General features: G+C 47.0%; 46 protein-coding genes, 1 tRNA gene and 3 pseudogenes (2 of these 50 running past the window's edge). 30 read left to right on the forward strand and 20 right to left on the reverse strand.

Translation table 11 applies throughout. The features are described 5' to 3' along the window. Together TY03_RS02230 and TY03_RS02235 are read left to right on the forward strand one after the other, a co-directional pair. Positions 1-39, forward strand: the final stretch of a protein-coding gene (locus TY03_RS02230; RefSeq protein ID WP_042366949.1) for a glycoside hydrolase family 3 N-terminal domain-containing protein. Its footprint begins 2,310 nt before the window's first position; the window shows 39 of its 2,349 coding nt (coding positions 2,311-2,349); its start codon lies beyond the left edge, outside the window; it ends in the stop codon at positions 37-39. Positions 40-137: 98 nt separating this feature from the next. Beyond that, positions 138-1,391: pseudogene (locus TY03_RS02235) on the forward strand (glucoamylase family protein); the annotation flags it as partial. Between the two features lie 52 nt (positions 1,392-1,443). Here the strand turns inward: TY03_RS02235 and TY03_RS02240 are convergent. The 6 genes from TY03_RS02240 to prfB all read right to left on the reverse strand — a co-directional run bounded on the left by TY03_RS02240 (position 1,444) and on the right by prfB (position 8,875). Further along, the gene (locus TY03_RS02240) at positions 1,444-3,966 is read right to left on the reverse strand and encodes an outer membrane beta-barrel family protein (RefSeq protein WP_042366953.1); all 2,523 of its coding nucleotides are present in this window, start codon (positions 3,964-3,966) and stop codon (positions 1,444-1,446) included. Positions 3,967-4,110: 144 nt separating this feature from the next. After that, the gene (locus tag TY03_RS02245) at positions 4,111-5,409 is read right to left on the reverse strand and encodes an MgtC/SapB family protein (protein WP_042366955.1); all 1,299 of its coding nucleotides are present in this window, start codon (positions 5,407-5,409) and stop codon (positions 4,111-4,113) included. A gap of 47 nt (positions 5,410-5,456) precedes the next feature. Further along, the gene (locus tag TY03_RS02250) at positions 5,457-5,924 is read right to left on the reverse strand and encodes a CYTH domain-containing protein (RefSeq protein WP_042366956.1); all 468 of its coding nucleotides are present in this window, start codon (positions 5,922-5,924) and stop codon (positions 5,457-5,459) included. Between the two features lie 4 nt (positions 5,925-5,928). Beyond that, on the reverse strand, positions 5,929-7,242 hold the full coding sequence (locus TY03_RS02255) for an OprO/OprP family phosphate-selective porin (protein WP_042366958.1): 1,314 nt from the start codon (positions 7,240-7,242) through the stop codon (positions 5,929-5,931). Between the two features lie 57 nt (positions 7,243-7,299). Then, a complete protein-coding gene (locus TY03_RS22995; protein WP_042366960.1) occupies positions 7,300-7,434 on the reverse strand; it encodes a hypothetical protein in 135 nt (44 codons plus the stop codon). Between the two features lie 321 nt (positions 7,435-7,755). Next, a protein-coding gene (gene prfB / locus TY03_RS02265) for a peptide chain release factor 2 (protein WP_148335553.1) occupies positions 7,756-8,875 on the reverse strand; the annotation gives its coding sequence in 2 pieces (ribosomal slippage) (positions 7,756-8,811 and positions 8,813-8,875; 1,119 coding nt in all). A gap of 83 nt (positions 8,876-8,958) precedes the next feature. Between prfB and TY03_RS02270 the strand changes: the two genes are divergently transcribed. Beyond that, positions 8,959-11,880 (forward strand): M16 family metallopeptidase, encoded by a 2,922-nt coding sequence (locus tag TY03_RS02270; RefSeq protein ID WP_042366965.1) that lies wholly within the window; start codon positions 8,959-8,961, stop codon positions 11,878-11,880. Between the two features lie 78 nt (positions 11,881-11,958). Here TY03_RS02270 and TY03_RS02275 read toward each other — a convergent pair whose 3' ends face one another. Further along, positions 11,959-13,764 carry an AMP-dependent synthetase/ligase gene (locus tag TY03_RS02275; protein ID WP_042367292.1) on the reverse strand — a complete coding sequence of 602 codons (1,806 nt, stop codon included), beginning with the start codon at positions 13,762-13,764 and terminating at the stop codon, positions 11,959-11,961. A gap of 191 nt (positions 13,765-13,955) precedes the next feature. Between TY03_RS02275 and TY03_RS02280 the strand changes: the two genes are divergently transcribed. Beyond that, positions 13,956-15,017, forward strand: coding sequence for a M20 family metallo-hydrolase (locus tag TY03_RS02280; protein ID WP_042366967.1), 1,062 nt, complete (start codon positions 13,956-13,958; stop codon positions 15,015-15,017). 192 nt (positions 15,018-15,209) lie between these two features. On the opposite strand, the pseudogene TY03_RS23145 reads toward TY03_RS02280, so the two are convergent. The 5 genes and pseudogenes from TY03_RS23145 to dut all read right to left on the reverse strand — a co-directional run. Continuing rightward, positions 15,210-15,677 (reverse strand): annotated as a pseudogene (locus TY03_RS23145) (murein hydrolase activator EnvC family protein); the annotation flags it as partial. Between the two features lie 81 nt (positions 15,678-15,758). Continuing rightward, positions 15,759-16,562, reverse strand: a pseudogene (locus tag TY03_RS23150) (murein hydrolase activator EnvC family protein); the annotation flags it as partial. Then, on the reverse strand, positions 16,559-17,128 hold the full coding sequence (locus TY03_RS02290; RefSeq protein ID WP_148335554.1) for a DUF4292 domain-containing protein: 570 nt from the start codon (positions 17,126-17,128) through the stop codon (positions 16,559-16,561). The pseudogene TY03_RS23150 and the gene TY03_RS02290, both read right to left, overlap by 4 nt. Next, positions 17,125-18,876, reverse strand: a complete 1,752-nt coding sequence (locus tag TY03_RS02295) for a tetratricopeptide repeat protein (protein ID WP_042366970.1) — start codon at positions 18,874-18,876, stop codon at positions 17,125-17,127. The genes TY03_RS02290 and TY03_RS02295 overlap by 4 nt, the downstream gene beginning before the upstream one ends. Positions 18,877-18,898: 22 nt before the next feature. Continuing rightward, on the reverse strand, positions 18,899-19,333 hold the full coding sequence (dut, locus tag TY03_RS02300; protein WP_042366971.1) for a dUTP diphosphatase: 435 nt from the start codon (positions 19,331-19,333) through the stop codon (positions 18,899-18,901). A 120-nt stretch (positions 19,334-19,453) separates the two neighbouring features. Here dut and TY03_RS02305 point away from each other — a divergent pair, with 120 nt between their 5' ends. After that, a complete protein-coding gene (locus tag TY03_RS02305) occupies positions 19,454-20,782 on the forward strand; it encodes a deoxyguanosinetriphosphate triphosphohydrolase (RefSeq protein WP_042367297.1) in 1,329 nt (442 codons plus the stop codon). Here TY03_RS02305 and TY03_RS02310 read toward each other — a convergent pair. Both TY03_RS02310 and TY03_RS02315 read right to left on the reverse strand, forming a co-directional pair. Beyond that, the gene (locus tag TY03_RS02310; RefSeq protein WP_042366972.1) at positions 20,754-21,767 is read right to left on the reverse strand and encodes a GNAT family N-acetyltransferase; all 1,014 of its coding nucleotides are present in this window, start codon (positions 21,765-21,767) and stop codon (positions 20,754-20,756) included. The two genes, TY03_RS02305 and TY03_RS02310, sit on opposite strands and share 29 nt — an antisense overlap. Positions 21,768-21,793: 26 nt before the next feature. Then, on the reverse strand, positions 21,794-22,612 hold the full coding sequence (locus TY03_RS02315) for a 1-acyl-sn-glycerol-3-phosphate acyltransferase (protein ID WP_042366973.1): 819 nt from the start codon (positions 22,610-22,612) through the stop codon (positions 21,794-21,796). Between the two features lie 253 nt (positions 22,613-22,865). Here TY03_RS02315 and TY03_RS02320 point away from each other — a divergent pair, with 253 nt between their 5' ends. Next, positions 22,866-23,372, forward strand: a complete 507-nt coding sequence (locus tag TY03_RS02320; protein WP_042366974.1) for an RNA polymerase sigma factor — start codon at positions 22,866-22,868, stop codon at positions 23,370-23,372. Positions 23,373-23,457: 85 nt separating this feature from the next. Here the strand turns inward: TY03_RS02320 and TY03_RS02325 are convergent, their stop codons facing one another. Then, positions 23,458-26,547: a glycoside hydrolase family 2 TIM barrel-domain containing protein gene (locus tag TY03_RS02325; RefSeq protein WP_042366975.1), complete on the reverse strand. Its 3,090-nt coding sequence runs from the start codon at positions 26,545-26,547 to the stop codon at positions 23,458-23,460. Between the two features lie 185 nt (positions 26,548-26,732). Here TY03_RS02325 and TY03_RS02330 point away from each other — a divergent pair, with 185 nt between their 5' ends. After that, a complete protein-coding gene (locus TY03_RS02330) occupies positions 26,733-27,242 on the forward strand; it encodes a flavin reductase family protein (RefSeq protein ID WP_042366976.1) in 510 nt (169 codons plus the stop codon). Between the two features lie 74 nt (positions 27,243-27,316). Here the strand turns inward: TY03_RS02330 and TY03_RS21375 are convergent, their stop codons facing one another. After that, on the reverse strand, positions 27,317-28,141 hold the full coding sequence (locus TY03_RS21375; RefSeq protein ID WP_081713026.1) for a DUF3828 domain-containing protein: 825 nt from the start codon (positions 28,139-28,141) through the stop codon (positions 27,317-27,319). Positions 28,142-28,462: 321 nt separating this feature from the next. Between TY03_RS21375 and TY03_RS02340 the strand changes: the two genes are divergently transcribed. The 15 genes from TY03_RS02340 to TY03_RS02410 all read left to right on the forward strand — a co-directional run bounded on the left by TY03_RS02340 (position 28,463) and on the right by TY03_RS02410 (position 45,279). Next, positions 28,463-28,897 (forward strand): HU family DNA-binding protein, encoded by a 435-nt coding sequence (locus TY03_RS02340; RefSeq protein WP_042366977.1) that lies wholly within the window; start codon positions 28,463-28,465, stop codon positions 28,895-28,897. Between the two features lie 150 nt (positions 28,898-29,047). Next, the gene (gene rsmH, locus TY03_RS02345; RefSeq protein ID WP_042366978.1) at positions 29,048-29,974 is read left to right on the forward strand and encodes a 16S rRNA (cytosine(1402)-N(4))-methyltransferase RsmH; all 927 of its coding nucleotides are present in this window, start codon (positions 29,048-29,050) and stop codon (positions 29,972-29,974) included. A gap of 22 nt (positions 29,975-29,996) precedes the next feature. Continuing rightward, complete coding sequence (locus TY03_RS02350; protein WP_042366979.1) at positions 29,997-30,371, forward strand: FtsL-like putative cell division protein; 375 nt, start codon at positions 29,997-29,999, stop codon at positions 30,369-30,371. Further along, a complete protein-coding gene (locus TY03_RS02355) occupies positions 30,371-32,497 on the forward strand; it encodes a penicillin-binding protein (protein ID WP_148335555.1) in 2,127 nt (708 codons plus the stop codon). Before TY03_RS02350 ends, TY03_RS02355 begins: the two co-directional genes overlap by 1 nt. A 26-nt stretch (positions 32,498-32,523) precedes the next feature. Next, the gene (locus TY03_RS02360) at positions 32,524-33,975 is read left to right on the forward strand and encodes a UDP-N-acetylmuramoyl-L-alanyl-D-glutamate--2,6-diaminopimelate ligase (RefSeq protein ID WP_042366980.1); all 1,452 of its coding nucleotides are present in this window, start codon (positions 32,524-32,526) and stop codon (positions 33,973-33,975) included. A gap of 15 nt (positions 33,976-33,990) precedes the next feature. Beyond that, positions 33,991-35,259: a phospho-N-acetylmuramoyl-pentapeptide-transferase gene (gene mraY, locus TY03_RS02365; protein WP_042366982.1), complete on the forward strand. Its 1,269-nt coding sequence runs from the start codon at positions 33,991-33,993 to the stop codon at positions 35,257-35,259. A gap of 2 nt (positions 35,260-35,261) precedes the next feature. After that, positions 35,262-36,596, forward strand: coding sequence for a UDP-N-acetylmuramoyl-L-alanine--D-glutamate ligase (murD, locus tag TY03_RS02370; RefSeq protein WP_042366984.1), 1,335 nt, complete (start codon positions 35,262-35,264; stop codon positions 36,594-36,596). Between the two features lie 172 nt (positions 36,597-36,768). Then, positions 36,769-38,079: an FtsW/RodA/SpoVE family cell cycle protein gene (locus tag TY03_RS02375; RefSeq protein ID WP_042367304.1), complete on the forward strand. Its 1,311-nt coding sequence runs from the start codon at positions 36,769-36,771 to the stop codon at positions 38,077-38,079. A 29-nt stretch (positions 38,080-38,108) separates the two neighbouring features. Then, the gene (gene murG / locus TY03_RS02380; RefSeq protein ID WP_042366986.1) at positions 38,109-39,227 is read left to right on the forward strand and encodes an undecaprenyldiphospho-muramoylpentapeptide beta-N-acetylglucosaminyltransferase; all 1,119 of its coding nucleotides are present in this window, start codon (positions 38,109-38,111) and stop codon (positions 39,225-39,227) included. Continuing rightward, complete coding sequence (gene murC / locus TY03_RS02385) at positions 39,224-40,600, forward strand: UDP-N-acetylmuramate--L-alanine ligase (protein WP_042366988.1); 1,377 nt, start codon at positions 39,224-39,226, stop codon at positions 40,598-40,600. Before murG ends, murC begins: the two co-directional genes overlap by 4 nt. 6 nt (positions 40,601-40,606) lie before the next feature. After that, positions 40,607-41,347, forward strand: coding sequence for a cell division protein FtsQ/DivIB (locus tag TY03_RS02390; RefSeq protein ID WP_042366990.1), 741 nt, complete (start codon positions 40,607-40,609; stop codon positions 41,345-41,347). Between the two features lie 73 nt (positions 41,348-41,420). After that, the gene (ftsA, locus tag TY03_RS02395) at positions 41,421-42,857 is read left to right on the forward strand and encodes a cell division protein FtsA (RefSeq protein WP_042366992.1); all 1,437 of its coding nucleotides are present in this window, start codon (positions 41,421-41,423) and stop codon (positions 42,855-42,857) included. 33 nt (positions 42,858-42,890) lie between these two features. After that, positions 42,891-44,201 carry a cell division protein FtsZ gene (gene ftsZ / locus TY03_RS02400; protein WP_042366994.1) on the forward strand — a complete coding sequence of 437 codons (1,311 nt, stop codon included), beginning with the start codon at positions 42,891-42,893 and terminating at the stop codon, positions 44,199-44,201. A 29-nt stretch (positions 44,202-44,230) separates the two neighbouring features. Further along, positions 44,231-44,680: a GatB/YqeY domain-containing protein gene (locus TY03_RS02405; RefSeq protein ID WP_042366996.1), complete on the forward strand. Its 450-nt coding sequence runs from the start codon at positions 44,231-44,233 to the stop codon at positions 44,678-44,680. A gap of 170 nt (positions 44,681-44,850) precedes the next feature. Then, a complete protein-coding gene (locus tag TY03_RS02410) occupies positions 44,851-45,279 on the forward strand; it encodes a DUF4488 domain-containing protein (protein WP_052332365.1) in 429 nt (142 codons plus the stop codon). A gap of 52 nt (positions 45,280-45,331) precedes the next feature. Here the strand turns inward: TY03_RS02410 and recO are convergent, their stop codons facing one another. Next, positions 45,332-46,060, reverse strand: a complete 729-nt coding sequence (recO, locus tag TY03_RS02415; RefSeq protein ID WP_042366998.1) for a DNA repair protein RecO — start codon at positions 46,058-46,060, stop codon at positions 45,332-45,334. Positions 46,061-46,344: 284 nt separating this feature from the next. On the opposite strand from recO, the gene TY03_RS02420 reads away from it, so the two are divergent. The 5 genes from TY03_RS02420 (at position 46,345) to TY03_RS02440 (ending at position 52,404) form a co-directional block, all read left to right on the forward strand. Beyond that, positions 46,345-46,416 (forward strand) — tRNA-Glu (locus tag TY03_RS02420). Positions 46,417-46,457: 41 nt separating this feature from the next. Continuing rightward, a complete protein-coding gene (rpsT, locus tag TY03_RS02425; protein ID WP_042367309.1) occupies positions 46,458-46,712 on the forward strand; it encodes a 30S ribosomal protein S20 in 255 nt (84 codons plus the stop codon). A gap of 179 nt (positions 46,713-46,891) precedes the next feature. Continuing rightward, on the forward strand, positions 46,892-48,853 hold the full coding sequence (gene gyrB / locus TY03_RS02430) for a DNA topoisomerase (ATP-hydrolyzing) subunit B (protein WP_042367000.1): 1,962 nt from the start codon (positions 46,892-46,894) through the stop codon (positions 48,851-48,853). Between the two features lie 133 nt (positions 48,854-48,986). Then, complete coding sequence (locus tag TY03_RS02435) at positions 48,987-49,889, forward strand: alkaline phosphatase family protein (RefSeq protein ID WP_042367002.1); 903 nt, start codon at positions 48,987-48,989, stop codon at positions 49,887-49,889. A gap of 25 nt (positions 49,890-49,914) precedes the next feature. Then, positions 49,915-52,404 (forward strand): outer membrane protein assembly factor BamB family protein, encoded by a 2,490-nt coding sequence (locus tag TY03_RS02440; protein WP_042367004.1) that lies wholly within the window; start codon positions 49,915-49,917, stop codon positions 52,402-52,404. A gap of 135 nt (positions 52,405-52,539) precedes the next feature. Here the strand turns inward: TY03_RS02440 and TY03_RS02445 are convergent, their stop codons facing one another. Together TY03_RS02445 and gpmI are read right to left on the reverse strand one after the other, a co-directional pair. Further along, positions 52,540-53,121 carry a DUF3109 family protein gene (locus tag TY03_RS02445; RefSeq protein ID WP_042367006.1) on the reverse strand — a complete coding sequence of 194 codons (582 nt, stop codon included), beginning with the start codon at positions 53,119-53,121 and terminating at the stop codon, positions 52,540-52,542. Continuing rightward, positions 53,105-54,631 carry a 2,3-bisphosphoglycerate-independent phosphoglycerate mutase gene (gene gpmI, locus TY03_RS02450; RefSeq protein ID WP_042367008.1) on the reverse strand — a complete coding sequence of 509 codons (1,527 nt, stop codon included), beginning with the start codon at positions 54,629-54,631 and terminating at the stop codon, positions 53,105-53,107. The genes TY03_RS02445 and gpmI overlap by 17 nt, the downstream gene beginning before the upstream one ends. 446 nt (positions 54,632-55,077) lie before the next feature. Between gpmI and TY03_RS02455 the strand changes: the two genes are divergently transcribed. Beyond that, positions 55,078-56,004 carry a magnesium transporter CorA family protein gene (locus TY03_RS02455; protein ID WP_042367010.1) on the forward strand — a complete coding sequence of 309 codons (927 nt, stop codon included), beginning with the start codon at positions 55,078-55,080 and terminating at the stop codon, positions 56,002-56,004. 53 nt (positions 56,005-56,057) lie between these two features. Here TY03_RS02455 and TY03_RS22285 read toward each other — a convergent pair whose 3' ends face one another. Beyond that, positions 56,058-56,198 carry a hypothetical protein gene (locus TY03_RS22285; RefSeq protein ID WP_154663589.1) on the reverse strand — a complete coding sequence of 47 codons (141 nt, stop codon included), beginning with the start codon at positions 56,196-56,198 and terminating at the stop codon, positions 56,058-56,060. Between the two features lie 257 nt (positions 56,199-56,455). Between TY03_RS22285 and rimP the strand changes: the two genes are divergently transcribed. Together rimP and nusA are read left to right on the forward strand one after the other, a co-directional pair. After that, the gene (gene rimP / locus TY03_RS02460) at positions 56,456-56,923 is read left to right on the forward strand and encodes a ribosome assembly cofactor RimP (protein WP_042367012.1); all 468 of its coding nucleotides are present in this window, start codon (positions 56,456-56,458) and stop codon (positions 56,921-56,923) included. 1 nt (position 56,924) lies between these two features. Beyond that, positions 56,925-57,671: the 5' portion of a transcription termination factor NusA gene (gene nusA / locus TY03_RS02465; RefSeq protein ID WP_042367015.1), read on the forward strand. Its footprint extends 516 nt past the window's final position; the window shows 747 of its 1,263 coding nt (coding positions 1-747); its start codon is at positions 56,925-56,927; its stop codon lies off the right edge, out of view.

Genomic DNA, 57,671 nt, shown 5'->3' on the forward strand with positions numbered 1-57,671 from the left:
AGCCGGGATGTAATGACAACTAAATTCTCCTTGCAATGAAAAGGTTGAGAGTAATAGGACTGTATACCCTCTGTGCTTGCTTAATGGCAGGAACAGAATCGTGTACGAACCACAAGAAAGCGGTTACAGCCACTCCGGCTGCCGATACGCTGACCGATAGCGAATTGTTAGATTCGGTAGAACGGCGCACCTTCCTTTATTTCTGGGAGGCTGCCGAGGCCACGAGCGGCATGGCTCGCGAACGTTATCACATGGATCATAACTACCCGGCAGGTGGCCCCGAGATAGTAACTTCGGGAGGTAGTGGATTCGGTATCATGGCACTCATTGCCGGTATCGACCGAGGATACGTTACTCCTCAGGAGGGTCGCGAACGCATGGAACGTATCGTATCGTTTCTCGAACGTGCCGACCGTTTCAAAGGAGCGTACCCACATTGGTGGAATGGCGAAACGGGACGCGTACAACCTTTCGGACAAAAGGACAACGGGGGAGATCTTGTTGAAACAGCCTTCTTAATGCAGGGATTATTGACCGCCCACCAATACTACGTAAACGGCGACCGTCCGGAACAAGCCTTAGCCAAGCGCATCGACGCCCTTTGGCGGGATGTTGACTGGAACTGGTATCGCCGTGGCGAACAAAACGTGCTCTATTGGCATTGGAGCCCTACTTACGGATGGGATATGGACTTTCCGGTACACGGGTACAACGAATGTATGATTATGTATATTCTAGCTGCCTCATCGCCTACCCATGGCGTTCCGGCAGCCGTATATCACGAAGGATGGGCACAGAACGGAGCCATCGTCTCTCCACATAAGGTAGAGGGTATTGAACTCCACCTACGCTATCAAGGTACCGAAGCCGGACCGCTGTTTTGGGCACAATACTCCTTCCTCGGACTCGATCCGGTGGGGTTGGGTGATGAATACTGCCCGAGCTACTTTAACGAAATGCGGAACTTAACACTGGTCAACCGGGCTTACTGTATCCGCAACCCCAAACATTACAAAGGATTCGGACCCGACCTCTGGGGACTTACCGCCAGCTATTCGGTCAACGGATATGCTGCCCATAGCCCCAATGAGCGCGATGATCTGGGGGTCATTGCCCCCACGGCTGCACTATCTTCCATCGTCTACACCCCTGAGTACTCCTTGCAGGTAATGCGCCACCTTTATAAGATGGGCGATAAGGTCATGGGGCCATATGGATTCTACGACGCTTTCAGCGAAACCGACAATTGGTACCCGAAACGATACCTCGCCATTGACCAAGGTCCGATAGCTGTCATGATCGAGAATTATCGAACAGGCCTATTATGGAAGCTCTTCATGAGCCATCCGGATGTAAAAAACGGACTAAAGAAATTGGGAATGAAAGAATAAGAAAAAGGCTCTTGCTCCTCTTTAGATTGAGCAAGAGCCTTTGCTTTATGGACTAGTTTGTCGATCCCCCACCATCGCCACCTCCACCTTTCACATCATCGTTGTTGATGCTACGAGAGGCTTTTTTGACACTGGCTTTTAGTTCACCGATACGATAGCTGACGCTCACACCGAACCGACGACGCGAATATTTGGAGTCCGAGGTGTTTTTGAAACCAACTCCTTCGGTCGTATAGCTACTCTTTTGGTATTTCTGGAAGAAGTTGCCGGCAAAGGCACTCAACGTTAATCGCTTCTCTTTCAAGAACGATTTATTAACACTTAAGCTATAATCATAGAAGCTGCTTCCTCTGCCTTGCAACGTGGTATAGGGTGTTTGCCCCATGAGATTCAAACTCACACGAATGTCGAGCGGCAGGGTTTGCTGTACACCTCCGTAAGCAAAGAAGTTCCATCCGCGGTTCTCCAGATTTTGCGCCGGGCTCTTCAGGTGATCATAATCGGCATTCATATTCATGTATATACGAGTTTTGGGCGATGCATTCCAGTTTACATACGCACTCAGGCCGGCAGAGCTACTCTTACCGATGTTTTGATAGGTAGAGTACAGTACCTCTTTACCCGTAGGGTTCTTCAAGCCTTCAATCTCTTTATCATTTACCAATGTTGTTACATTCTCAATACCATTGTTATTGAACGAATAGCGCAGCGAGAGATTCAAGTTGAACTTTTGCGTAAAGTTACTGTAGCTAATGTTGAATGCATGGCTTTTTTCACTCTCCAGATTCGGATTTCCTTGGCGGATATAGCTAGGATTAGTGTCGTCAAGATACGGATTCAGGTACCAGATACTCGGGCGCCATATACGCATATCATATCCGGCGCGGATGTTTGACATCTCCGTCAGCTTAAAGCCAAAACTGGCCGAAGGTACTACATCATTAAAGTTCGAATCAAAATTACGATCAGGCGTATCGGCATATTTCACGTCCTGCATGGTTCGTTCATAACGCACTCCGGCCTTACCCGAAAACTTCTTCACTTTGATACCATATCCCAGATACGCTGCCATAATATCGTTCAGGTGCTTGTAATGACTACTGCGATACGCGTCGTATTCTCCCTCTTCATTGTATCGGTTATTGTCGCTGGTATTGTTACGAATGATGTATTTCAAACCTGTCTCCAACGTATGTATTTTAGCAATAGGGGTTGTATAGTCGGCCTGAAAGGTATGTTCGGAGCTGTTCTGTTTGCCATTGGAGCTTTGGTTTAGCAAAACGGCATCCAGATAGTCCGACCACTCGGGTGTGAACTTAATATCGTTGTACCAGAATTTAGAGTCGGAAGTGCTGGGACGCGTATTTATCTTATAAGAAAGCGTAAACATACGTTCTTTGTTCTTGCGCGATGTACGTTGATAATCGAGATTTCCACGAATAGAATACCACGACCCACTGCTGTTTCCATTGGTACGGTACGAATAGAGCGGATCGGAAAGTGCCGCAGCCCCTATATTACGCATCTGCGTAAAACCCTCATTGGTTCCGTCATTGTTGCCACCATACATACCAAAACCGAGGCTGATCAATCGCAACGTATCAATCTCGTAGCTTCCTTCCAGGTTTCCACTCTGAAAGCCATAATCGCTTTTATAGGAACTTTCGCTTACAATCTCAGTCTTTGCAGCCGTATTCTCTTGCGTACCATTCGAATAAGAGCGCGGCGAAGAGTTGAGATTAAAGCTATACCGACCGGATAAGGTTAGTTTTCCTTTTTTTATAGTCGCATACGCACTGGCTCCGCCACCGGTATTGCTGGCATTGCCCGAGAAAGTGGCGGTATACCCTTCAAATCCACTACCAATTGTGACGATATTCAGAATACCTCCGATGCCTTCAGCATCGTATTTAGCTCCGGGATTGGTTATTACTTCAATGTGCTTGATCGTATTGGCCGGCATACTTTTGAGTACATCCACCGGATTGTTGCTCATCATATTATCGGGCTTTCCATTCACATGTATCTTAAAACTACTGCTGCCGTTGACCTTAATATTATCTTCGCCATCTACCGTTACAAGAGGTACTTTACGAAGCATCTCGAGTACTGTGTTGCTTTTCGAATCGGGGTCATCCTGTACATTATATTCTATCTTATCAATATCAGCCTTTACCAATGGTTTTTGGGCAATTACTTCAACACCTTTCAGCTCGTTGGTTGCTTCGGCTGTGTAGAGTGTCCCCAGATCGACTGTTTTTTCTTCGGGCTTCAATGTGAAATCCTTTACCACGGTTATTTTACCTATCGACGAGATGGTAAGTGTATAAAGGCCGGGAAGTGCGCTCATTTTCTCCTGAAACCGACCTTTCATATCAGTGACGGCCATCTTTAGTGCTTTGGCAGGTGCCTCCTTTTTTACGATACGAATAGTTGCATAGGGCTCGCCTTCTTGCGTCAACGAATCCAACAACACCCCTTTAATCGAATACGAAGAGGAGACCGCTTGCTGCGCATAGCCGACCGTAGTAAGGAAAGACAATAGTAAAAATAACAATAGTAGTTTGTTCTTCATGGTAACATTGATTTGAGTTCATAACTAATAAGACGCAAAGTTATCCTATTTATCACAGGAATGCGACAAAAATAGGTGATTTAGCGACACCTACGAAATATTCGGAGTTAAGAATACTAAACAAATGATGTAAAACAAATCGATTTAGTCAATAAAATAGAAAACAGCTAATAGAATGATATTCACCACGATCACACAACTAAAGCCACCGAGTATCCAAGGGCGGAGTGCACTACGCCTACCCGAGAAAAAAAGTGCATAACACATATTGACCATAATATTGCTTACAATGGCCTGCATGGTACATGCGGTAATAACAAATCCGCTTACATGTGCTGTGTCTTGTAGAAGATTAAGAATAAAAGGAGTGATATCGCTGAAGCCGGAGATGAACGACAAGAGATTTAAACCGCCTGTACCGGCATACAACAATGTATAATGCGTAAGGATAGTAAATACGACAAATAGTCCGGCAAAAATTAACGCTACTTTAAACTCCAACGGGTTATCGCTCGAGTCCTCTTCGACCACCGGATCGGAAGATACTTTACGCTTTTGCCGGGTATGAATAAACCAGGCGGTAGCCGCACTGATAAGAGCCATAATAAGTAAATAGGGGTATATGTCTGCAAATATCTCCCGGCTGAAAATAAAAATCAGAATCATAAAGCGAAGGAACATAATGCTCACAGCAAGCAACATCGCAGCTACATACTCGGTAGCCTCCTGAGGCTGTGCATTTTTGCTTTTGCGCGCCAGTACTGAGATGGTAGCCGTGCTGCTATACAATCCACCTATAATACCGGATATAAGTACTCCCGATTCATGAAACACATACCGTTTCAGCAGATAAGACAGGTAGGAAATACCCGAAACGATAACCGTTGCCAACCAAATGGTATAGGGCGTCAGGTTAATATCGGGAATGAGATTGTGATTGGGCAGCATGGGCAGGATGATACCACTGATGGCAAGAAACTTGGCGAGTGTAATCATCTCGTCATTCTGCATTCGCTGAGCTATTTCAGTGAAGGTATGTTTCAACTCGGTAAGCAGCAACACGGTAACGATAACCATGACATAGAACCAAGAGGGTTGTGTTGCCACAATCGGAGCAATACAATAGGTAATGAGTGCAATGATAATCGTTGTAACGCCAAAGACATGAAACTGCGATTGCTTGACATAATAGTTCAAGCCCAACAGCACTCCCAGAATAGCACCGCCACCCATAAAGAGACGCAACTGTTCGGGATCGAGAATATAAAGCAGATAACCTAAGATTCCGATAAAAGTGAAAGTACGGTCGGTACCGAAAAGCGTCGCTTCACCTTCACGCTTCAAACTGATCTTTCGCTGAGAGAGGCCGATAAGAAGAGAAAATAACGTAACCAACAGAAAAGTAACCAGTTCGCTAGGCAGGTATTCATAAAGCTGTTCCATATAGTGTCCTTTTAGTAGAAGAACAAATATAAAGATTATTTGTTAAATCACCAGCTTATAAATGGTTTTTTCATTAATTGCGAATTATAGTAGCGTGCATCGCCGGTCACCTCCTCGCCTATAAAATCGGGTTTTACAAACGGTTCACCTTCGTGGGCAAGTTCCACCTCGGCCATTACCAGTCCGGCATTGTCGCCATAGAACTCGTCTACCTCAAATACATGCGCTCCGCTACGTACCAGATAACGCGTTTTGTCGATCACGCCGGGTTCGCAAAGCCTCATCAGCTCCTCGGCCTCGATCAACGGGAGCTCTCGCTCCCATTCATATCGGCTGGTACCGGCAGCATTGGAGATTCCTTTGATTGTAAGGTAGCCTTTATCGTCGCGAATGCGCACCCGCACCGTTCGCTCACGAACGCTACTGATATAGCCTTGCTTGATTCGGCTGTGCGCATAGGCCTGCGACTTAAACTCTTTGGTTACGAGAAACTTTCGTTCAATCTCCTGTGCCATATACTTAGAAATTCAATTGAATACGAAGGCCTAAAATACCATAATCGTTCCCACCTTCGCCAGCTACATCTTCGGGTTTGTAAGCGATCTGCCCGTTTTCCATCACACCAACTGCTGCCGCTCCGTACGCATTGGCATATTTATCGTGAGCAACATACGAGTAGTTGAGCTGCAGTTTCAGGTTGCGGTTTACATAATAGGTAGCACCTACTGTCCATCCGTCGGAAGTTCCACCTTTGATGAGATTTCCATTCAGATCGAGCCGATCGAAGCGTGCAGCCAGTTCCACATCGCCCCAACTACGCCCGAAAGAAGGCTCGGTAAAGGCTCCGCGCGAAGTACTGTACTTCTGTTGCCCACCAAATAAAAGATAAGATGCCTGTACGTAGAAGCCGTTGAACCGTTCGGTGCCCAAACCTTCCATGCGGCTGGTGTTGTTCAGAATATATTCACCCTGCATACGAAAGGCTTTGTAGAAGGCACCCAACTCAGCACCCACCAACCAGTCGTGGCTGACCGAAGCAATAGGACCTGTATCTAAGAACTTAATTTTATTGATACGCGACAACGAATTGGAGCTATAACGCACCGTATTGGGCATCTTTGTGCCTACACTGGTTTTGGGAGTGCGATAAGAGGCGGCCAGCCCCAGGTGAAGTCCTTTTTCTTTATTGGCCGACATTGGCATCCATACCCCGCGGGCGGTATATGAAATACCTTCGTCTATCCCATCCTTATTATTGCTTTCGGAATAGTCTTTCTCTTTGCTTCCGTTAATGGCTCTGAAGTGCACGCCCGCTGCTCCCAAAAACTGCTTGTACTGCCACGCAGCTTGTACACCCATGTGAAACTCTGGATTAAAGGCCGAGCTTACATTGGCTTTTTCCATAAACATGAGATCGCCCGACGAGGTCATGGCATCCATACCGAAGCTCTCTTTGAAGTTTCCGGCACGAAAATAGATTCCGTTATTGAGGTTATAGCGAATGAAGCAGTCCTTGAGCGAAAAGCCTCCGTCGGTAAAGTCCATCTCTATTTTACCGGACAGTTGTTTACCAAACGACACATCGGTATGCAAGCGCACCCGACGAAAGCCTACCCCATCGCCTATGGGCTGATAATCTTCGCCGAAGAATAATGCACCATCGGCTTGTATCCGACCTCCAAAGGTAATTTTAAACTTATTGTCATCTGAACTAAAGGTGAGTGATTCTTTTTTCACCTCGGGTAAGGAAGATTGTGGTTCATCGGCATAGCCCATCGCCGGGCAAGCCAGTAAACACCCCAATACAGTAAGCGTAACCAAGCGTTCTCTCATTCGTTTATTTAATAAAACAATTAAAAGGGAGTGAGGTTTAAGCACTCCCTATTTTCTTTAGCCTAAAAAAGAAAAACCAACCAGCATCACTAATGCCAGTACAATGAGCGATATAAAAACAATCTTCATGACTCTGTTAGCTTGCTCCTCTTCTTTTTTACTGTGCTTTGCTTTTTTCTTACTCTTACTCATACCATATATAGCTTTAAGTTCAACGCTAACAAAGTAAGACTAAAAAATTAAACCTGCCAAAAATAATGAGAATAAAATGAAGGACAAAGCCCGTAATAAGTAAAAGTGGTGAGAATATGCTTATTTATAGCGTGATGTTACATTTGTATTATATTTAGGAGCCGAAACACCGGGATGTGATGGTCGGAACCTTTGCCCCGGATGGTCGGAAGCTTTGGGGCAAAGGGTCGGAGCCTTTAGGGTGGAATCCCTGCCCTTTGAAAAGAAGAATGGCTGCACAACCATCCTTTCGGAACAATTACTGTGCAGCCATATCTGTATTTATCTTACTTCTTCGTTCGAGAACTCCATCAAGTATGCTTTGATGAAACCGTCTATTTTACCGTCCATCACGCCATTGACATCGGCTGTTTGGAAGCCGGTGCGATGGTCTTTCACCCGGCGGTCATCGAAAACGTAGCTACGGATCTGCGATCCCCACTCGATTTTCTTTTTGCCGGCTTCGACCTTGGCTTGTTCGGCCAATCGGTGCTGTAACTCTTTATCGTAAAGCAGTGAACGAAGCATGCGCAAGGCATTCTCTTTGTTCTTGGGCTGATCGCGCGTTTCGGTATTCTCAATCAATATTTCCTCTTCCTCGCCGGTATACGGATCTTTGTATTGATAGCGCAAACGAACACCCGACTCTACCTTGTTTACATTCTGTCCACCTGCACCACCCGAACGGAAGGTATCCCAAGAGATGGCAGCCGGCAGAATTTCTACCTCGATGGTATCGTCGACGAGCGGGGTAACAAATACCGAAGCAAAGGAGGTCATACGTTTTCCCTGCGCATTGTAGGGAGAAACACGCACCAACCGATGCACACCGTTCTCGCCCTTGAGGTATCCGTAAGAGTAGTCGCCTTCAATCTGTATCGTACAGGTTTTGATGCCCGCCTCATCGCCATCCTGATAGTTAGAGATGGTCGCTTTGTAGCCATTGGTTTCGGCATAACGTAAATACATACGCATCAGCATCGATGCCCAATCCTGACTCTCGGTACCACCTGCACCCGAATTGATCTTGAGTACACAACTCATCTGGTCGGCCTCTTCGCGAAGCATATTCTGCAACTCCAGGTTCTCGATGGCTGACAGTGTCTTGGCATAATCGGCATCGATCTCGGCTTCGGTTACCAGCTCTTCTTTATAGAAATCGAAAGCAAGCTCAAGTTCATCGCTCATGGTCTTGACTTCGTTGTAGCCGTCGATCCATTTCTGAAGACCTTTGACCAATTTCATTTGAGCTTCGGCTCGTTTCTGGTCATCCCAGAATCCGGGAGCCTGCGTTCTTAGTTGTTCTTCTTCGACTTGAATTTTCTTTCCGTCGACGTCAAAGGTACCTCCTCAGCGCATCGGTGCGCTCTTTCACGTCTTTAAGTTGCTCAATAGTAATCATATAATCTTTTTTTTATTGTGAATTAGAGTGCAAAGATAAACAAAAATCTGCTACCTTTGCTTCCATAACCAAATTGTTCGCTTATGAAAAAACAACTTCGCCTTTCCTATCTGTTGCTATTCTTTCTGATAGCCACAGCAGTGAGTAGTGCCAGTGCCAAGGAGTACCGCTACGAAACCGTTCCCAATGACCCTCTCAAAGCTCGTATCTACACGCTCGACAATGGGCTCAAAGTGTACATGACCGTCAACAAGGAAACACCCCGTATTCAGACATATATCGCCGTAAAGGTAGGGGGAAAGAACGACCCAGCCGAAACAACCGGACTGGCACATTACTTTGAGCACCTCATGTTTAAAGGAAGCGAGAAGTTCGGCACCCAGAACTATGCTGCCGAGAAACTGCTGCTCGACCAAATCGAACAAAAGTTCGAAACATACCGCAAAACAACCGACGAGGCTGCCCGCAAAGCCATCTACCACCAGATAGACAGCCTTTCGTACGAAGCATCGAAGCTCGCCATCCCCAACGAGTATGACAAGCTGATGGCTGCCATCGGCGCCAACGGTACCAATGCCTACACCTCCTTCGACCAGACGGTTTATGTGGAGGATATCCCTTCGAATCAAATTGATAACTGGGCGAAGATACAGGCCGACCGATTTGAGAACAACGTAATCCGTGGCTTCCACACCGAACTGGAAACGGTGTACGAAGAGAAAAACATGTCGCTGACCAGAGACTCGCGCAAGGTGTACGAGACAGTGCTGTCGGCACTCTTCCCACACCACCCGTATGGTACACAAACCGTATTGGGAACACAGGAGCATCTGAAAAACCCATCGATTACAAACATCAAGAACTACCATCAAACGTGGTACGTACCCAACAATATGGCAATCTGTCTTTCGGGCGATTTCGACCCCGACCAGATGATTGCTACCATCGACAAGTACTTCGGAGCAATGAAGCCCAACCCCAATCTGCCCAAGCTCCCTGTGAGCAAAGAGAGCGAAATAACCGCACCGGTGGTTCGCGAAGTGGTAGGTCCCGAGGCCGAGAGTCTCTCGCTCACCTGGAGATTTCCGGAGGCAGCAAGCAAAGACTACGAAACCTTGCAGGTAGTATCGCAAATTCTGTACAACGGCAAGGCGGGGCTTATCGACCTGGATCTGAATCAGCAACAGAAGGTGCTGCAAGCCTACGCATACCCCAGTGGCATGAGCGATTATAGCTTCCTGCTGATGCAAGCCCGCCCCAAGCAAGGGCAAACACTCGACGAGGTCAAAACTCTTCTGCTCGACGAAGTAAAGAAACTGCGCGCAGGCGATTTTGATGAAAAGATGCTACAAGCCAACATCAACAACTTCAAACTCTACCAGCTTCAGCAGCTCGAAAGTAACAGCGGACGTGCCGATTGGTTTGTAAGCTCTTACATCAACGGTACCGATTGGGCCAACGAGGTAACAGGCATCGACCGCATGAGCAAGCTGACGAAAAGCGACATCGTAGCCTTCGCCAATAAATACCTGAAAGACGACAACTATGCCGTTGTGTACAAACGACAGGGAAAAGATCCGAACGAAAAGAAGATGGATAAGCCTCAGATAACGCCCATCGTGATGAACCGCGACGCGACCAGCCCCTTCCTCAAAGAGGTGCAAAGCAGCACCGTGCCGCCCATCGAACCGCAGTTTCTGGACTTCGAGCGCGACCTGAGCCAGCTCAAAACACAATCGGGTATTCCTGTATTGTACAAACAGAACACGAACAACGACCTCTTTCAGCTGATGTACGTGTTTGATATGGGCAACAACACCGACAAGCTACTGGGCACAGCCTTCGGCTACCTCGAATATTTGGGCACGTCCGACATGACTCCCGAGCAGGTTAAAAGCGAGTTCTATCGCCTGGCCTGTACGTTCCGCGTGGTTCCCGATGCCGAACGTACCTATGTTGTACTATCGGGCTTGAACGAAAACATGCCGGAGGCAATGAAGCTCTTCGAAAAGCTGATGGCGGATGCACAGGTAAACCCGAAAGCCTATACCGACATGGCAGCCAATATACTGAAAGGACGCAAAGATGCCAAGCTGAACCAACAGCAGAACTTCGGCCGCCTGACAAACTATGCGCTATACGGTGCGAAATCGCCTTCGACCAATCTGGTAACCGAAGCGGAGCTGAACAGCCTCGACCCGCAACAGCTGATCGATCGCATTCACGCGCAAAACGGCTACAAGCACCGCATCCTTTATTACGGACCAAGCAGCGAGAAAGCGTTGGTCGCTACCATCAACCAGTTGCACCGCACGCCCAAAACGTTGAAAGAGATACCCGCAGGTACCAACTTCCCTTACCTGAAAACGCCTACCACAAAGGTGCTGATAGCTCCCTACGAGGCCAAACAGATCTATATGTCGCAAGTATCGAACAGAGACGACCGGTTTGACGCCAACATAGAACCGATGCGACAGATGTACAACGAATACTTCGGTGGTTCGATGAACTCGATCGTGTTTCAGGAGATGCGCGAAAGCAGGGGCTTGGCCTATTCGGCTTGGGCTTCTTTGCAAGGACCGCGCAAGTTGAAATACCCCTACGTAGTGCGCACCATGATCGCTACACAGAACGACAAGATGCTCGATGCCATAACGGTATTCAATGATATCATCAACAACATGCCCGAATCGGAAGTAGCCTTCAAGCTCGCCAAAGAGGGACTTATCACCCGCCTACGCACCGACCGCATTACGAAATCGGATATCATCTGGGCATACATCAATGCGCAAGATCTCGGGCAGAATGTAGACAGCCGCATCAAACTGTACAAAGATGCACAGAGCATGACGCTCAACGACGTGATTGCCTTCCAGAAGAAGTGGGTGAAAGATCGTACCTATACCTATTGCATCTTAGGCGATAAGAAAGAGTTGGATATGGAGAAACTCAAAGCAGTAGGCCCCATTGAAGAGTTGACGCAAGAAGAGATATTCGGTTACTAACCGAATGGACTGTATATAAAGAAAGCTGCACCGATTCTTGTCGGTGCAGCTTTCTTTATATATAGGTATGCGAAGGTGTTACTCTTCGTACATCTTATCAATTTGTGCTTTGTAGTTTTGTGCCACTACCGCGCGACGGATCTTCAAGGTATTCGTCAACTCCTCCTTCTCCATGCTGAACGGTTCGGGCAGCAACGTGAAGCGTTTAATCTGCTCGTAGTTAGCAAACTGTTGTTGCAGCGTATCGATACGGGCACGGAAAAGAGCAATCACCTTGGGGTGGCGCAACAACTCTTCCATATCTTTGTATTCAATCCCTTTCTCCTGTGCATACTCCTTGACGAAACCGTAAACGGGAACAATCAGTGCCGAAACGAACTTACGCTGATCGGCAATAATCGCAATCTGGTCGATGTAGCGATCGACCACCAACTTAGTTTCAAGAGCTTGCGGAGCGATGTACTTTCCGTTAGAGGTTTTGAAGAGGTCTTTGATACGCTCGGTCAGATACAACTGTCCGTTCATAAAATACCCGGCATCGCCCGTGTGGAACCATCCGTCGGCATCGATAGCCGCCGCCGTAGCTTCGGCCTTTTTATAGTAACCCTTGGTGATGGTTTTTCCGCGAAGCAGAATCTCATTCTCGTCGCCAATCTTCACCTCTATATCGGGCATCACCTGTCCTACAGAACCGATGTCGTATCCCGTCTTCGAGGTACATGATACGGTAGCGGTCGATTCGGTCAACCCATAGCCCGTAAGCATATCAATGCCCACCGAGTGTACAAATTCGCAGATTTGATCGGGCACAGCAGCACCTGCCGTGGGGAAGAAGTTACCATTCTCTATACCGATGGTCTTCTTCAGCAACGTATAGATGGTTTTATCGTAAAACTTATACTTCAACTGATTCATCAACGGAGGCGTTTTGCCTTGACGCAGGTAGTCGATGTTGTGTATCTTACCCACCTTGATGGCATCGAGCATCAACGCTTTCTTGACTCCGGTGGTCGAGGCGATCTTCTCCTGTACGCCGGCATACACCTTCTCCCAGAAACGGGGCACGCTGCACATGAGCGTGGGGCGAATCTCTTTGATCGTCATCTGAATATCGGCGGGACGAAGGTTGATGCAGCTCTGCACCCCTTTGTGCACGCAGTAATAAGCCCATGTTTTCTCGAACACGTGCGTCAGCGGCAGGAAGTTCATCGAAACATCCTGATCGGTCATATCCGTCAGACGAATGTCGTGAATGCGGAATGCCTCCATATAGCAAGAGTGATGCAACATCACTCCCTTGGGCTCGCCGGTAGTGCCCGAGGTGTAGAGAATATTGGCCAGATCGTCTTCAGTGGCAGCCTGCGAGCGAGCCTCGACTACGTCGTTGTGCGACAAGTCCGCCCCCATTGCCAAAAGTTCATCGAAGTAGATCGACGATGTATCGCGTGGGTCTTTCACCACGGAGCGATCAAAAATAATCAGTTGTTTCAACGATTCGCAGAAGCCAAATACGCTGAAAGCAGCATCGTACTGAAACTGCTCGCCTACAAAAAGGAAGCGGATTTGTGCATCGTTAATGATATAGCGTGCCTGTGCCGAAGAGCTGGTAGCGTAGAGCGGAACGGTTACTGCGCGGTTGGCAAACCCTGCCAGGTCTACAAAAAGACATTCGGGCTTGTTTTGCGAGAACGTTCCCATGTTCTCCTGTTCCTGCACCCCCAGTGCCACCAAGGCATTGGCTGCCTGGCGAACGGTTTGCGAGAACTGATTCCAAGTGATCGGAATCCATTGTGAAGTCTGATAATCACGGTATTTCAGTGCTATCTTATTGCCATACTTTTCGGCCTGACGATGTACCAGGACAGATAAATGATGATAAGTCATATCTTTCATTGTTAGTTATTCTTCGACAAAGGTATCGTTTAATTTGGAATTATCGAGCCTGTTTTATGAATTATTTTATCATACACAGTCAAGCATTTAGCTATGTACACGTTAGCATTTAGTTGCCGAACGAACTGAAAGAATCAACTATTATTTGTATCTTTGCATACATTCAAAGCAACCACAGAGATATGATAAACGAAATACACTCATCCGAAGCAGTCGGCCTACTAAAGTCGCTCATCAGCATCCCCTCGCTCAGCCGCGAAGAGGGACAGGCGGCCGACTATCTACAACAGTATATCGAGGCCGAAGGTATGCAAACGGGGCGCAAAGGCAACAATGTATGGTGTCTGAGCCCGATGTTCGACCTCAAGAAACCAACCATCCTGCTCAACTCGCACATCGACACGGTGAAGCCCGTTAATGGTTGGAGAAAGGATCCATTCACTCCCCGCGAAGAGAACGGAAAGCTCTATGGCCTCGGCAGCAACGACGCTGGAGCCAGTCTGGTAACACTCCTACAGGTGTTCCTGCAACTATGCAGAACGGAGCAGGAATACAATCTCATTTACCTCGCTTCGTGCGAAGAAGAGGTATCGGGCAAGGATGGAATCGAGAGCGTACTGCCCGGACTGCCCCCCATAGCCTTTGCCATAGTGGGCGAACCCACGGAGATGCAACCCGCCATTGCCGAAAAAGGACTGATGGTACTCGACGTAACAGCCACCGGACGCGCCGGACATGCCGCCCGCGAAGAGGGCGACAATGCCATCTACAAGGTGCTCAACGACATGGCTTGGTTCCGCGATTACCGCTTCCCGAACGTATCGCCGCTACTGGGGCCGGTCAAGATGAGTGTAACGATGGTTAATGCAGGCACGCAGCACAATGTAGTGCCCGACCGATGCACCTTCGTGGTCGATATCCGCAGCAACGAATTGTACAGTAACGAGGAGATATTTGCCGAGGTGCAGAAAAACCTGACCTGCAAGGCCGAAGCCCGTTCGTTCCGACTCAATTCGTCGAGAGTCGACGAGAAGCATCCGTTTGTGCTACGCGCCATTGCTGCCGGACGGGTACCGTACGGCTCCCCCACCCTGTCGGATCAGGCATTGATGCCTTTCCCATCGGTCAAGATGGGACCCGGACGCTCCTCGCGCTCGCATACGGCCGATGAGTACATCATGATCAGAGAGATCGAAGAGGCCTTGCAACTCTACCTAAAACTGCTCGACGGACTGAGGTTATAATCCGCCGCCGGCAACGGGAAAGAACCAATAAGGGGAGAAAGCGTAGGCTTTCTCCCCTTATTGGTTTCCATCGCGCATGAGAACGACAGCAACAGTGCAACATAGGTGCAGTAATAGTGCACCGCAAGTGCAGCAATAATGCAACGTGGTTGCAGTAGCAATGCAAGGCGAGTGCAGTAACCGTTACTCCCCCTATCGGTTCAGCCACGGTTCGGGATTCAGCTTCTCTTTCTCGCGTCGCAACTGGAAGTGGAGCACGGTGCGCCCATTATCGCTTCCATCGGAGAATATCTGCCCGATGGTTTGCTTGGTACTCACCGTATCGCCCGACTTGACGGAGGCGGAAGAGAGGTTGCAATAGACCGAAATGTAGTTTCCATGACGAATCAGGATGTTGAACAAGCCATTGAGCTGGAACACCGCTGCCACCTTGCCATCGAATATGGCGCGCGCCTGCGCACCGGGCTTGCCTTGAATGTCGATTCCTTTGTTGTCGAGCTTCACGTTGCGAAGCCCTTCGACAGCATATTCGCCGTAGTGACTGGTGATGATGTAAGCCCCCGAGATAGGTACCGGGAGACGCCCCCGGTTGTTGACAAAGTTGCCGGACAGCTCACGGTCGGCCTTGCTCATGGAGTACGATTCGAGCGGTTCGGCCTTGCGGCGTGAAGTCGAAGCGGCATCCGATGCATCGTCACTGCCACGCTTACCGCTCTCCTTGGACTGCGAACGAGTACCTCCTTCGGCCTTTTTACGGGCTTCGGCTTCGCGACGGGCAGCCTGACGAGCCTCCTCTTCGGCACGCTTGCGGGCACGCTCTATCTCCTCGGCTATCAGCTTATCGATCCGGGCATTGAGTTGATTGGCTTCGCGGCGTTTTTTGCTGATCTCCTGTTGCAGCCCTTTCTGCATTTTTTGCAGGTTGGCCACCATGGTGCGCTTACTCTTCTCCTGAAGCTCCAGCTTAACCTTTTCGTTTTCGCGCTCTTTGAGCAACGACACCTTGGCGGCTTTTACTTGTTGAAGTTCTTTCTTTTTGAGGGTAACCTGTTCCTGCTTTTTCAAGATCTCTTCGCCTTGAATACGCTGATAGGTGGCATACTCGCGCACGTAGCGCAACCGACGATAGGTTTGGCTGAGGCTTTTGGCGGAGAAGATAAACATGAGTTTCTCTTCGATGGATTTATTCTTGTAGAGGTACTGCACGGACGACTCGTATTTCTTCTTCTTGTCGCGCAGGTCGCGTCGCAGCTTGCCGAGCTGGCGTTCGAGGTTGTTCAGTTCGCGGTCTATCGATTCCACATCGTTGTTCATGGTCGCAATGTAGCGTTTACGCTCCTCGATTTGCCCGGTGAGGGCTGCCAGACTGTTGAGTTGACTACCCACATCTTTCTTTGTGTTTTTCAACAACGACTCCGTCTCGGCTATCTGCTGTTGCAGCGAGCCGCGTTTGCTTTCAAGCTCTTTAATCAGTTTGTTCGATTGAGCCAAAAGCGGAACGGTGAGACAGAGAGCGGAGACGATCCACACTAACAGGCGTTTCATAATTCGGATAACATTTTTAATAATACGGGCAAGGGCACTTGGGTATACTTATCGGAAACTTCACTGCCGTTGAGCACAAAAGGCTCGGTCGAGAAGTCGTACAGCTTGACCCGTGTATTTTCCAACAGCGGAATACCCAACTCCTTACCGCTCATATCGGCCCGTCCATTGGGCAGTGAGGCGGCAAACAATAGTTTCTCCAAGGCGGCATAGTTGGCATCGCGCGGCAAAATCTCTTCCAACTCTCTGCGCGAAGCCCGTACATAGCGTTTGTTCATGCGGTCGATCAGCAAAACATCATCGGGCGTGATCTCTATGCGGGCTATTTCGCTACGGATAATCGGCATGAGAACGGATATCTGCACACGCTCTCCCTCCTTGAGTTTCATCGTTCCTCCCGCTGTCATGCTTCCGCCGCCACCGGGTATGGTTACTTGTAGTTTGGACGAAAGATAGCGTGTCTCTTTGAGTGAGGGCTTTGTGAGTGCGGTGCGAGAGCTTTTACAAGCGGCAAGCAGCAACACAAGCAGGCATACGCAACCTATGGTTCGGATTAGTTTCTTCATTCGGCAATGTATTTTTTCTTCTCTATCTTCTGTTTGAGTGTTTTCGATTCGCTTCCCATCTCCAATGCCTGCTTCCAATACTTCAAGGCTCCCTCCACATCACCCGTTTTAAAGTAGATGTCGCCACAGTGCTCCAGTACAACGCTTCCTTGGGGTTCGTCGCTCTTTATGGCGTTGTCGATGTAGATACGCGCTTCGGCATAATTGCCTTTCTCGAAGAGAATCCACGCGTAGGTATCGAGATAGGTGGCATTCTTAGGTTCGGCTTTGACCGTTTTGTAACTCATCTCCTCGGCTTTATCGAGGTCGCGACGGGCTACCGAGAGGTAATAAGCATAGTTGTTGAGCGCACCGATGTTGGCGGGATTGTAAACCAGTGCCGAGTCGTAAGCAGCATAGGCTTCGAGCATCTTCTCTTTCTTATAGTACACATCGGCTATAAGAGTGTAAAAGTCGGACACAAGTTCTTTGTTGTTTGCGGGTGTTACTGTATCAAGTGCTTTGAGCGACACATGGAGCACATCGTCCCAGCGTTCGGCCTGATTATAGGCAATGGCAAGGTAGAAGTAAAACTCAATTGCATCCGGGGTAGCCTCGATACCGGGTTCGCAGAGCCGGATTACTTCTTTATAATCCTCCTTGCGAACGGCAGCTCCAAGGAGCGTCATGCGGGCGGCACGGTTCGTCGGGTCGATCTGCAACACCTGTTCGAGTATCTTCAAAGAAGGTGCGACCATGTTTTTGGCTTGCAGGTATTGAGCGTACAGCATACGAATCTGGTCGTCTTCCAAGTCTTCCTGCAAGATGCGGTCGAAGAGTGAAATGACCCGGGTGCTGTCGCGATTCTCTTGTTCGTCTTGTACGATGAACTGGCGCATCACATTGAGCTTCGTTTCCGAAGGCACTTTCTTATTCAACAGGAGCGTATCTATTTGCTTCTCGTAGAGTTCCTTTTGCCCCGTTTGCTCGTAATAAGCCGCCAGGGAGAAGAGTGCGAGAGGATTGTCGGGTTCGACAGCCAGCACCTTCTGATAAATATCGTAAGCCTCCTTCTCCTTTTTGTTCTGCATATAGACATCGCCCAAGACGACTTGGTAGCGCATATCCATCGGATACTCTTGCACCAGGCTCTCTATTTCGCGAAAAGCCATCTTCTCATCTTTCATTTGCAGATAGATGCGGAACTTCTCCATCGAGAGTTGTTCGCTCTTACCCAACCGATCTTCGAGGCGATCGAGTGTAGCGATTACTTTCTGATAATTCTCAGTCTGGTTGTACAGGTCGATGAGGTTGAACAGCGGATCTTGCTTACCCGGAAAGCGCACCACCATCTCTTCGAGCAGTTTGATCGCTTTGTCCTGCTGGTTCTGCTGCTGATACAAGCTAGACAATGCCTGACTGTACCAGAAGTTATCGGGAGCATTGGCTACCGCCTGTTCGAGGGTAGCCTGTCCCTGCGGTACCATTTTGAGGTACATGTAGAATTGTGAAATCTCGTACAGTGCCGATGCTGCCTGCGGATTGATGGTTAAGCAGTGCTCGAGCAGGCCGAAGGCACCATCATAGTCCTTTTTAGCCTTCAGCCGAGTAGCTTCTAAGAAAAAGTAATCGTACTTCCGTTGCTGCTCCAGCGAAAGGATTTGCTCCTGCACCCGATCGACCGTAGCCGTCTTCTTCAGCTTGCCCGAAGAACCACATGCGGTAAGCAGGACTGTCAACAATAAGAGAAATGATATGTTAGCCTTCATTCTTGATTCGTTTATCTTTGTTTTAACTCTTTCCGGTATGCCCGAAGCCACCCTCGCCGCGCTCTGTTTCGTCGAGCACGTGCACCTCCTGCCATTGAGCCTGCTCGTAGCGGGCAATGACCATTTGAGCAATGCGCTCGCCATCTTCAATAACAAAAGCTTCGGTAGAAAGATTCACCAAAATGATACAGATTTCTCCCCGGTAGTCGGCATCGATGGTGCCGGGAGAGTTTAAAACCGTGATTCCTTTCTTGATGGCCAGTCCGCTACGAGGACGTATCTGCGCCTCGAACCCTTGCGGAAGGGCTATATAGAGTCCTGTGGGGATCAAACAGCGTTGCATCGGAGCAAGCGTAACGGGTTCGGACAGGTTGGCACGAATATCCATCCCAGCCGATAGTTCGGTCGCATAAGCCGGCAGCGAATGCTTTGATTTATTAATAACTTGAACGTTCATCTTCAATCTGTTTACTATTTAATGGGCGAAAATACGGAATTTGAGTCAATTTTTGATACTTTTGCAGTTAAATTACTTGAAACCTCAAGCAATCCTCTAACTTGTAATTTGTATTTAAACATGATGAATTGGAAAACCTTACTATCAGCCAAGCGCTTCGGGATGGAAGAGTTTCACGAAGAGCGACAGGAAAACCGCTCAGAGTTTCAGCGCGATTATGACCGACTGATCTTTTCGGCTCCTTTCAGGCGGTTGCAAAACAAAACACAAGTGTTTCCGCTGCCCGGGAGTATCTTCGTACACAACAGACTCACGCACAGCCTCGAAGTATCCTGCGTGGGACGCTCGCTGGGCAACGATGTAGCCAAAGCTCTCCTGGAAAAGCAACCCGATTTGCAGGACTCTTTCTTGTCCGAGATAGGCTCTATCGTTTCGGCTGCCTGTTTGGCGCACGATTTGGGCAATCCTCCTTTCGGACATTCGGGCGAGAAAGCGATCGCCACCTTCTTCTCCGAAGGCAAAGGACTGCCGCTCAAAGACAAGCTAACTCCGATGGAATGGGCAGATTTGACACACTTCGAAGGAAATGCCAATGCCTTTCGGTTGCTGACACACCAGTTCGAAGGTCGACGTACCGGTGGCTTTGCCATGACCTACTCTACGTTGGCATCTATCGTAAAATATCCCTTTTCATCGAGTTTGGCAGGCAAAAAGCCTAAGTTTGGCTTTTTCGTAAGCGAAGAAGATTCGTTTCGCCGCATCGCTACCGAGTTGGGGCTTATCCGGCTCAACGAGCAACCGATGAAGTATGCCAGGCATCCGTTGGTCTATCTGGTCGAAGCAGCCGACGACATCTGCTATCAGATGATGGACATTGAAGATGCGCATAAGCTGAAGATACTGACCAACGAAGAGACAAAAAAACTGCTGCTCGCCTATTTCAGTGAGGAGAGGCAAGCGCATATGCAGCGAACCTTTGCCATCGTAAGCGATACGAACGAGCAGATTGCCTACCTGCGCTCTTGTGTCATCGGACTGCTGATCAAAGAGTGTACCCGGGTGTTCGTTGAACACGAAGCCGAAATACTGGCAGGAACCTTTGAACAGCCACTGATCAAGCAGATTGCCGAACGTCCTGCCCGGGCTTACCGGGAGTGTGCCGAAGTATCGCTAGCCAAAATCTACCGTTCCAAAGATGTGCTGGATATAGAGTTGGCCGGTTTTCGTGTAATCAGCACCTTGCTCGAACTGATGATCGATGCGGTAACCTCTCCCGAGAAAGCGTATTCGCAATTACTTATCAATCGGGTATCGGGTCAGTACAATATAAAATCGCCCGAACTCTCGGTGAGAATTCAGGCGGTTCTTGATTATATTTCGGGAATGACCGATATTTTTGCTTTAGACCTTTACCGCAAAATCAACGGCAACAGTCTTCCTGCTGTGTAACCACTTTCGGAGTAAATACCTTATTTGCTCCGGAGGTTACCTGACAATCTTCCGGATCGTTCTTTACAAACGATTCGATATGGCGCATGCGCTTATCTTCGAGAATCTCATCGACGGCAATTAAGATACCTGTCTCTTCCACATCGCCAAAGCCATAGTTAATAGCCGTTCCGAACATACGCATTGTGGGGCTCAGGCTCATGTATGCATTGACCAACGGCGGAATATTATATCCCAACCGACGTACTTCACTGTTGAGTATTTTATAATCCTCCTTGAAAGTATCTTTGCAAAACAACTCGGCCAATTCTTTCTCATCAGTTTCCATCTCCAACGGTCGCAATGGAGTAATCAACGAGTCTTTATCCGCAAAATGCTTCTTCAGGAAATAAAGAATCATATCGCGTCCTTGTCGGTGATAACTGGGGTACATCGTTACTTTTCCGAAAAAGTACTTTACATTAGGCATAACGACTGTCAAGGCTCCCAATCCATCCCAGAGATTATCCAAGGCAAACAGCCCTTTGCTTCCGGCACGTGTCGATTGGTACTCGAGCGTCACAAACGAACGTCCCAGTTCAATGGTCATAGGCAGAAACTCCTTCACGAACTTCTCAGAGAAGTTAAACATATGCGAGGTTGCCAGTACGGGAGCACCGTGTTCATCTAGATGCACATCGGTGCCGAGTATATAACGATATCCTCCGAGAATCTCTTCGGCCTCGGGGTTCCATACAATTAGTTGTTTGTAGGGGTTCTCCATCGTGTCGTACTCATCGATATCGACAGACAGCCCAGAACCTCCTCCGGCAGCACGAAAAGCGATTTCGCGTAAACGTCCAATCTCCTGCATAATATGAGGAGAGTCTTGATAAGTAATAATGTAAATCTGATTATTACTTCTGTTGGTCATACGCAATCTTTTCTCCTCTGTCAGCTCTGCTTTGATCAACTCTTTGCTTACCGGTTTAATAATCTCTTCCATATATCTCGTTAGTAGTTATCTTTCTTTTATAGTTTATATACGATCTCTTTTACATATTCGGCCCACTGAGCCGGAGTTCTCGACTTATCAAATGTTTGCCATGGGATTGGCTTTCCGAATGTTATAGTAAATGTCTTATGTCGGTTCTTGAACATCTCATCGGCTAGATAGAGCATAGCAATATTAAACTTAATGCCCAGTGCTTTGCATACATTTGCCAGGTTGTAAAAGAAGTCAGAGTTTCGCCCGTTAAAAAAGACCGGCACCACATCGCGCTTGGTCTGTACACTTTTTACTATAAACGTTTTTCTCCACTCCAAATCACGAATTACCCCATTCTGCCTGCGAGAACAGATCCCTGCGGGAAACATTATTAGTTGATTATCCGAATTAAATCCCGCCTCAACCATCTTTGGAAAATCCTTTGCCTGCTTTCCTGTTTTATTAATAGGAATGCAAAGAGGTGCCAAGCCGCGAAGGTTCATCAACAGGTCATTGACCAGATACTTCACCTTGCCACCATAATAGCGCCCAAGTACATATCCTAAAGCGACACCGTCTTGTCCACCAAGCGGATGGTTCGACACAAAGGTATACAACCCGTCTTTAGGTAGATTCTCGAGTCCTTTTACCTCTATCTTAGCATCAAGAAAGTCGAGCGAGGCTTGTAGAAAGTCTACCCCCAGCTTATCTTTCGATTCACGCAAGAACACATTAATCTCCTCCTGATGAACAATCCTCTTTAAATAGGAAACAAGAAACCGGGGAATATACTTATGATACTTCGGAGCTTTCGTTCGAAGTATATCATCTATATCTATTAAAAACAAAGAGTCGTCAATCATCCTAATTTAGCTAAAATGGTGCCACAAAATTAATTGTTCTTTTTTATTAATCGCAATAATTCGAAAGAAAATGCAGTATTTAAGTTTTCGCCATTCGGAAATAACACCCAAAAACTATCATTGATAGCCTAAAAACTAACAAATAACAGTTTTCGGGCTAAAGAAAAATGAATCCACCCCCATTTTGTTCACGCCGATGTGCTATAATTGCAATACGAAAACGAAATAGTCATAAATTTAAAATTGCAACGTTATGAAAAGTTTAAGCTTCAGAAAAGATTTAATTGGAGTACAGGATGAATTACTTCGCTTTGCATATAAACTTACCACAGACCGTGAAGAGGCTAACGATTTGTTGCAGGAGACCTCATTAAAAGCATTAGACAATGAGGAGAAATACATACCCGATACTAATTTTAAGGGATGGATGTATACGATCATGCGTAATATCTTTATTAATAACTACCGCAAAGTAGTTCGCGATCAAACTTTTGTAGATCAGACTGATAATTTATACCACTTGAATCTGCCGCAAGAATCCGGTTCGGACAATACGGAAAGCAGTTATGACCTCAAAGAGATGCACCGTATCGTGAATGCTTTACCTAAAGAATATAAAGTACCGTTCTCCATGCATGTTTCAGGTTTCAAATACCGCGAGATAGCCGATAGGCTAAACTTACCTCTTGGTACTGTAAAAAGCCGCATCTTCTTTACTCGCCAAAAGCTACAGGAAGAACTAAAAGATTTCAGACAATAAGAGAAATAGTAAACCAAAAAGAGCGGGTAGAAGTTCCTTTCTACCCGCTCTTTTTGGTTTATAATACATTGCTTTATCGCACGGCTTATCTTATAGGCTGCATGATAAAACTAAATTCATAGTCCTGATAGGGTAAGCGGTATTCATTGAGTGGAAGTGCTCCCCAACTATTCACACACCCCAATCCCATTTGAGCCTTGTCGATGCACAGGTTAACCCAGTCGACCGGTTTTACTTCCGAAGAGTGACGCTGATCTTTCTCCAAACCATCATCGAGCGAATCGATTGTGTAGTTCAGTGCCGAAGCCGAGAAGGGAGCATCGGCCACAAACTTCAAGCCCCAACCCGATACATTGGTTTGTTCCCACCAGCGAATATCGCTCTTGGTACCTGTTTCTTGCGGACGTATATAGGCATAGAATTGATCTTTTACGGTTTGCTTATAGCGGCCCAGATCGGTAGCCCATTTACGGTCTGCATAGTTCTCAATCGGTCCGCGACCATAGTAAGAGATGCGATCATACGCTTCGGGCATTTCCAGTTTCATTCCGAAACGGAACATATCTGCCACCTTAGCCTCTTTACCGGCAGTCAGTTTCTCGGTCACCTTTATCGTGCCTTGATTGCCGATAAGATAACTCAGCGACAATTTGCCCGACACCTCAGGCATTTCGTATTCGGCTACAACATAAGCCTGATTTTGCTTTATCTCCGAGTTTAAAGAGAGCAGTTTGAAGGTAGGATTCTTCCAAACACGGTATCTCTTTTGCAATCCGGCACCCATGTCATTATCGGTTGGTGCACGCCAGAAGTTAGGCGTCAATACGCTTCCGCTCTGCAACATAGGCAGACCACCTACGGTATAACGACACAAGAAACCACTGTGCTTGTTAAACTCGATCAGGAAGTCGGCTCCCTCTATGATCAAATAATTGGCATCATTCGTTTTGATGACCGGAACCGTTTCGGCAACATTGGCAAGCACTTCATTCTTCACCTCTAGTGCAGGTGCTTTGTATTCAGTCACAACCAGCTGATTCTTAGCCACTACGTATCCGGCAGGAAGCAGTGTTTCGCCTTTTTTCAGTTTATAAGCAACATTCAGCAGTAATTCTTTCGAGGGACATACTGCGGCAGCATCGTAGTTCAGCTTCACGGTAGCTGTTTGTTGAGGAGCCACGTTTAAGTCGGCAACCACACCGCTCTGTACTACCTCTCCATCGGCCAGTAATTGCCATTCCATATAGTAGGCAGACAGGTCGCGGAAGAAATTCTCATTGAAGACCTTCACCTCTCCTTTTTGCAGATCGGCAGGAGTTGTCCAGATGTTCTGGTAGAAGTGCGCTACCTCATAAGCATGCGGGTTGGGCACACGGTCGGGACTTACCAGGCCGTTATCACAGAAGTTATTATCCGAAGCATCGTATGCATTGAAATCGCCACCATACCCATAGATCGCTACGCCGTCTTTATTCTTCCAATGATTCGACTGATCAACAAAGTCCCAGATAAATCCACCTTGATATTTCGGGTATTTACGTATCAAATCCCAGTACTCTTTAAATCCGCCCATTGAATTGCCCATGGCATGTGCATACTCACACTGAATCAACGGCTTATCACCATCACCCTCACAGTACTTCGCACTATGTTCGTAACCGGCATACATCGGACAATAGATATCGGTAGACTCACGCATTCCGGCCTGTTCGTACTGAACGGCACGACTCGGATCTTCTTCCTTTATCCATCGGTAGCACGCCTCAAAGTTAGGACCAAATCCGGCTTCGTTGCCAAGCGACCAAAAGATAATAGACGGATGATTAAAATTACGCTGCACGTTGCGTTCGTTACGCTCCAAGTGTGCTTTCGCATAACGTTTGTTGGCGGCAAGCGTCTCTTTACCATAACCCATACCGTGCGACTCGACATTGGCCTCGGCAACCACATAAATACCATACTCATCACACAGATCATACCACTGACTATCATCCGGATAGTGACAGGTGCGTACAGCATTCAAATTTAATTTCTTCATCAACTGAATATCTTCAATCATACGCTCTCGCGACACCACGTATCCTCCATCCGGGTCCATTTCATGACGGTTGGCACCCTTGAACAATACAGGTTCTCCGTTTACGAGAATCTGCGCATTCTTCAGTTCTATTTTACGGAAACCAACTTTCACCGGAATTGCTTCCACCACTTTATCACCATTCATCAACGAAGCTGTCAGGGTATAAAGCGTCGGAGTCTCTGCGGTCCATTTAGCAGGAGCGGTTACCGGCAGGGTAGCCTGTAGCCTACCACTACCCGACACGACTGTCGAAGCAACCGATTTTCCGGCAGCATCCGTAAGGTTCAAATCCACCTTACCGCTTCCCTTCAACTGAATGGCTACTTGCAGTGTACCATTCTTATATTGAGCATCCAAGTCGGGCGTCACACGGATGTCTTGCATATACTGTTTGTTGCGAGCATATAGATAGCAATCGCGACCTACTCCCGAGTAGCGGAAGAAGTCCTGATCTTCTAGATATGTACCATCGCACCAGCGAAATACCTGAAAAGCGATCAGGTTCTTGCCCGGCTTAAGGTATTTTGTCAGGTCGAACTCTGCCTCGAGCTTACTGTCTTCGCTATAACCTACGTATTTGCCATTGACCCACAGATACATATTCGAGGTAACCGAGCCAAAGTGTGCAAACACCTCTTTTCCTTTCCAGTCGGCAGGCAAGATGATCTCCTTACGGTAAGAGCCCACATGGTTATTTTCAATAGGCACTTGTCCCGGGTCATTCTTGAACTGATTACGCCAAGGGTATCCCACATTCACGTAAATAGGATCTCCATATCCGTTGAGTTCCCATACGGCAGGTACCTTCAACGTATTCCACCCTTTATCATCAAAACCGGTTTGAAAAAAAGTAAGCGGACGTTGGTCTGCATTACGCACCCATTTAAACTTCCAAGGCCCATTCAGGGTCATGTAGTTACTAGACTGTTCTTTTTGTCCGGCCTGTGCAGCCGCTTTTGATTCGTAGGCAAAGTAGCCTGTGTGCATTGGTGCGCGGTTTACTGCATTGGTTTCAGGATCGAGCCATTCCTTGTTTTGTGCTGTGGCGGCTACACTGAGCAATGCTAACGCAATAGCTGTGAGTTGTTTCTTCATGGTTATCTATAAGTTTGATACAAATATTTCGATGTCAAAAATACGAGTTAATTTACAACTTCACAAGTGCAAAGTCGTTATATATATCAAACTTGGAATCTATTTGGATGATTTTTACGTATCATTCTACATTCGCTCAAAAAATACGCTATTTTTGCAGCAATAAACCCATTAACAGAAAAACCATGAAGAAAGTAGAGCTTAAAACACTTACGGAGAATTTCGTCGAAGCCATTGGTAAAGAATGGATGCTAGTCACCGCAGGCAGTAAAGAGGGTTTCAACACCATGACCGCCAGTTGGGGAGGAATCGGGTTTCTTTGGAATAAACCCGTTGCGTTCGTATTCGTCCGCCCCGAAAGATACACGAACGAGTTTATCGAGAAAGCGGATTATCTGACTCTCTCGTTTCTGGGCACCGAAAACAAACAGATACATGCCGTTTGCGGTTCCAAATCGGGACGCGATATTGATAAGGTAAAAGAAACAGGGTTGAAGCCTCTGTTTACTCCTCAAGGCAATGTCTCTTTTGAGCAGGCACGCCTCACGCTCGAGTGCAAGAAACTCTATGTAAGCGATATCACGGCAGACTCATTTATAGACAAGTCGCTTATCGACAAATGGTATGGCGGATCACATGGTAATTTCCATAAAGTATACATCGTCGAGATTACCGATGTATGGGAAGAGGAGTAAGCTTGGCTTACTCCTCTTCTTTGAATTCAATTGATTTATCTATTTTACGCAATCGAATGAATAGCTTCTTGATTTTAGGAAGGACATAGCCCATCAATTAAATAAGCATTATTTTCCTTCTTCACTGCAACAACGATTTTGTACACCTTACCACCTATCTTATAAGTCATTTGATAATTATTTCCTCCTAAACTCATAAATTTAATACTCTCATGCCATAAACAGTCAAAGTCAAAATTGTCTATCAATACATCATAACCGGTAAGACCATCGCCTAAACTTTCTCGTTCAGCTTTTTTAAATTGCTCTAAAGCATGTGCCGATAAGTTATCTACACGCAGAGCATACAACCTCGAACTTAAATCTTTAGGCACATCACAATATTCAGAGAGATAAATATCATAAAAGCTCCTCAAGAAGAGGAGTTCGGATGTTTGATCTATTTTATCTACCATCTTATTTTTGCAGCTTAACAGTTCATCGCCATATTGAGATCCTTTCCATATAGGAGTAATATAGGTGATTTTACAAGCCTCCTCACCCCCTTGTACTTTTAGAGGAATTTCGATTAAAGTACTAGGATCCCCTTTTTTCCAGAAGTATTTAACCAAATACCAATCATCTGTCATTCTTTCAACCAACACCGTTTCCACTGCATCTTCGTTAACATCTTGCGCACGAATAATAGGATCTATTCCTGTTGCATTTCTCAATCGGTCAACTTTTCCAAGCAGTTCCTCAGTCAAATATGTTTTGGACAAAATATCATTAGCATCGTTATTCTGCAAAATATTATTCATATAAGAAAGATAAAACGTCTTAACTATCCCTGAACAATCGCCCATACATGTCGACTTCAGACACACTAATAAGATCAAAATAGTTATATATCTTTTCATATCATCTTTTTTTGAATTGTTCTTGCTGCAAGCAAATATAAAAAAGAATTTCCACTTGAAAACAATTTGCTTTAATTAATGCACATCACTACCTGTTTTTCGCTTGCATATCTCCTAACTTTACCATATCTTTGCTAAAAGTTTTATACACAGAACATCCCTATGTTTTAAGTAAAAACATCCAGATGTTATTTATAAGAACATCCCTATGTTTTGAACTAATACATCCGGATGTTGTTTTAATAAAAGAAGCAAGCCATCTATCAAAGAACATGGATCTTAGTTCATAAACAAATAGTAAACAAATAGATAAATAGTAATATGCCGATCAATTATGTAGTTACCAGAAAAGTAGACAAGAGCCAGGGCGTGATAAAAGAACGTTATTATGCCAGCACGCGAGCTATGCAAAAAAAACCGGTAGACAACACACGACTCGCCGAGCAACTGGCAGAAAGAAGCTCGCTACAGAACGGAGATGCGATGTCGGTGTTGGTACAACTGTCCGGCATTATTGCAGACCATCTACGCGACGGGCGCACCGTCAGCATCAACGGGCTGGGCAACTTCTACCCTACCATCAGCAGCGAGGGCACCGAGAAGCCCGAAGAGTGCACAGCGGATAAAGTATGGGTAGCCCGTATCTGCTTTAAGGCAGCACCCGCCTTTTTGAAGAAAGTAAGAAACACCAAATTCTTTAGTTTTCAGCTACAGGAAGGAAGAAAAAACAGTGCAAAAGCAAAGAGCGAAGAGTAAGGCAAGAACCAACAGACAACAAACGGCTGCTCCTTTAACAACCTGTTGAAAACTTTATTCCACATTTTACAAGAAGAAGCACTGTTGTTTTTTAGAAATATGTAAATTTGCACTCACTAGCCTATATAACTAAGGTGAAATAAGAAAAAAATGGAAAAAGAAGAAGCGATATATCACGTACCGGTATTACTCAAAGAAAGTGTTGATGGGATGAACATACGCCCGGACGGCACGTATGTAGACGTCACTTTCGGCGGCGGAGGACACTCGCGCGAGATACTTTCAAGACTAAGCGACGGCGGACGACTATTGGGGTTCGACCAAGATGCGGATGCCGAAAGAAATCGGGTCGATGACACTCACTTCACCTTTGTGCGCAGTAACTTCAGGTACCTGAGCAATTTTTTACGCTACCACGATATTGCAGGGGTAGATGCCATACTCGCCGACTTGGGCGTATCATCGCATCACTTTGACGATAGCGAACGAGGCTTCTCGTTTCGCTTTGACGGCGCACTCGATATGCGCATGAACAAACGAGCCGGAATGACTGCCGCCGACATCATCAACACCTACGAAGAGGAACGATTGGCGGACTTGTTCTACTTGTACGGCGAACTAAAGAACAGCCGCAAACTGGCAGCCGTCATAGTCAAAGCACGTGCCGGCAAACAAATAACAACCATCGGAGAGTTTCTCGAAATAATAAAACCACTCTTCGGACGCGAACGCGAAAAGAAAGAGCTGGCCAAAGTGTTTCAAGCCCTGCGCATTGAAGTAAATCAAGAGATGGAAGCCCTGAAAGAGATGCTACAGGCGGCAACAGAAGCCTTAAAGCCCGGTGGACGACTGGTGGTGATTACCTATCACTCGCTCGAAGACCGAATGGTGAAAAACATCATGAAAACAGGCAATGTAGAGGGTAAAACGACACAAGACTTCTTCGGAAACCTACAAACACCCTTCCGGTTGATCAACAACAAAGTGATTGTGGCAAGCGAAGAAGAGGTTGAGCGAAACCCACGATCGAGAAGCGCAAAGTTGAGAATTGCAGAAAAGAAGGAGACGAATGAGTAACGGTTAATGACAAACAGCGAATATGGAAGAAGTAACAGGCAAACGGGAAGAGACGAAGGGAGAAGGCAGCAAAAAGAGAAAAGCCAACTCGCTCAAGAACATCGTGGGAGGTGACATTCTCGCAACCGACTTTTTCCGTCGCCAAACCAAGCTATTGGTGCTTATCATGGTATTCATCATTTTCTATGTACACAACCGTTATGCCAGCCAGCAGCAGCAGATAGAGATCGATCGCCTGAAGAAAGAGCTGACCGACATTAAGTATGACGCATTGACACGCAGTTCGGAACTGATGGAGAAAAGCCGCCAATCGCGCATAGAAGACTATATATCGACCAAAGAGAGCGATCTGCAAACATCGACCAACCCTCCGTATGAAATAGAAAACGACAACTAATGGCTGTAAATAAAAAAAACATAATGACCCGCTATTTCTTCGTCATCCTCTTGCTGGGGTTGGTCGGAGTAGCTATTGTTGTGAAGGCAGGCATCACCATGTTTGCCGAACGGCAGTACTGGATGGATGTAGCCGACCGCTTCATTAAGGAGAACGTTACGGTGAAACCCAACCGGGGAAACATTATTTCGGCAGACGGCAAGCTCATGGCAAGTTCGCTGCCCGAATACCGCATCTACATGGACTTCAAAGCCGGAGGCGAAGAGAAAGACTCCATGTTGGTAAACCACATGGACGAAATCTGCGAAGGACTGCACCGGATATTTCCAGATAAAAGCGCCGCCGAGTTTAAGGCTCACTTAAAAAAAGGGCGAAGAAGCGGAAGCCGTAACTACCTCATTTATCCGAAACGCATCTCATACATTCAGTACAAAGAGGCGAAACGGTTGCCGGTATTCAAGCTCAACAAATACAAAGGCGGATTTATCGAACTAGCCTACAACCAACGCAAGAAACCATTCGGGTCGTTGGCAACCCGCACCTTGGGCGATCTGTATGCCGATACGGCACAGGGAGCCAAAAACGGTATCGAACTGGCTTTCGATACCATACTGAAAGGACGCGATGGGGTAACACACCGCCAGAAGGTAATGAATAAATACCTCAACATTGTCGACATACCACCGGTAGACGGATGCGACATCATCACAACCATCGACGTAGATATGCAGGACATCTGCGAGAAAGCGCTCGTAGACAAACTGAAAGAGATCAATGCCACCGTAGGCGTAGCCGTATTGATGGAGGTCGCTACCGGCGAGGTGAAAGCCATTGTAAACATGACCAAAGGCAACGACGGCGAGTATTACGAAATACGAAACAATGCCATCAGCGACATGATGGAGCCGGGATCGACCTTTAAAACCGCCTCAATCATGGTGGCACTCGAGGATGGTAAAATCAGCCCCGACGACGGCGTAGACACCGGAAACGGAGTGATGATGATGCACGGACGACCGATGAAGGATCATAACTGGCACCGGGGGGGATACCAATACCTCACGGTTACGCAAATATTGATGGTATCGTCCAACGTAGGGGTATCTTCGATCATCGACAAGTATTACGGAAGCAATCCGGGTAAGTTTGTCGACGGACTCAAACGCATGAGCTTGGATCAACCGCTCCACTTGCAGATAGCGGGCGAAGGAGCACCCAACATACGCGGACCGAAACAACGCTACTTCTCCAAGACCACCTTGCCTTGGATGAGTATCGGCTACGAAACACAGGTGCCGCCGATGAACATACTGACGTTTTACAATGCCATAGCCAACAACGGAGTGATGGTGCGTCCGAAGTTTGTGCGGGCAGCGATGAGAGGCAGTGAAGTAGTACAGGAATATCCTACGGAGGTTATCAATCCGAAGATCTGTTCGGATCGTACCTTATCGCAGATACGGGAGATACTCCGCAAGGTGGTATCCGAAGGATTGGCCAAGCCTGCGGGAAGCAAGCAGTTTGCCGTATCGGGCAAAACGGGTACGGCACAAGTATCGCAAGGAGCTGCCGGATACAAATCGGGACGGGTCAACTACCTGGTCAGCTTCTGTGGCTATTTCCCCTCGGAAGCGCCCAAGTATAGCTGCATCGTATCCATACAGAAACCGGGACTGCCGGCTTCGGGTGGTTTGATGGCAGGTAGTGTGTTCGGCAAGATAGCCGAAAGAGTATATGCCAAGGATTTGCGCCTGAACCTGACGCACGCCATCGATACGAACAGCGTAGTCATCCCCGATGTGAAAGCCGGAGAGATTCATCAGACCAAACGGGTACTGGACGAGCTGAAGATACAGAGCCAAACGCAATTTCCACTCAAAGAGGGCAAAGAGACGTGGGGCAGCACACATGCCGCTCCGAAAGCAGTCATACTCGAAAGCCGCGAGCTGAAACGCGATTATGTGCCGAGCGTTATCGGCATGGGAGCCAAAGACGCCGTCTACCTGCTCGAAAGCAAAGGGCTGAAGGTGAGTTTGACGGGAGTGGGAAAAGTAAAAAGCCAGTCGATAGCCAACGGAACGTTGGTACGAAAAGGACAAACCATACGACTGGTGTTGGATAATTAAAATTTATAATTCGTAATTCAAATAAAATGGAGTTAAAGAAGCTATTAGGAGCAATTCAGGCAACAAAGGTAGTCGGAGCTTCGGAGATTGAGATTACAGGAGTAAACATTGACTCCCGACAAGTAGCACCCGGACATCTGTTTATGGCCATGCGCGGCACACAAACAGACGGACATGCCTATATAGCTGCAGCCATCGAGAAAGGAGCAACGGCTGTGTTGTGCGAAGAGATGCCGACAGAACAGGTAGCGGGCATCACCTACATCGTTGTATCCGATAGCGAAGAGGCTGTAGGCAAAGTGGCTACTACCTTTTATGGCAACCCGACTTCAAAACTGAAACTAGTGGGGGTAACGGGCACGAATGGCAAAACAACCATCGCGACTTTACTGTACGACACGTTCCGATACTTCGGTCATAAGGTGGGACTGCTCTCGACCGTATGCAACTATATCGATGCAGAAGCTGTTCCGACAGAACACACCACCCCCGACCCCATTACACTGAACTGCCTGCTCAACCGAATGGTAGAAGCGGGTTGCGAATATGCTTTCATGGAGGTAAGTTCTCACTCCATCGCTCAAAAGCGAATCAGCGGGCTTGCCTTTGCAGGCGGTATATTTACCAACCTGACACGCGACCATCTCGATTATCATAAAACGGTCGAAAACTACCTGAAAGCCAAAAAGCTCTTCTTCGACGAATTGCCTAAAGAAGCATTCAGCCTTACGAATATCGACGATAAGAACGGACTGGTGATGACGCAAAATACGCGCTCGAAGGTGTACACTTATTCGTTGCGAAACCTGAGCGACTTTAAAGGACGCGTACTCGAATCGCACTTCGAAGGAATGTTGCTCGAATTCAACAACCGCGAGGTAGCCGTACAATTCATCGGACGCTTCAATGCTTCGAACCTGCTTGCCGTATTCGGTGCAGCCGTTTTGCTGGGCAAACAAGAAGAGGAAGTATTGGTTGCATTAAGCACCTTGCACCCGGTAGCCGGACGTTTCGACACCATCCGCTCGCCACAAGGCTATACGGCCATTGTCGATTATGCACATACACCCGACGCACTGATCAATGTACTGAACGCCATCCACGGAGTACTCGAGGGCAAAGGAAAGGTTATCACCGTAGTAGGTGCAGGAGGCAATCGCGATAAGGGCAAACGCCCCATCATGGCCAAAGAGGCTGCCCGCGAGAGCGACCGCGTAATCATCACCTCGGACAACCCCCGCTTTGAGGAGCCGCAAGACATTATCAACGATATGATGGCCGGGCTGGATGCGAACGACAAAAAGAAAACGCTTTGCATTGCCGACAGGCGCGAAGCCATTCGCACCGCTTGTATGCTCGCCGAAAAGGGAGATGTGATTCTGGTGGCAGGCAAAGGCCACGAAAACTACCAGGATGTGAAGGGAGTGAAACATCACTTTGATGACAAAGAGGAACTAAAGATAATGATGAACCAATAAGAATCGGGAGAAACTATGTTATATTACCTATTTGAATGGCTGCAAAAGTACAATGTTCCCGGAGCGGGAATGTTCGGATATACTTCGTTTCGGGCGTTGATGGCAATCATCCTCGCACTGCTCATTTCGAGCATCTGGGGAGATAGATTTATCAACCTGCTGAAAAAGAAGCAAATTACAGAAACCCAACGCGATGCAAGCATCGATCCGTTTGGCGTAGACAAGGTGGGCGTACCCAGCATGGGAGGTGTCATCATCATTGTGGCCATACTCATTCCTTGTTTGCTGCTGGGCAAACTAAGCAATATCTATATGATATTGATGCTGATTACGACTATTTGGCTCGGGTCACTGGGCTTTGCCGACGACTACATCAAGATATTCAAACGCGATAAAGAGGGATTACATGGGAAATTCAAGATTATCGGGCAGGTAGGCCTGGGGCTGATTGTAGGATTGACACTTTACCTAAGCCCCAACGTAGTGATTCGTGAAAACTTCGAAGTAATCACCCCCGAGCAAGAGATGGAGGTAATACATGGAACCAAAGACCTGAAGTCGACACAAACCACCATTCCGTTCTTTAAGAGCAACAACCTCGACTACGCCGATCTGGTAGGGTTTATGGGCGAACATGCACAAGCAGCCGGATGGGTGCTGTTTGTAATCATCACCATCTTTGTAGTAACCGCCGTATCGAACGGAGCAAACCTGAACGACGGGATGGACGGTATGGCTGCCGGCAACTCGGCCATTATCGGGCTCACGCTGGGGATATTGGCCTATGTATCGAGTCACATCGAATTTGCCGGATACCTCAACATCATGTACATACCCGGATCGGAAGAGCTGGTTATCTTCATCTGCGCCTTTATCGGGGCATTGATCGGTTTCTTGTGGTACAACGCCTATCCCGCCCAAGTATTCATGGGCGATACGGGCAGCTTGACCATCGGCGGTATCATTGCCGTATTCGCCATCATCATTCACAAAGAGCTGCTCATCCCTATCCTATGTGGCGTATTCTTGATAGAAAACCTGTCGGTTATTTTGCAACGATTCTACTATAAGGCCGGAAAACGCAAAGGGGTAAAGCAACGCTTGTTTAAGCGTACGCCCATACACGATCATTTCCGCACGTCGATGAGCTTGATCGAGCCGGGGTGTACGGTCAGGTTCACCAAGCCCGACCGACTCTTTCACGAATCGAAGATTACGGTGCGGTTTTGGATCGTAACCATCGTTTTGGCAGCTATTACTATTATTACACTGAAGATAAGATAAATATGAAAAGGATTGTCATATTAGGAGCCGGAGAAAGCGGAGCAGGCGCTGCTGTATTGGCGCAGGCAAAGGGATTCGAAACGTTTGTTTCGGATATGTCGGCCATCAAAGAGCCGTATAAGGAGCTTCTCGATCAGCACCACATCAGTTGGGAAGAGGGGCACCATACGGAGGAACTGATTCTGAATGCCGACGAGGTGATTAAGAGCCCGGGCATACCGAACGATGCTCCACTGATTGTGAAGTTGAAGGAGCAAGGCACGCCGGTGATCTCGGAGATTGAATTTGCCGGACGCTATACGCATGCGAAGATGATTTGCATCACCGGGTCGAACGGAAAGACGACCACGACCTCGCTGATCTATCATATCTTTAAAAGCGCAGGGCTCAATGTAGGGCTGGCAGGCAACATCGGGAAGAGCCTTGCTCTTCAGGTAGCCGAAGAGGATCACGATTACTACATCCTCGAACTCAGCTCGTTTCAGTTGGATGATATGTACGAGTTTCGCGCCAACATTGCCGTGTTGATGAACATCACGCCCGATCACCTCGACCGGTACGATCACTGCATGCAGAATTACATCGACGCCAAATTTCGTATCACCCAGAACCAGACACAGGACGATGCGTTTATCTTCTGGAACGACGACCCCATCATCCGCCAAGAACTGGCTAAGCATGGACTGAAAGCACAACTATATCCCTTCGCTGCCGTGAAAGAAGAGGGCGCTGTGGCTTATGTGGAAGACCAAGAGGTGAAGATTACCAAACCCATCGCCTTCAATATGGAGCAGGAGAAGCTGGCACTGACCGGTACACACAACCTGTACAACTCCTTGGCAGCAGGCATCTCGGCCAATCTGGCAGGTATCACCAAAGAGGACTTGCGCAAGGCATTGAGCGATTTCAAAGGAGTGGAGCACCGCTTGGAGAAGGTAGCACGCGTCAGGGGAGTCGATTTCATTAACGACTCGAAGGCAACGAACGTAAACTCCTGTTGGTACGCACTGCAAAGCATGCCCACCAAAACAGTACTGATTATCGGCGGAAAGGACAAAGGCAACGACTATACAGAGATAGAGGAACTGGTACGTGAGAAGTGTTCGGCATTGGTCTACCTGGGGCTGCACAATGAAAAGTTGCACGCGTTCTTCGACCGCATGGGGCTTCCGGTAGCCGATATACAAACGGGCATGAAGGATGCCGTAGATGCCGCCTACCGATTGGCTCAGAAAGGCGAAACGGTATTGTTGAGCCCTTGCTGTGCTTCGTTCGACTTGTTCAAGAGCTACGAAGACCGCGGCGACCAGTTCAAACAATGCGTACGGGCGTTGTAGCGACGCCTCGCTGTACTAGGGTCTAGTACAGCCCTGTACAAGCAGGCCGCACAGCTCTGTGCAAGCAGGCCGCACAGCTCTGTACAGGCAGGCCGCACAGGGTGTGCCGCCCAACCGATCAAGAAACAAACAAGAATACGAGGCTCACCCCTCAAACAAAAGGAGCAAAGACGTGGATCTATTAAAGAACATATTCAAAGGCGACAAGGTAATCTGGATTATCTTCCTCTTCCTCTGCCTCATCTCGATCGTCGAGGTGTTCTCGGCAGCCAGTACGCTTACTTACAAGAGCGGCGATCACTGGGGACCGATAACACAGCACTCCATCATCCTCATGGTGGGCGCGGTGGTGGTAGTGCTCATGCACAACATCCCCTACAAATGGTTTCAGGTGTTTCCCGTCTTTCTACTCCCGGTATCGATTGCGTTGCTGGCATTTGTCACCTTAATGGGTGTAATCACGGGCGACCGCGTGAACGGTGCCGCCCGCTGGATGTCGTTCATGGGACTGCAATTTCAGCCCTCCGAGCTTGCCAAGATGGCTGTGATCATTGCCGTTTCGTTCATCCTCTCGAAGAAGCAAGACGACGAGGGAGCCAACCCAAAGGCGTTCAAATACATCATGATCATCACCGGACTGATCTGCATGCTGATTGCACCCGAGAATCTTTCGACAGCCATGCTGCTGTTCGGAGTGGTGTTTCTGATGATGTTTATCGGCCGCGTAGCTGCCAAAAAGCTATTGTTACTGATCGGTTCGCTGGTCATGGCGGGCGTGATGGCAGTCGTTCTTCTGCTGGCCATCCCTGACGATTCGGACATACCGTTTCTTCATCGTTTCGATACGTGGAAAAGCCGAATCACCAACTTCACCAGCAAAGAAGAGGTGCCCGCTGCCAAATTTGATATCGACAAAGATGCGCAGATAGCACATGCCCGCATAGCCATTGCAACCAGTCAGGCGATTGGCAAAGGCCCCGGAAACTCAGTGCAACGCGACTTTCTGAGTCAGGCCTTCTCCGACTTTATCTTTGCCATCATCATCGAAGAGCTCGGCTTGGTAGGAGGAGGCTTTGTGGTCTGCCTCTACATCTGGCTCTTGGTACGGGCAGGGCGCATTGCCCAGAAGTGCGAACGAACATTTCCTGCGTTTCTGGTGATGGGCATCGCCTTGATGCTGGTATCGCAGGCGATATTGAATATGATGGTAGCCGTGGGGCTGTTTCCGGTTACGGGACAACCGCTGCCACTCATCAGCAAGGGAGGTACGAGTACCTTGATTAACTGTGCCTACATCGGCATGATACTAAGTGTGAGCCGGTATGTAGCTCACCTGGAAGAGCAAAAGCAGCGCGACGCACAGTTGCAGTTACAGATAGAGGCCGGAGAGTCGGAGGCACAAACGGCTACCGAACCTACGGCAACGATTCTGAATAGCGATGCCCGGTTCGAAGACGAAAGTGGATCGCATCGTCGTTCTTAACTATATAATATCAAAAACGAATAAGAATCATGGAACTGAACATAATCATCAGCGGAGGCGGTACCGGAGGACATATCTTTCCCGCCATATCCATTGCCAACGCCATCAAGGAGTTGCATCCCGAGGCGAAGATTCTCTTTGTCGGAGCCGAGGGCAGAATGGAGATGCACCGTGTGCCCGATGCCGGATACGAGATCATTGGTCTGCCCATTGCCGGATTTGACCGCAAGCATCTCTGGAAGAATTTCGGCGTATTACTGAAACTGGTGCGCAGCCAGTGGAAAGCACGAAGCATTATCAAAAAGTTCCGTCCGCAAGTGGCCGTCGGAGTAGGTGGTTATGCCAGTGGTCCTACGCTGAAAACAGCCGGTATGATGGGCATTCCGACCTTGATTCAAGAACAGAACTCATACGCCGGAGTAACCAATAAGCTGCTGGCTCAAAAGGCCAAAAAGATATGTGTGGCCTACGAGGGGATGGAGAAATTCTTCCCCGTCGATAAGATTATACTGACAGGAAACCCCGTACGCCAAGCCTTACTCGCGCAGACAGTAAGCAAAGAGGAGGCTCGAAAGCACTTCAACCTGCAACCCGACCTTAAAACAGTTTTAGTACTGGGCGGTAGCTTGGGTGCCCGTACCATCAACCAGGCATTGATGGGCGACCTGTCTATGATACGCGACAATGAGGATGTACAGTTTATCTGGCAAACCGGAAAAATATACCTGGAACAGGTACTGCAAGCGGTAGAAAAAGAGACCGGTGCACGAGGCCCTATCCCGAACCTATATGTGGCCGATTTCATACAAAACATGACGGAGGCGTATACGGCAGCCGACTTGGTGGTTTCGCGCGCAGGTGCAGGCTCTATATCGGAATTCTGCTTGCTGCATAAACCGGTTATTCTGGTGCCTTCGCCCAACGTTGCCGAGGATCACCAAACGAAAAATGCACTGGCACTGGTGAACAAACAAGCAGCCATCTATATTAAAGATATAGAAGCAGAAGAGAAATTAGTGCCCGAGGCCATCACAACGGTTATCGACCAAGAGATGCTCGAGAGTTTAAGTCAACACATAGCCAAATTGGCATTGCCCGATTCGGCGACTATTATCGCAAAAGAAGTTATAAAATTAGCACAACAATGAATATAGAAACTATAAAATCGGTCTATTTTGTAGGCGCAGGTGGCATCGGAATGAGTGCACTGGTACGCTATTTCTTATCGAAAGGCAAACTGGTAGCCGGTTACGACCGCACCCCCAGCCCACTGACCGAGTGCTTGATTGCAGAAGGAGCACAGATACACTACGAGGAGAACATTCAACTCATACCCGAAGCCTGCAAGGACAAGGCAAGTACACTGGTGGTGCTTACGCCGGCTGTGCCGCAAGAGCATGAGGAGCTGACTTACTTCCGCAACCACGGTTTCGAGATACAAAAGCGGGCGCAAGTACTAGGCACCATCACCCATTCGAGCAAAGGGCTTTGTGTAGCAGGAACGCATGGCAAAACAACGACATCGACCATGACGGCTCACCTGCTGTATCAGTCGCAAGTAGGGTGTACAGCCTTCTTGGGTGGCATCCCGAAAAACTATGGCACGAATCTGCTGCTTTCGCCAACCAGTCCTTATACCGTGATCGAGGCCGATGAATTCGACCGTTCCTTTCACTGGCTCTCGCCCTATATGTCGGTGATTACGTCGACAGACCCCGATCATCTCGATATTTATGGTACCGAAGAGGCCTACTTGAAGAGCTTTGAGCACTATACCACCCTGATTCAGCCCGGAGGAGCATTGATTATACGCAAAGGCGTATCTTTGCAGCCCAAGGTACAACCGGGCGTGAAGGTGTATACCTACTCGCGTAACGAAGGCGATTTTCACGCAGAAAACATCCGCATCGGCAATGGTGAAATAATCATTGACTTTGTAGCGCCCGACCTCCGCATAAACGATATATTACTGGGCATACCCGTTAGCATTAACATTGAAAACGGAGTGGCTGCAATGGCACTTGCTCATTTGAATGGTGTAAGCCCCGAGGAGATCAAACGAGGCATGGCAAGCTTTCGGGGGGTAGACCGCCGGTTCGATTTCAAGATAAAGAACGACCGGGTTGTTTTCTTAAGTGACTATGCGCACCATCCGTCGGAAATTAAGCAGAGCGTACTCTCTATGCGTGAGCTGTATCAGGACAAGAAGATTACGGCCATCTTTCAGCCACACCTTTATAGCCGCACACGCGATTTCTATAAAGAGTTTGCCGATAGCCTTTCGCTACTCGACGAGGTGATTCTGACCGATATCTATCCGGCCAGAGAAACACCCATTGAGGGAGTTACGAGTCAACTCATTTTTGACAACCTGCGACCGGGCATTCAGAAAAGTATGTGTAGAAAAGAAGAGATACCCGAGGTGCTGAGAAACAAAGAGATCGAAGTACTGATTACCTTGGGAGCCGGAGACATAGATAACTATGTGACCGATATCTGTGAAATACTCAAAACCCGATAAGAGATTATGATAAAGAGAGTCTTTCTGTTCATTGTCCTGTTACTGGTTATCTGCTATCTCGTAGCAGCAGTCACCTTGTTCAATCGTCGGCCTGCCGGTCAGGTATGCCGGGATGTGGAATTAGTGATTAAAGATACCGCAAACGCAGGATTCGTTACAAGGAGCGAGGTAACTGCGCTCTTGCAAAAGAAAGGCATCTATCCCGTAGGGAAAAAGGTAGAGCGCATTCATACCAAAACGTTGGAAAGAGAATTGAACAAACATTCGCTGATCGATCGGACAGAGTGCTATAAAACACCCAGTGGAAAGATCCGGATTGAGGTTCGACAACGGGTTCCCATCCTGCGTGTAATGAACGACAAAGGCGAAAACTATTATATTGACAACAAAGGAACCATTATGCCGCCGGATGCAAAATGCATTGCTCATCGGGTAATTGCAACGGGAAACGTAGAAAAGTCGTTTGCAATGAGGGATTTATATAAGTTTGGTGTATTTTTGCAAAACAATAAATTTTGGGATGCCCAAATAGAACAGATTCATGTATTGCCGGGCAGGGATGTAGAATTAGTACCCAGAGTAGGCAATCACATTATCTATTTGGGCAAACTGGAAAACATAGAGCAGAAACTGGAACGATTGAAGGTGTTTTATGAAAAAGCACTGAATCAGGTAGGCTGGAACAAGTATTCGCGTATCAGCCTCGAATTCGGAAACCAGATTATCTGTACTAAATGGGGAGAATAACAGAATAATAAACCAATTAAAGCGCCGGTTAATAGGCATGTTAGCCCATTGACAGCCGGCATACGATTAATATATGGCAACAACAGAATTTATCGCCGCTATTGAACTGGGTTCATCAAAGGTTACCGGTATAGCCGGCAGAAAGAACAGTGACGGAAGCATGCAGGTGTTGGCCTATGCCAAAGAAGATTCCTCTTCGTTTATCCGAAAAGGAGTCATCTATAATCTGGATAAGACAGCACAGAGCCTGACCTCCATCATCAACAAACTGGAAGGCGAGCTGAAGAACTCAATCGCAAAGGTATATGTAGGTATCGGCGGACAATCGCTCCGCACAGTACGCAATGTAGTGAGTCGCAGCTTGAGCGAAGAGGTCATCATCTCGCAAGAGTTGGTCGATTCTATCTGCGATGAGAATCTGGAGATTCCGCTCATAGACATGGATGTACTGGATGTTGCACCACAGGAATATAAAATAGGAAATAACGCACAAGCCGATCCGGTAGGAGTAGCCGGTAGCCACATCGAAGGCCGTTTTCTGAACATCGTGGCTCGCTCTTCGATCAAAAAGAATCTGGAACGTTGTTTCGACCAGTCGAAGATAGAAATAGCCGACCTGCTCATCGCTCCTTTGGTAACGGCCAACGCTGTGCTCACAGAAAGTGAACGTCGTTCGGGCTGTGCTTTGGTCGACTTTGGAGCCGATACCACCACGATTTCTGTTTATAAGAACAATATACTACGGTTCCTGACCGTACTACCGTTGGGTGGCAACAGCATCACCCGCGACATCACCGCCCTGCAAATGGAAGAAGAGGAAGCAGAGTGGCTGAAAGTGAAATTCGGTAATGCACTCTACGAAGAGGAAAACAGTGAAGAGGCAGCTACCTGCTCACTCGAAGACGGTAGCCGCACCATTGAGCTACTGACACTGAACAACATCATCGAAGCAAGACTCGAAGAGATCATTGCCAATGTATGGAATCAGTTGCAACTATCGGGATATGACGACAAGCTGCTTTCGGGAGTAGTAATCACCGGAGGGGCAGCAAACTTGAAAAACCTCGAAGAGCTTTTCCGTAAACGCTGTAAGATCGATAAAGTACGTACCGCCCGAACCATTCGTAACACCATACACATGGCGGATGCGTTACAGAAAAAAGACGGCAGCCAAAACACTCTCTTCGGCTTATTGTTTGAAGGAAAGGAGAACTGTTGCCTGATCGAATCGGCACCTATTCCTCAGCCGATCCGCAAGCCCGAACCCGAACCTGCCAGCGTAGGAGGATTCTTCGACGAAGACGAGGAGTTGAAGAAGCAGGAAGAAGAGGCAAGAGCTGCCAAAAAGCAAAAAGACGAAGACGACAGACGTCGTAAAGAAGAAGAAAGAAAAAGAAAGGAAGAAGAGAAGCGGAAGAAACAGGAAGCGAAGCGGAACAAGCCAAGCTGGATTAAGTCGACCTTCGACAAACTTTCAAACGAAATATTCTCTGACGAGGATATGAAATAACTCATTATTCGTAATTCATAATTCAATCAAGATATGGACGAGATAGTACAATTCGATTTCCCGACGGATTCTCCGAAAATCATCAAAGTAATTGGTGTAGGTGGTGGTGGCGGTAATGCCGTCAATCACATGTACCGGGAAGGTATACATGACGTCACATTCGTTCTCTGCAATACAGATAACCAGGCATTGGCCGAGTCGCCCGTACCGGTTAAGCTGCAACTGGGTCGTAGCATCACACAAGGCTTGGGAGCCGGCAACCGCCCCGAGCGTGCACGCGATGCAGCCGAAGAGAGCATCGAAGATATCACCGGACTGCTAAACGACGGTACCAAGATGGTATTTATCACTGCCGGAATGGGAGGTGGAACAGGAACAGGAGCTGCACCGGTTATTGCACGCATTGCCAAAGAGATGGATATTCTTACCGTAGGTATCGTAACCATTCCTTTCATATTCGAGGGCGAAAAGAAGATTATACAGGCATTGGATGGCGTGGAGCGTATCGCTCAACATGTAGATGCATTATTGGTGATCAACAACGAGCGCCTACGCGAAATCTATGCCGACCTCACCTTTATGAATGCTTTCGGTAAGGCTGATGATACCCTATCGATAGCAGCCAAAAGCATTGCCGAGATTATCACCATGCGTGGTACGGTGAATCTGGACTTTGCCGATGTAAAAACAATCCTCAAAGACGGAGGTGTGGCCATCATGAGTACGGGCTTCGGAGAAGGCGAGAACCGGGTAACCAAGGCTATCGACGATGCCTTACACTCTCCGTTGCTCAACAACAACGATATATTCAACGCCAAGAAGGTAATGCTCAACGTATCGTTCTGCGAAAAATCGGAATTGATGATGGAGGAGATGAACGAAATTCACGAGTTCATGAGCAAGTTCCGCGAAGGAGTCGAAGTTATCTGGGGTGTGGCAATGGACAATTCACTCGAAGCAAAAGTGAAGATCACCGTGCTGGCTACCGGATTTGGTGTAGAAGATGTTCCGGGAATGGACAGCGTACTCGAAAAGCGCAGTCAGGAAGAAGAAGAACGCCAATTACTACTCGAAGAAGAGAAAGAGCGTAACAAAGACCGCATACGCAAAGCTTATGGCGAAAGTGCCAGCAGCATAGGCAGCAAAACCATTCATAAACGCCGTCATATCTATATATTCAATGCCGAAGATCTGGATAATGACGACATCATTGCGATGGTGGAGAACTCTCCTACTTTCTTGCGCGATAAAACAACGCTTACCCGGATCAAAGCCAAAGCAGTGCTCGAAGAAGAGATTGCTGCCGAAGAACCGATCGATAACAACGGCGTGATTACCTTTTAAATAAACAGCGATTTATAAACAACTATAGTATGGATTTATTTGACAAAGTCAGCGAAGACATTAAAAACGCAATGAGAGCGAAAGATAAAGTAGCCCTCGATACACTGAGAAATATCAAGAAATTCTTCATCGAAGCCAAAACGGCTCCGGGAGCTAACGATATGCTGACAGACGAAGCAGCCCTTAAAATCATCCAAAAACTGGTAAAGCAAGGAAAAGATGCTGCCGAAATCTACATCGGACAAGACCGTCAGGACTTAGCCGAAAATGAACTGGCACAAGTCAAAGTAATGGAAGCTTATCTGCCCAAACAAATGAGTGCAGAAGAGCTGGAAGCAGCCATTAAAGAGATTATAGCCGAAACAGGTGCCACAAGTGGCAAAGATATGGGCAAAGTAATGGGCGTTGCTTCAAAAAAGCTTGCCGGACTTGCCGAAGGACGTGCCATCTCCGCCAAAGTAAAAGAATTATTAGGATAAAGCGATAATTTCACTTTATCTACTCAGAAAAGACGCTGTCTCTTTTTAGGAAAGCCGGAAATGTGCTCCTAAAAAGAGGTAGCGTCTTTTTTTAGAAAACATCCATATCCTTGTAGGGGTACCCCCCTATTCAATTGTATTTACTATATAACCCTTAAAAATAATATAAAATGAAACGAGTAACTACAGTCGTCACTTTCATGCTGCTAGGTATCCTCACCTTATTTGCTCAGTCAAATGACCCCGAAGAGAATCCTTTGCAAGGTATCTGGCAAATTTCAGGAAAATCACCCAATGGTATAGATATGGCAAGCGGTCCAATCCTAAAGATCATTACCCCCGAGAGAACGTTTACCAACTTACAACTCAGCGTAGGAGAAAACCGGAAGTCATCAATCCTGATTTCGGGTAACTATGAAATACTGTCCGACAGTGTTTACACGGAAAGTATACAGTTTTCCGCAACACCTCCTTTTACGAAAACATCCAAGAACGAGATTAAATTCAAACTATTGAGCGACAACCTTCTTCAGCTTCGTTTTAAAGTGCCCGGACAAAGTAAATTATTCGAGGAATATTGGGTCAGAGTGACACAATGACGCTAAAAAAGAATCAGATAGAAAAAAGAGGGGAGCAATCCTCTCTTTCTGTTTAATCGAACAACTCCTGCAATACCGACAGAGACTTCAAAACAGGAAAGTCAGGCAAATGCAACCGATAGTATTCATTTAAGATAACCAGGCAGCGCGCGCGCTCTGCACGGTTCATCGTAAAAAGATGCATCGTTTCATAATTCATGCGCATTAAGGCAATTAATCGCTTTGACTCATCGGGCTCAATAAAGGAGGAATGTAACTGTGGACGAGTAGAAACAAAACCGGCATTGAGCATATCAAAGTAATCGCCTTCATGGTAATCATCCAAATTGGGATATAAGCCGAGGAAGCGAGAAAAACGCATCAAAAAGACAAGGTGGAAATTAGCAAACCCTTCGTCCGACTCATCCAACCAGGTAACCGAATGCAGCAGATAAGCAAACAATGGACGATTTTCGGCCTCTTCGCGAATAGCCCTGCAAAGAAACTCTGCCAGGAAAAGAGCAATAGCCGATTTATAGGGGTCGTATGGAACCGAAGAGAAGGGATAGTAGGATTTGGCCTCTTTTATCCTATATAAGGTCGAATTGGGTCTGAAATCGGCTTCAAACTCTATAATAGACATGGGTTGAAACAAAACCGACTTCACCGCCGACTTACGCGAACGTGGCACCGATACTAAAAAGGATGCACGACCAAATAACTCGGTATACATCTCTATTATATTAGACGTATCGTTGTACTTTAATGTATGAAGAACTATTCCAATCGTTTTTTGCAGCATACCTATATCTGTTATATTTCAAGTAACAAAGCTACAAAAAAAGCCGAAAGCGGCAATCTTTCCTCATTCATTTAAAAAAAAGTTTCGATTATTCGAAAAAAAATATTGCTTTTACAACACTGATAACCAGCAATTAAAGCATACATCAAGCAAAAAAACGCATTATTACCCCAAAATATTTCTCCAGAATATTTTGCTATTTCAAAAAAAGTCTCTACTTTTGCATCCGCAATCGAGAAACAAACGCTCGAAAAGCAGAAGCAGAAATGCTTCGCCAAAATGATGGCCCATTCGTCTATCGGTTAGGACGTAAGATTTTCATTCTTGAAAGAGGGGTTCGACTCCCCTATGGGCTACAAGTAAAAAAAATAACGAATTAAAAAAAAGATTAGTCGAGATGGCAAATCATAAATCATCACTTAAGAGAATCAGACAAGAAGAAACGAGAAGACTTCATAACAGATATTATGGTAAGACCATGAGAAACGCTGTTAGAAAATTCCGTTCAACAACTGACAAAGCAGAAGCAGTTGCGATGTATCCAGGTATCAGCAAGATGGTTGATAAGTTGGCTAAGGTGAATATCATTCACAAAAACAAGGCTAACAACTTGAAGTCTAAGTTGGCTCTTTACATCAACAAGCTAGCGTAATAACATAGAATTTAGCAAAACTCTATATATACAGAGACTGAACTTTTTAGTTCGGTCTTTTGTAGTTGTATATAGGCTGTTTCTATTATTATTTATTCTTCATTTTTCACTCGGTATTTTTCCTTAACTCAACTATTTTCACTACTTTTGCTCTGTTATTATAACTTAGAAAGGCAATTATGAGCGCAGATCTATTCACTCAAGACAACGGGTCGTATTCAGCTGATAGTATCCAGGTACTTGAAGGCCTGGAGGCTGTACGGAAGCGTCCCGCGATGTACATCGGAGACATCGGTGTAAAAGGACTTCACCACTTAGTATATGAAATCGTAGATAACTCCATCGATGAAGCATTGGCGGGATATTGCGACCACATTGAGGTTACTATCAACGAAGACAATTCCATCACTGTACAAGACAACGGCCGTGGTATTCCGGTTGACTTTCATGAAAAAGAGCAAAAATCAGCTCTCGAAGTAGCGATGACAGTGCTACATGCCGGAGGTAAGTTCGACAAAGGGTCTTACAAAGTATCCGGAGGATTACATGGAGTAGGTATGTCGTGTGTAAACGCATTGTCTGTTCATATGACTTCGCAAGTAGCCCGCAACGGCAAATTATACCAGCAAGAATACGAATTCGGTAAACCGCTCTATCCCGTGAAAGAGATGGGCAACGCTACCGACCATACCGGAACCAGACAACAGTTCTGGCCCGACAACAGCATTTTCATCGAGACTGTATACAAGTACGATATTCTGGCTACCCGTATGCGCGAGTTGTCTTATCTGAATGCAGGTATCACTATCACACTGACCGATCGTCGGGTGATAAATGAAGACGGCAGTTTCAAACAGGAAGTATTCCACTCGGAAGAGGGACTGAAAGAGTTTGTTCGCTTTGTAGACTCTTCTCGCGAACATCTGATCAACGATGTTATTTACCTGAACACAGAAAAGCAAGGCACACCTATCGAGGTAGCCATCATGTACAACACTTCGTTTAGCGAAAACATTCACTCGTATGTGAATAACATCAATACGATCGAGGGTGGTACACACTTAGCCGGTTTCCGTCGTGCACTGACACGTACACTCAAAAAGTATGCCGAAGACAGCAAGATGCTTGAAAAGGTAAAAGTAGAGATATCGGGTGACGACTTCCGCGAAGGACTTACAGCCGTGATCTCGATCAAAGTACAAGAGCCACAGTTTGAAGGACAGACCAAGACCAAGTTGGGTAACAACGAAGTGATGGGGGCCGTAGACCAAGCCGTAGGCGAAGTGCTTACTTATTATCTGGAAGAACATCCGAAAGAGGCCAAAATGATTGTAGACAAGGTTATTCTTGCTGCAACAGCTCGTCATGCTGCACGTAAAGCACGCGAAATGGTACAGCGCAAATCACCAATGTCGGGCGGTGGACTACCCGGTAAGTTGGCCGACTGCTCAGATAAAGACCCAACGAAATGCGAACTATTCCTTGTCGAGGGAGATTCGGCAGGCGGTACAGCCAAGCAAGGTCGTAACCGTGCTTTTCAAGCGATCCTGCCTTTACGTGGTAAGATTCTGAATGTAGAGAAAGCCATGTACCACAAAGCATTGGAGAGCGAAGAGATTCGTAACATATATACTGCCTTAGGCGTCACCATCGGAACCGAAGAAGACACCAAAGAGGCCAATATGACCAAACTTCGCTACCAGAAGATTATCATCATGACCGATGCCGACGTCGATGGATCTCACATCGACACGCTTATCATGACTTTCTTCTTCCGTTACATGCCGCAGTTGATTCAGAATGGTTATTTGTATATTGCAACTCCCCCACTCTACCTATGCAAGAAAGGAAAGGTAGAAGAGTATTGCTGGACAGATGCACAACGTCAGAAGTTTATCAACACTTATGGCGGCGGCTCTGAAAATGCAGTCCATACCCAACGCTACAAAGGTTTGGGAGAGATGAACGCCCAACAATTATGGGAAACAACCATGGATCCCGAAAACCGTATGTTGAAGCAGATCAATATAGAAAATGCTGCCGAGGCCGATCATGTATTCTCCATGCTTATGGGTGAAGACGTAGGTCCTCGTCGTGAATTTATTGAAGAAAACGCTACATATGCGAATATTGATGCGTAAAGAATTCTAATATTACAAAAAGTAACTTTGTAATACAATATAAAAGCCAGTCCGTTCGTTGTGAATAGGCTGGCTTTTTTGTTTTCAATTCTCGCAACAATAAGCCTATAATGAACCTTTATATAATAACTAAATGAAAAAAAGTAAACTTATCGCTTTATTCGTTCTTTTGTGTGTATTTGGTACTCATACACACGCTCGGAAAGCAAAGCGCGTGGTGCTGATAGCACTGGACGGGATCTCGGTAGAAGGATTTCAAAAAGCACAAACACCCTGTTTAGATGCATTACTGGCTCAAGGTGCGCGCTCATTAGACACACGTGTGGTGATGCCGTCGGTTACTTTGCCTAACTGGACAAGCCACCTGACCGGTAGCGGGCCGGAACAACACGGAGTATTCAACAATGACTGGCTGCTCAACAAAAGCGCCTACCCACTAACCGAGAAGGATGCCAAGGGCTATTACCCATCGGTATTCAAGGTACTGAAAGAGCAGTTACCCACCATAAGAACAGCTTTCTACTACAACTGGATCAATCTGTTTTATCCGTACAACGAAACATACTTCGACGAAGTAAGTTACCTCGAAAAAGACGCTTACGTGCCAAACTACGACAAAGCCTTCCAATTTCTTTCGAACCATAGAAAGCAACCGACACTGGTCTTCCTATATTCTGTACATACCGATCATGCCGGGCACAACCATACATGGATGTCGCCCCCATACATACGTTCGATTGAGGAAGCAGATGCGGAGATTGGCAAATTCATAGAGAAGATGAAAAAAGAAGACTTATATAAAGATACTCACTTCTTATTTTTATCCGATCACGGTGGTATCAACTACGGACACGGCGGTACAACCGTTAACGAAATGATTGTGCCCTGGGGCATCGTAGGACCCGGCATTAAAAAAGGGCTTACCATAGAAGAGCCGAATAATACGGTCAACACAGCATCGATTGTTTTACATCTGTTCGGAGCCAAACAACCCTTGTCATGGACAGGAGAAGTGATCCGGTCGATCTTTAAATAAAAAGATAACCAAGAAATATAACCACATGAAAAGGATAACTAAAATAGCCATTGCCTGCCTGTCGGCAATAACCACCTTGAGTAGTTATGCAGCGACACATAAGGGATATGTATTTGTAGATGCAAATGCAAATGGCGTGTTCGACAAAGGTGAAAAGCCAATGAAGGGAGTTGCCGTATCCGACGGGCTCCATGTAGTACAAACCCGGAAGGACGGTTCTTTCAGCCTGCCCGGACATACCAAAGAACGTTTTGTTTTCATCACCACCCCTTCGGGATATAAATCAGACAATCAGCACTACCGCAAGATTGATGCCGGGCAAGAGAATTATTACTTCGGCTTGCAGCCTTATACGGCAACAACGAAAAACGGCAGCCACCAATACGTACACATCACCGATACGGAGATATTCAATACCGGCAATCACGAAGAGTGGGTGGGTAATCTACGCGATTATGCAGCCAACGAAAAGGCTGCTTTCATCATTCACACCGGAGATATCTGCTACGAGAAGGGTCTGAAAAGCCACATCGAGCTGATGAATACCCACAACATGAACTGCCCAACGTTTTATTGCATCGGTAATCACGATCTGGTCAAAGGGAGATACGGCGAAGAGCTCTTCGAGAGTTTATACGGACCTACTTTCTACTCGTTCGATGTAGGCAATATGCACTACATCGTTACCCCCATGCTCAGTGGAGATCACCTGCCCAGCTACCGCAAGGAAGATGTATATCGCTGGATGAAGAACGACCTCGCACTGGTCCCTAAAGGCAAAGCGGTAACCGTGTTTAACCATGACCTGCTAACCCATAAAGATACATTTATCTACGGTATCAATGAGAAGGAGTTTATCAACCTGAACGAGCACAACCTCAAGGCTTGGGTGTACGGACATTGGCACATCAATTACATGAAGAAGCAGGGCGATGTATACTCCGTATGCACTGCGGTGGTCGACAAAGGGGGGATCGACCACTCCACTTCGGTCTTCCGTGTGATGCATGTCGATGAAAAAGGAGACTTCACCTCGGAGATACGTTACAGCTATCCCGATAAGTCTCTTTGCATCGCCTCTATCGCCAACAACCAAGCCCCCCTCCTTCCGTCGGGAGCACTGCCCCTGTCGGTCAATGTCTACTCCTCTGCTTCGCCTGTCAAAGAGGCAGCAGCCGATATCTATTGTGGTGACAAGAGAATAGGCAAAAGCCACAAGTTGCAACAGCAAACCGATTGGAACTGGTATGCGGACATACCTCTGAATAGGCTTACAGAGAACGAACTCATCACTGTAAGGGTCAAAGCAACATTCCGCAATGGCGAGACTGCCAACACTGAAAAGAGTTTTGCCTACTCCCCCACACCACAGAGAGTGAATATCGGCAAAGAGTGGACGAATCTTTTAGGCAACCCCGAGCACGTAGGTATTACCGGCGATACGTTGAAATCTCCGCTTGCACTTGCTTGGGTCAAGAACGTCAAAGCCAACATCTTTATGTCATCGCCACTTGTCTATAAAGACAATGTATATGTGGCATCGGTCGATGAGAACCACAAAGGTCTGGGAGCGATCTTTGCCCTCGAAGGCAGAACAGGAAACATTCGTTGGAAGTATAAGGTACGCAACTCGATCAAGAACACCATTGCTGCTGCGGGCGGACTGGTTCTGGCACAAGATACAGAAGGATACCTCTATGCGGTAGATGCACAGACAGGTACCTTAACTTGGGAGCAAAAACTACCCGTAAACCCACTCCCCGCCTTAATAGAAGGAATCGTTGCAACCGACACGGTAGTGTATGCAGGCACAGGAAAGGGCTTATCTGCCATCGACGTACGTTCAGGAAAGGTTCTTTGGACCAATACCGAATGGGGACAGCACGAGGGCACTACCTCGACCTGGACCTTGGGCAATGGCGTACTGGTAGCCGGTACCCAATGGGGAAGCCTCTACGGCAACAATGCCCAAACAGGCAAAATGCTATGGGCTATCGGCAAAGACGGATTGAGTGACCGCGGCGCTTCACCCGCCGCTCATGGCAACCTGCTGTATCTCATCTCGCGCAAGTCGTTCTTTATCTTAGATGCCTCGATCGGCAACGTCATTGTACGCAAGGAGCTGCCCACGAAGGTCGATGTAACTTCCACTCCTTTGGTAACCGACAGCGAGATCATCTTCGGAACATCCGATTCGGGTTTGATGGCCATCGATAAAGAGACGCTGGAACCTAAGTGGAACTATCAAACGGGAACGTCTCTTGTCTTTACCGGCCCCTATACCTTGAAGCCTGCCGCAAGCATCGAAACCAGTCCGGTACTGAGCGGCAATGTGGTTTATGTAGGAGCATCGGACGGAGCTATTTACGGCATCGACAAAACCAAAGGCACACTCTTGTGGAAGCACGAAACAGGTGCACCGGTATTCGCTACGGTAGCTCTATCGGGCAATATGCTCTTTGCCGTCGATCTATCCGGCAATGTATATGCCTTTGGCGATAACACAAAAGAGTGATAAGCATCGTTTAGCAGCTATCGCATAAAAAAAAGTGAGGATGTTACAGATTATTCTTGTAACATCCTCACTCTTTTTATGCGATACAATCGGCAAGCAACCGATTGACATAGATGCAAGTACTGAGAAAAACCGTTAAAGCAGGTTTTGCTTCTTCAGCTCCTCTACGGCAATCTCCAATTCGCGATACCACGCCTCACCGAACTTACGGATAAGCGGTTCTTTTAAGAATTGATACACTGCAACATTCTCTTTCTTGCCCAACAGCACAGCCGCCTGACACACACTCCAACGGTGATAGTTGACTGCCTTATACGGACCATAGTCGCCAACGCGAATAGGATATAAATGGCAAGATATCGGTTTGTAGAAATCGGTTTTCCCTTCGCGATAGGCCTTTTCGATGGCACAGTAGCAATACCCCCGTTCGTCGTAGCAGGTAAACACACAGTCTTTCCCGTTCACAATCGAGGTAACCATGTCTCCGTCGCGGTCGGCATATACCACCCCCTGCTTTTCGATCACTGCATGGGCTTCGGGCGAAAGCGCATCCCATACAATGGGAAGCACTTCCTCTAACTTGGCTATTTCATCCAGCTCCACAGGTGCACCGGCATCTCCTTCAATGCAACACTCGCCTTTGCAGGCGTCGAGGTTACAGAGAAACTTCTCCCGAAGCACATCGAGGCTGATTACAATATCATCTATTTGAATCATCGATCAACACCTTTCCGGTCATCTCCTTCGGAGCGTTCATACCCATTATATGAAGGATAGTCGGCGCTACATCGGCCAGAATTCCGTTTTCGATTTTAGCCTCTTTGTTCTCGGTTACATATACGCAGGGAACCGGATTCAATGAGTGAGCCGTATTGACCGATCCGTCCTCGTTGACTGCGTTGTCTGCATTACCGTGATCGGCAATAATAATTACTTCGTATCCGTTCGCCTTAGCAGCTTCTACGGTCTCTTTCACACAAGCATCAACTGCCACGACTGCTTTCTCGATGGCTTCGTAAACGCCCGTATGACCTACCATATCGCCGTTGGCATAGTTCACAACGATGAAGTCAAACTTATCTTCATTGATTGCAGCAACCAATTTATCTTTCACCTCGTAGGCACTCATTTCGGGTTTCAAGTCGTAAGTAGCCACCTTAGGTGATGCTACCAAGATACGCTCTTCGGCCTCAAACGGAGTTTCGCGTCCACCATTAAAGAAGAAGGTTACGTGTGCGTACTTCTCTGTTTCGGCAATATGCAGTTGCGATTTCTTTTCGGCCGAAAGGAATTCGCCCAATGTATTCTGTACGTTATCTTTATCAAAAAGAATATGTACACCCTTGAATGATGCATCGTAAGGAGTCATGCAATAGAACTGCAAACCGGGAATGGTATGCATCCCCGCTTCGGGCATATCTTGTTGTGTCAATACGGCTGTAAGCTCCTTGGCACGGTCGTTACGGTAATTAAAGAAGATAACCACGTCGCCTTCTTTGATCGTTCCGTCTACCTGTGCATTGACAATCGGTTTGATAAACTCGTCGGTCACTCCATTGTCGTAAGAGGCTTGCATGGCTTCGACCATGTTGTCGGCTTTTTCGCCCACACCGTTCACCAATAAGTCATACGCTTCTTTAACACGTTCCCAACGCTTGTCGCGATCCATTGCATAGTAGCGGCCAATGATCGATGCAATCTTTGCACCCGACTTTTTGCATTCGGCCTCGAGTTGTTCGATAAATCCCTTACCGCTCTTCGGATCGGTGTCGCGACCATCCATGAAGCAGTGAACAAACGCATTGTCTATGCTGTATTCCTTGGCAATATCGCAAAGTTTAAACAGATGATCGAGCGAGCTGTGCACACCTCCATCCGAGGTCAATCCCATGAAGTGGATATTCTTTCCGTTCTCTTTGGCATAGGAGTAAGCTGCGATGATTCCTGGATTCTGCATGATCGTATTCTCACGACAAGCTTTATTGATCTTCACCAAATCTTGATAAACCACGCGTCCGGCACCGATATTGAGGTGACCTACCTCCGAGTTACCCATTTGTCCGTCGGGCAATCCTACGTTTTCGCCGCTTGCCTGAAGTTCAGAGTGAGGATATGTTTTTACCAGATAGTCCCAATAAGGAGTGGGAGTATTAAAGATTACGTCTGCTTTACCGTGATTACCGATTCCCCATCCATCGAGGATCATCAAAAGGGCTTTCTTGCTCATACTATTTAATATTAGTTAATTGTTACACTGTTTATTGGGTACAAAGGTACGAAAAAGATTTTTTCATTTACATTTACCCAACCAATACTATCCCTATCTAACTATTAAAGATTATGAAAACCATACTCATATCACTTTTATTGGCGCTGATAAGCTTTCCGGAGATAGATGCAGGCGGGTAACTATGGGGCTAAAGAGTGAAAGTTCCAACCCAATCATCGAACCCGATTACTTAGCGAAATATTTCAGTCAATAAGAAAAAACAACGGAGCAAACACACGTATTATCAAATGAATTGCCTACTTTTGCCACCGCTTTAAAAAACAAAAAAAACAATCATGGACGATTCTAACCCGCGAACGTGCAGCAGTATTAATTAAAGCGAGCAGAGACATTACATCTAGGTGCCTCTGTTCGGACTAAACAAACGAAAGGAGGCAATTAAGATGAGAACATATCTTTCTTGTGAAGCCGGCTTTGTGGAAAAACCACAATGGCTTCCAAATTGCTGGGTCAACGTAGTATGCCCCGACACAGACGATTTCAGATTTCTAACTCAAGAACTGAACGTACCCGAATCTTTTTTAACAGACATCGCCGATACGGACGAACGTCCGCGAACGGAAACCGAAGGCAAGTGGCTGCTGACTATCTTGCGCATCCCCGTGCAAAATAATCAGAACAGCATCCCATTCAGTACCGTACCCATCGGCATCATCACCAACGAAGAGGTGGTCGTTTCGGTGTGTTACCATCAAACGGAGCTAATCCCCGACTTCATCGGCTATACACGCCGCAAAGGATTGGTCGTGCGCAACAAGCTCGACCTCATCTTCCGCATCATCTACTCCTCGGCCGTCTGGTTTCTAAAATACCTGAAACAGATCAACAACGACGTAAGTGCGGCAGAGAAAGAACTCGAACGGAGCATTCGCAACGAAGACTTGCTGCGGCTGATGCGGTTGCAGAAAACACTTGTCTACTTCAACACCTCCATTCGTGGCAACGAAATCATGATCGGGAAGCTGACCAGCATCTTTCAAGACACCGATTTTCTGGACAAAGACCTGGTCGAAGATGTGATTACCGAATTGAGGCAAGCCTACAATACGGTCAATATCTACAGCGACATCCTCACCGGAACGATGGATGCCTTTGCCTCCATCATTTCGAACAACGTGAATACGATCATGAAACGCATGACGAGCATTTCGATCATTCTCATGGTGCCGACACTCATCGCCAGTTTTTATGGAATGAACGTCGACATACATCTCGAAACAATGCCCCATGCCTTTGCCCTGATTGTGGTATGCTCCATCATACTATCCTCGTTGGCCTTTGTCATATTCAAAAAAATTAGATGGTTTTAATGCAAGACTTCCTATTTGCAAAGGCAGTCTTTCCTAAAAGCTAAGTAAATTTCTTAGCAAACATAGATGATCGCATTGCATACCGACCATTGTCGGCTTGCAACACGATCATTGTCGTACTGCATGCCGACGATGGTCGGCTTGCAAGCCGACCACGTAAACTCTTCTTTAAAAACAGTTAAACTACCCGCCATCAACCGTTAATATATCTAAGAAACACAGCTATCTTTCCTATAATCAGCCGCGCAGCAGTGCCTCTTTTGGCAAAGTGAAAGCATCTTCCCCCACTTTTTGCATAAAATAACGATTGAGCCCCCAATAAAACAGGCGTTTACGCTCTTTTTTTCTCTAATATTTTGTTATCGAACAGATTATTTGTATCTTTGCACCCGAGACGGATGAAAGGTGGAGGGGCGATTAAGCTCCTTTTTTTGTTCTTAATAGTGAATCAATGATAGAAAAGAGAATTGTTTGTCAGCTTGTTGATGAGTGGCTGGAAGGAAAAGACTACTTTCTGGTAGAGGTAACCGTAAGCCCCGACGACAAGATCGTGGTCGAAATAGACCATGCAGAAGGCGTTTGGATTGAAGATTGTGTGGAGCTGAGCCGCTACATTGAATCGAAGCTAAACCGCGAAGAAGAAGATTATGAACTCGAAGTAGGTTCGGCAGGTATCGGACAACCCTTCAAGGTAGTGCAGCAATACTACAACCATATCGGCAACGATGTGGAGGTGCTCACCAAAACAGGGCGTAAACTCTCGGGAGTGCTCAAAGAGGCCGACGAAGAGAAGTTCGTGGTCGGCATACAAAAGAAAGTAAAGACAGAAGAAGCCAAACGTCCGAAGCTGATGGAAGAGGACGAGACCTTCCGTTATGAAGATATCAAATATACTAAATACTTAATTAGTTTTAAATAATATGGCCAAGAAAGAAGAAACAATCAGCTTGATTGATACATTTTCGGAATTTAAGGAACTGAAAAATATCGATAGGACAACGATGGTAAGCGTACTCGAAGAGTCGTTCCGTAGTGTTATCACGAAAATGTTTGGCACCGATGAAAATTACGACGTAATCGTGAACCCCGACAAGGGCGACTTCGAGATATGGCGTAACCGTGAAGTAGTAGCCGATGAGGATTTAACCAATCCGAACATGCAGATCTCGCTGACAGAGGCTCAAAAGATCGACGCTTCTTACGAAGTAGGCGAAGAGGTAACCGACGAGGTAATATTTGCCAAGTTCGGCCGTCGCGCCATCCTGAACCTTCGTCAGACATTGGCTTCAAAGATTCTTGAACTGGAAAAAGACAGTCTTTACAACAAATATAGTGATAAGATAGGTACCATTATCAATGCAGAGGTATATCAGATCTGGAAAAAAGAGATGCTGCTCATTGACGATGAGGGAAACGAACTGTTGCTACCCAAAACCGAACAGATTCCGGCGGATTTCTATCGCAAAGGAGAAACGGCACGTGCTGTAGTAGCGCGCGTAGACAACAAGAACAACAACCCGAAGATTATCCTGTCACGTATCTCGCCCGTCTTCCTGCAACGCTTGTTCGAGATGGAAGTACCCGAGATAAACGATGGACTTATCACCATCAAGAAGATTGCCCGCATCCCCGGCGAACGCGCCAAGATTGCGGTGGAGTCTTACGAC

Origin of the sequence: Bacteroides neonati (assembly GCF_000499785.1) — a bacterium.
Lineage (GTDB): Bacteria > Bacteroidota > Bacteroidia > Bacteroidales > Bacteroidaceae > Bacteroides > Bacteroides neonati.

What these genes read in the sequence shown, in the direction of transcription:
- gyrB (WP_042367000.1), top strand. Translation starts at nt 46,892, where the DNA reads ATGAGCGCAGATCTATTCACTCAAGACAACGGGTCGTATTCAGCTGAT.
- TY03_RS02245 (WP_042366955.1), bottom strand. Translation starts at nt 5,409, where the DNA reads ATGGAACAGCTTTATGAATACCTGCCTAGCGAACTGGTTACTTTTCTG.
- TY03_RS02250 (WP_042366956.1), bottom strand. Translation starts at nt 5,924, where the DNA reads ATGGCACAGGAGATTGAACGAAAGTTTCTCGTAACCAAAGAGTTTAAG.
- TY03_RS22995 (WP_042366960.1), bottom strand. Translation starts at nt 7,434, where the DNA reads ATGAGTAAGAGTAAGAAAAAAGCAAAGCACAGTAAAAAAGAAGAGGAG.
- TY03_RS02445 (WP_042367006.1), bottom strand. Translation starts at nt 53,121, where the DNA reads ATGATTCAAATAGATGATATTGTAATCAGCCTCGATGTGCTTCGGGAG.
- TY03_RS02305 (WP_042367297.1), top strand. Translation starts at nt 19,454, where the DNA reads ATGATGAATTGGAAAACCTTACTATCAGCCAAGCGCTTCGGGATGGAA.
- TY03_RS02290 (WP_148335554.1), bottom strand. Translation starts at nt 17,128, where the DNA reads ATGAAGAAACTAATCCGAACCATAGGTTGCGTATGCCTGCTTGTGTTG.
- murG (WP_042366986.1), top strand. Translation starts at nt 38,109, where the DNA reads ATGGAACTGAACATAATCATCAGCGGAGGCGGTACCGGAGGACATATC.
- rimP (WP_042367012.1), top strand. Translation starts at nt 56,456, where the DNA reads ATGATAGAAAAGAGAATTGTTTGTCAGCTTGTTGATGAGTGGCTGGAA.
- TY03_RS02320 (WP_042366974.1), top strand. Translation starts at nt 22,866, where the DNA reads ATGAAAAGTTTAAGCTTCAGAAAAGATTTAATTGGAGTACAGGATGAA.
- rsmH (WP_042366978.1), top strand. Translation starts at nt 29,048, where the DNA reads ATGGAAAAAGAAGAAGCGATATATCACGTACCGGTATTACTCAAAGAA.
- murD (WP_042366984.1), top strand. Translation starts at nt 35,262, where the DNA reads ATGAAAAGGATTGTCATATTAGGAGCCGGAGAAAGCGGAGCAGGCGCT.
- mraY (WP_042366982.1), top strand. Translation starts at nt 33,991, where the DNA reads ATGTTATATTACCTATTTGAATGGCTGCAAAAGTACAATGTTCCCGGA.
- TY03_RS02405 (WP_042366996.1), top strand. Translation starts at nt 44,231, where the DNA reads ATGGATTTATTTGACAAAGTCAGCGAAGACATTAAAAACGCAATGAGA.
- TY03_RS02330 (WP_042366976.1), top strand. Translation starts at nt 26,733, where the DNA reads ATGAAGAAAGTAGAGCTTAAAACACTTACGGAGAATTTCGTCGAAGCC.
- rpsT (WP_042367309.1), top strand. Translation starts at nt 46,458, where the DNA reads ATGGCAAATCATAAATCATCACTTAAGAGAATCAGACAAGAAGAAACG.
- TY03_RS02360 (WP_042366980.1), top strand. Translation starts at nt 32,524, where the DNA reads ATGGAGTTAAAGAAGCTATTAGGAGCAATTCAGGCAACAAAGGTAGTC.
- TY03_RS02390 (WP_042366990.1), top strand. Translation starts at nt 40,607, where the DNA reads ATGATAAAGAGAGTCTTTCTGTTCATTGTCCTGTTACTGGTTATCTGC.
- TY03_RS02435 (WP_042367002.1), top strand. Translation starts at nt 48,987, where the DNA reads ATGAAAAAAAGTAAACTTATCGCTTTATTCGTTCTTTTGTGTGTATTT.
- ftsZ (WP_042366994.1), top strand. Translation starts at nt 42,891, where the DNA reads ATGGACGAGATAGTACAATTCGATTTCCCGACGGATTCTCCGAAAATC.
- TY03_RS02440 (WP_042367004.1), top strand. Translation starts at nt 49,915, where the DNA reads ATGAAAAGGATAACTAAAATAGCCATTGCCTGCCTGTCGGCAATAACC.
- TY03_RS02410 (WP_052332365.1), top strand. Translation starts at nt 44,851, where the DNA reads ATGAAACGAGTAACTACAGTCGTCACTTTCATGCTGCTAGGTATCCTC.
- TY03_RS02310 (WP_042366972.1), bottom strand. Translation starts at nt 21,767, where the DNA reads ATGGAAGAGATTATTAAACCGGTAAGCAAAGAGTTGATCAAAGCAGAG.
- ftsA (WP_042366992.1), top strand. Translation starts at nt 41,421, where the DNA reads ATGGCAACAACAGAATTTATCGCCGCTATTGAACTGGGTTCATCAAAG.
- TY03_RS02455 (WP_042367010.1), top strand. Translation starts at nt 55,078, where the DNA reads ATGAGAACATATCTTTCTTGTGAAGCCGGCTTTGTGGAAAAACCACAA.
- TY03_RS02275 (WP_042367292.1), bottom strand. Translation starts at nt 13,764, where the DNA reads ATGACTTATCATCATTTATCTGTCCTGGTACATCGTCAGGCCGAAAAG.
- TY03_RS21375 (WP_081713026.1), bottom strand. Translation starts at nt 28,141, where the DNA reads ATGAAAAGATATATAACTATTTTGATCTTATTAGTGTGTCTGAAGTCG.
- dut (WP_042366971.1), bottom strand. Translation starts at nt 19,333, where the DNA reads ATGAACGTTCAAGTTATTAATAAATCAAAGCATTCGCTGCCGGCTTAT.
- TY03_RS02355 (WP_148335555.1), top strand. Translation starts at nt 30,371, where the DNA reads ATGGCTGTAAATAAAAAAAACATAATGACCCGCTATTTCTTCGTCATC.
- TY03_RS02315 (WP_042366973.1), bottom strand. Translation starts at nt 22,612, where the DNA reads ATGATTGACGACTCTTTGTTTTTAATAGATATAGATGATATACTTCGA.
- TY03_RS02350 (WP_042366979.1), top strand. Translation starts at nt 29,997, where the DNA reads ATGGAAGAAGTAACAGGCAAACGGGAAGAGACGAAGGGAGAAGGCAGC.
- recO (WP_042366998.1), bottom strand. Translation starts at nt 46,060, where the DNA reads ATGCTGCAAAAAACGATTGGAATAGTTCTTCATACATTAAAGTACAAC.
- TY03_RS02240 (WP_042366953.1), bottom strand. Translation starts at nt 3,966, where the DNA reads ATGAAGAACAAACTACTATTGTTATTTTTACTATTGTCTTTCCTTACT.
- TY03_RS02255 (WP_042366958.1), bottom strand. Translation starts at nt 7,242, where the DNA reads ATGAGAGAACGCTTGGTTACGCTTACTGTATTGGGGTGTTTACTGGCT.
- TY03_RS02325 (WP_042366975.1), bottom strand. Translation starts at nt 26,547, where the DNA reads ATGAAGAAACAACTCACAGCTATTGCGTTAGCATTGCTCAGTGTAGCC.
- gpmI (WP_042367008.1), bottom strand. Translation starts at nt 54,631, where the DNA reads ATGAGCAAGAAAGCCCTTTTGATGATCCTCGATGGATGGGGAATCGGT.
- TY03_RS02340 (WP_042366977.1), top strand. Translation starts at nt 28,463, where the DNA reads ATGCCGATCAATTATGTAGTTACCAGAAAAGTAGACAAGAGCCAGGGC.
- TY03_RS02280 (WP_042366967.1), top strand. Translation starts at nt 13,956, where the DNA reads ATGATAAACGAAATACACTCATCCGAAGCAGTCGGCCTACTAAAGTCG.
- TY03_RS22285 (WP_154663589.1), bottom strand. Translation starts at nt 56,198, where the DNA reads ATGGCGGGTAGTTTAACTGTTTTTAAAGAAGAGTTTACGTGGTCGGCT.
- murC (WP_042366988.1), top strand. Translation starts at nt 39,224, where the DNA reads ATGAATATAGAAACTATAAAATCGGTCTATTTTGTAGGCGCAGGTGGC.
- TY03_RS02270 (WP_042366965.1), top strand. Translation starts at nt 8,959, where the DNA reads ATGAAAAAACAACTTCGCCTTTCCTATCTGTTGCTATTCTTTCTGATA.
- TY03_RS02295 (WP_042366970.1), bottom strand. Translation starts at nt 18,876, where the DNA reads ATGAAGGCTAACATATCATTTCTCTTATTGTTGACAGTCCTGCTTACC.